We start from the raw sequence: 55,979 nt of genomic DNA, 5'->3' as shown, positions 1-55,979 counted from the left end.
TACCAAAACGCACCACACCGGCATTTCTAATTCAATCTATCGCCTGGTTTTCTGACCTCTGGTCTCGGGTGAGTGGGCAAGAGCCGGTTATTACCCCTGAAAAAGCCACGTTGGTAACGCGGAGAGTCGTTGCTAGTAGCGCTAAAGCTGAATGTGAACTCGGTTATCAATCGGGGGTGGCTTTGGATACTATGTTATGCGAATGTCGCGATTGGTTAGTGCAGAACAATTTGTTGGAGTCGAAGTGAATCGTAATAATATTATTTTTGGGTTAGTTGCCTTGCTTTTGGTTTTACAGCTTATTCAGTATTACTTTTTCTCCGGCGCAAGCTAGTTATAAAAAGGAAGTAATGATGGCGGAAAAGCGCTGTGACTGGTGCCTGTCTACACCACTTTATCAAAGTTACCACGATGAGGAGTGGGGTAGGCCGGTTACCGATGATCAAACCCTGTTTGAGTTTTTGTTGCTGGAGGGGGCCCAGGCGGGCTTATCCTGGATTACAGTGCTCAATAAGCGGGAGAATTACCGTAAACTGTTTAATAATTTCGATGCTGAAAAAATTGCTCGGTACACGCCTAAAAAGGTAGAGAAATTACTCCTCAACCCGGGAATTATTCGCAACCGGCTCAAGGTTGAATCGGCCATCAAGAATGCGCGGGCAACACTCGAGTTGCGCGATCGCGGTATTTCCTTAAGGGATTTTCTCTGGCAGTTCACCGGTGGAAGAGTGATTGTTAATCGCCCCCGCTCCATGAAGCAGGTGCCGGCCACAACAGCAGAATCTGATGCGATGAGTAAGGCGTTAAAGAAAGCGGGTTTTAGTTTTGTGGGATCAACCATTATGTATGCGCATATGCAGGCAACTGGAATGGTCAATGATCACTTGGAAACGTGTCCGGCTCATCAGTGTTGTGTCGATGAGGCGCAGAATTTAGGTTTGGCTTGAATTTAAAATAGGGATTTATTTTCGAGGGTCGATGAATATTAATAGCTTGCTCAACGAGTACTGGCCCCAAGTAACAGCATTATCCCTAAAGCTGGCGGCCGCACTACTGGTAGTTTTGGTGACGCTGTTTGTGGCCCATCTTGCTCGCCGAGCGGTTGATCGTCTGCCGGACCGGTTTGATGTTACCTTGCGCCCGGTACTGCGCAGTATTTCGAGCTGGGCGGTTTATATTGTTGGCGCACTGCTGGTATTGGATGTCTTTGGTATTAACACTACCAGCTTAATTGCTCTACTCGGCGCTACTGGTGTGGCAGTAGCCTTAGCGTTGAAAGATACCCTGCAAAATATTGCTTCGGGGTTTCTACTGCTGGGATTGCGGCCGTTCCGCGTTGGGGATGTGATTCAGTTCGGTAACATAATGGGCACTGTTCGCGAGGTAGGGCTATTTACTACGGAGCTGGATACCACGGATGGGCTGCGTATTACCGCACCCAACAGTGCTATCTGGGGGCAAGTGCTCACCAACTTCAGTCGCAATAAGACTCGCCGTATCGAGATTGTGGCGAGTATCGCCTATGGCGATGACATTGATCGCGGTCTAACAGTATTACGTCGCTTGGTAGAACAGGAACCCCGTATTCTCGCTGAGCCAGAGCCAAGTTTCGCTGTTAAGGCGCTTGCTGACAGCGCGGTAAATTTACAGTTGCGGGCCTGGGCTGCCAATGATCAGTACTGGGATGTTTATTGGTCCCTGATGCAAAAGCTTAAGCCTGCACTGGAGGCAGAAGGCTTGACGGTACCCTTTCCCCAGCGAGAGCTACATATCGTGGACCGGGTCACAAGCCGGCGTTAGTCCATTACCGCAGGGTCACTTGTGGCAATATCCTGCTCCAGGTATTGGGTCCACCTAGTCCAAAATCTCCGATTTGCCTCAACTCAACGCAAACATATGGCGTTCTGGGGGGCATGAATCGACACCTCACCGAATTCGTGTCAAAGTTAGCGGCGTTTTTTTGTACAACTTTTGATCGAGATAGGAAGATGCCGATAAAGCTGAACAACCCACTGATCCCCAGCCTGCTGGCTGTCGCTATCCTTGCGGGCTGTCAGGGTGATAAGAGTACCCAGGCTGCAGCCAACGCAGATAAGCCCCAAAATGCGGTTGCCGAGGCCTCAGTAACTGTAGATGCGGTTGCCGAAACCAAGCGCCTGACTGAGTGGCTGGATGAGCGCTATGAGGAACAGCTGCAGTTCAGCCCGATTCAGCTGTCCTACCTGGGTCGCAAAGACCACTACGACCAAATCGACGATATGAGTGAGGCCGCAGAGGCTCGCCGCTTGGTTTGGCAAGAGAAAAGTGTTGAAGAGCTCAAGAAGAATTTCGACTACAGCAAGCTGACCCAGGAAGGAAAAACCTCCTACGATATCTGGATTTATCAGTTTGAACAGGCCAAGGCCGCTGCGCCGTTTATCCGTCACGGCTACATCTTTGAGCAGATGGGAGGTGCACAATCGCAGTTGCCCAACTTCCTGCTGAACTTCCACAAGGTCGATAACGTTGAAGATATGCAGGCGTATATCACCCGTATCGGTGGTATCTCCCGCGCGATCAACCAGTTGCTTGACCGCGCTAAGCTGTCGTCCAAAGAAGGTATCCGCCCCCCGCGCTTTGCCTATGAGGGTGCAATTGATCAGTCCAGTAAATTGATTGAAGGCGCGCCGTTTACCGATGGTGAAGACGCACCTCTGTGGGCCGGTGCCAAAGGGAAAATCGCTGAGCTGCTCGAAGCCGGTACTATTGATCAGAAGCAGGCAGACAAGCTGACTGCGGAAGCGCGCAAGGCATTAGAGACTGAGTTCTTCCCCGCATATAAAGGGCTGGTTACCTGGCTCAAGGCGGATATGCAGAAGGCCTCAGCAGAGCCTCAAGGTGCTAGTAGCTTGCCCAATGGTATGGCCTACTACAATCAGCGCCTGGTCAACACCACAACTACGGACCTGACTGCCGACCAGATCCACAATATCGGCCTGGAAGAAGTGGCGCGTATCCGTGGTGAGATGGAAACTATCAAGAAGCAGGTTGGTTTCGAAGGTAGCCTGCAGGACTTCTTCAAGTTTATTCGCGAAGATGGTCAATTCTACTACCCGAATACCGATGAAGGTCGCCAGGGCTACCTGGATGACTCAACCGCGTTCCTGGACAACATTACCCAGAAATTGCCGGAATACTTTGGCCTTCTGCCGAAAGCTGAGTTGGTCGTAAAGCGGGTTGAGTCCTTCCGCGAACAGGATGGCGGTGCCCAGCATTACTACCCCGGCACTCCCGACGGTTCCCGCCCGGGTATTTACTATGCGCACCTGTCCGATATGAGTGCCTATTCCACGACTGATATGGAAACTGTGGCCTACCACGAAGGCAACCCCGGTCACCATATGCAGATCTCAATTGCTCAGGAATTGGAAGGTATCCCGCAGTTCCGCACTCAGGCTCACTTTACTGTCTATGTAGAGGGCTGGGCGCTGTACTCTGAGAAGCTTGCTAAAGAAATGGGGGCCTTCGAAGATCCCTATAACCTGTTTGGCCACCTGACGGCTGAAATGTGGCGAGCCATTCGCCTTGTTGTTGATACCGGCCTGCACGCCAAAGGCTGGAGTGAAGAGCAAGCGGTGGAGTACTTCCTGCAAAACTCCGCAATCCCCGAGACTGCAGTACGTTCCGAAGTACGTCGTTACCTGGCGTGGCCGGGCCAGGCGACCGCTTACAAGATCGGTATGCTGAAGATTCAGGAGCTGCGCAAGCAGGCTGAAGATCAGTTGGGTGATAAATTCGATATTCGCGGATTCCACGATACCGTGCTGGGTGGCGGTGCTTTGCCAGTGCCCGTATTGGAGAGCCGCGTAGCCTCTTGGGTGGAATCAGTGAAGCAATCATAAGCTTCTTAGCTGACTCTTTTAAAAAGCCGGGCATAGCCCGGCTTTTTTATTGGGCTTATTTCTGTGAATATCGTCTGTGTATAGAGGAAAGCTGGTTTTCCCTAAAATAATTGTTTATGGAAAAGTCCCAATGGATTCAAATATTTACTCTGCCCCAGAGGCTGAATTAGATACTGTTTCAGAGGATGAAGCGCAGTTTTATATAGTTTCACCAACCAAGTTCTGGGTAATGAGTCTAGGTACAGTGGGTATCTATTCAGTTTATTGGTTTTACCGTCATTGGGCAGAATATCAGCGTGCTAGTGGAGAGAATATGTGGCCGGTTATGCGGGCGATATTCTCTATCTTTTTTACTCATTCTCTTTTTTCCAGGATTCAAAGCCGTATCGAGATTGATAAGGTGGATTACCGCTGGGTGCCGGCACTTTGGGCTACGTTATATGTAGTTTTTGCGATTGCCGGGGCTATTGTCGACAGGATTTCCTATTACTCCGATGTAATTTCATTGATCGATATAGTAAGCATACTTCTCTTACCCTTTACATTGTGGCCACTTTATGAGGGACAGAAAGCTGCCAATATGGTTAATGGAGATATTTCAGGACAGGCTAACTCGAGATTTACTCCCTGGAATTTTGTTTGGTTGGCTGTAGGGGCTGCGTTTTGGGGAGTGGGTATTTTTGGGGCTTATTATCTGCTGGGCAATGTATAAGAGAGGAGTATCTATGGGACGTTCAGGATTTATTATCGTCGCTCTGCTATTACAACTGTTTCCTTCCGCTTTATGGGCGGAGCCAACACCCACTGAAATTACCGTGCGCGCCAAGGCCATGGATGCCAAGTTTATTGGCTCCTCCATCGGTGGTGCCATGGTTATTATTCGCGATGCAGATTCTGGGGAAATTCTTGCCAAGGGGCTTACCCAAGGGAGCACCGGTGACACCACCAGAATTATGAAAACGCCCCGAGAGAGGTTCCAATCTATCGCCGATGGCGCTGCACATTTTACCGCTACACTGAATATCAGTGAGCCGGTGTTTCTGACGGTGGAAGTTCTTGCGCCGTATATCAAAAAACAGGCCCGAGTGGTGGCGCAGACACAGACATGGCTGGTTCCGGGAAAGCCTATTTCTGGTGATGGGCTGATTGTGGAAATTCCGGGAATGTTGGTAGATTTACTCAGCCCACAGACCCATCTCTATACAGGCTTGGACCAGAGTCCCTTTGAGATTCGCGCTAATGTGGTAATGATGTGCGGATGTTCACTTACCGATGGTGGGCTTTGGGATGGCAGTAAGATAGAAGTTGTGGCATTGGTTAAAAGAGATGGCAAATCATTTGCTCGAGTGCCGCTAGAGATACAGGAGACTATGAATACCTTTAGTGCGCCCTTTGCGACGGATTTGCCAGGTGTTTATGAAATTGTGCTATATGCCTATGATCCCAAGACTGGAAATACCGGTGTGGATCGGGGGAGCTTCATTGTGCGCTAGGCAAGTGCGGCAAGCCGTCTGAGATATGGATTTCTATGGATATTCGGCAGGCTACAGAGTATGACCTCGAAGGCATGTGGAGCCTCTTTAGTGTTGTGCGAATCAGAGGGGATCTGCCTTTCTCGCATAAGATCAGTCGAGAAGTGTTTTCTGCTCAATGGCTTAATGACGACTTACAGACTTATGTTGCCGAAGAGTTACCCCACCTGCTGGGGGTGTATAAATTAGGGGTTAATTTCCCTGGTATTCATAGCCATGTCGCGACAGCCAACTTTCTCGTGCACACGGATGTGCGCGATCACGGTGTAGATCGTGCACTGGTCCAGCATGCAATCGCCAGAGCCCAGGACGCCGGCTATTTGGAAATGCAGTTCAACTACGTTCCCAGCGACAGTGAGCCCGCAATAACCCTTTATACCGAGCTGGGCTTCACTATTATCAAAACGCTAGATAGAGCATTTACCGACCCTTTGGGAAGGTTGCAAGATGCTTATGTTATGCAGCGGTTTTTACAGTAGCTCGCCTGGTTATGGACCGGCAAAACCCAAAACACCAACAGGAAAGCCGGGAAGCGCTAATTGAGGAGCATCGACCGGAGCGTATTGAGGCGCGCTTGCGAAGTCGTCCACAGTCACAGTGGCTCTCTGATTTTGTTTTGGGAGCGATAGATGGCTGCGTAACTACCTTTGCCATTGTTGCAGGCGCTTTTGGTGCAGGCTTCTCCGAAGCGGTTGTGCTCGTGATGGGCTTTGCCAACCTTATCGCTGATGGTTTCAGCATGGCGGTAAGCAATTATGAAGCCGCCAGTGTGGAGCGTGAGCAACGAGCCGCGGCTATGCGTACAGAGCGTCAGCATATTGCTTTAATTCCCGAGGGAGAGCGGGAAGAGATCAGGCAGATTTTCTATCGAAAGGGATTTCGAGGTGAAGTTCTCGATAATATTGTTGCCACTATCACCACGAATCAAAAGCTGTGGATAGAGACAATGCTGGCGGAAGAGTACGGTATAAGCCGCTTAGAGCATAAGCCTCTGGGGGCGGCACTGATAACCTTCGCCGCTTTTTTGTGTGTAGGTGCTATTCCCCTGTTGCCCTACCTTTTCCACAGCCTTAATCCCGCCGAACAATTTTATGCGAGCGCCGTTCTTTCGGTCTGCGCTTTTTTTGCTATTGGCTTGTGCAAAGGATTGGTGTTTTCCCACCACCTGCTGGTGGCGGGCTTAAAAACTCTGTTTTTTGGCAGTAGCGCAGCGGTCCTGGCACTCGCCGTTGGCTATCTACTGCGCCACTTGGTGACTTAATATTTATGCGGCTACCACTTTGTTGCGCCCGCCATTCTTGGCTCGATACATACGTTTATCTGCTTCGGCCAATAGCTGATTGAGTGGCTTGCCATTGGTACTGCCTTCGACGACTCCGAGACTGATTGAGATTTTTACCGGGCGTGTATAGCGGCGACTGAGGGTGGATACTCTGCGACGAAGTTTTTCTGCAAGGACACTGCCGCCTTTCAAGTCAGTATTCGGCAATAGCAATAAAAATTCTTCGCCGCCCCAGCGCGCCACAATATCCTCAGACCGGGTGTTACTTTTCAGTATCTTGGCAACATCTTGTAATACGCGGTCGCCAAAGGAGTGCCCGTAGGTATCGTTGATCGTCTTGAAGTTATCTAAGTCTCCGATAAGGATGACATATTGATCTTTCAGCTCATCATTCCGGCGCTCTAATTCATGAATGGCGCGAAATGCTTCTCTGCGATTTGCCAATCCGGTCAATGTGTCCGTGGCAGCATAAGTCTCCAATTCACCTGTTAATCGCTGAAGGAGCTGCTGAGTTTGGTGGCGGCTACTGTCAAGTAATGCAGTTAGAGCCGTGAGTGCGCCAAATACTGCAATAAAACGCGCACGATAGGCCGTATCATATTTGGCCGTGAGTCCTGGGAAATCTGGATAAAACAGGATTGCTGCCGTAGCGAGACCTATGCCGAGCAGTGCGGTGGTGCCGGTTTTATAGCCGTAAAGGTTGATAAATCCGGGGACCAGCATAACTGCCCACATCAATCCGGTATTGTTTACACCACCAGTCATTAGTAAGTAGAAATACAGCGCCAATAAAAGAATTCCCACCAATAATGGCGTTTTCTCGGTAGGACCGATAATGTTGACAGTGATATATGCAAATAAAATAACCACCGCGACGATAAAAAGCGTCGATGCCTGCAGGATATTAGTTGCAGTAAGGGCGATGATCGCCATGGCTCCGGTGATAGCCATAGCGAATATCAGCATATAAGAGGAGGCTAATATCCGTCTGCGCAGATCTATGCGCTGCACTTCATCAATAGAGGTGGATATCGCGGGGTTTTGATTGTTATACCCTGAGCTCATAGTCATTCCCGTTGCTATACCGACTGCAACCTTCCGCTTGCTCGGGACCGTCCTGCATCATACAACTATGCTGGTAGCCACTGCCGGAGTGAAGCAATGGTGAGTATAGGGGGAATCTGTCACCGACCAAAGTAGCAAGCTACAGTATCAGTAACTCAAACTTTAGAACTGAGAAATCGTGACACAAATTCAACTGACTTCTGGCGATATCTTGACGATGCGTGGAGATGCGCTGGTGTGTCCGGCACACAAGCACCTTATTCGGGGGCGGGGGCTTTCAGCGCAGATTTATGCCCATTGCGGGACTCAATTAACTCCCCAGTGTACCAAGCAAAGAGCCTGCCCAGTCGGTGAAGCTCGCCTGACTCGAGCCTATGATTTACCGGTCGATTACTTATTGCATACTGTTACGCCCCAGTGGAGCAGTGGCGATCAATGGGGGAGCCAGGCCATAGTGCTGTTGAGGCACTGCTATGAAAGCGTTTTGGAGTTGGCGATAGAGCGCGGTTGCAAAACGATACTGTTTCCGGCACTGGGAGCTGGCACTAACCGCTTCCCTCACGAGATTGCAGCACACCAGGGATTGGCCGTTTTACGCGCTTATGCCTCAAGGTTCGAGAGACTCACAGTTTGTTTGCACTCACAAACTGCACTGGCGCAGTGGCAGAAAGTTGAGCAGCGCTTTTATGGCCATCATTGATGTGTCACGGGTAATTGGATGGGATTCAATCTACTTGTACTAATTATTTAGTAAAGCACTATTGATTCCATACAGTTACTGGTTACTTCAATAACCTAATGTGGCGTATATAAGTTAGTTCTGCGGTGCAGGCAGATCGAGCCATGGCATTTCTGTTTAAGTTGCAACAACTAACTTAGTTTTCTTCTGATCTCATGAGTTGGGAGTTATTCAGATGCAAGACAGCATTTTCTAACTCTTCCGTTGATTATTAAGTGCTATGCCTATATTTAATTATTTGGTTCTATCGTGCTAAATGTTGCTTTCGTTGGTCTTAACGAGCCATCTATTCGATAAAGTTAGTTATTAATGATTTAATAAATACGTCCGGCTTCTATGCGTATTTTTTAAACCTAATAAATTTTTAGTGCTATGAATTATTGTAAAGTCTGCATACAGGAACAAGAAATCTATGAAGATGTAGGACATAGATGTGCTTTGTGTCTAGGGTGGGAGTCTCCTAAGGTAAAAAAGAAATCCTCTTTTTTACAATTCCCAATGCCGCTGCTGAATCGAAAGCGCGTTATTATTCGCTGCAAGTGGGACTGGTTTGTCATCGTGCTTTCCCTTTTATTGGTGGCTATTATAGCTGTTTCTTACTTTAAGCTTTTAGTGTCTCGGCGAGTAGAGTCTTTAGCTGAGGGCGCTATCTTGGCAGACCTTACTAATGATGGATATATTTTATCAATGCTGCCAGTAATGTTTATTTCTATAATATTATTTGCGACCTTCTCTAAGCTGGTTTCATACTTAATCCCTACAGCAAGAGTAGAACTTGATAAGGAACTCGGTCTAAGATATTTTGAGGAATATGGGTTAAAGCAGTCAATTCGTAACAATTTAAGGATTCTCTCGTTTTTTTTGGTTTGCTTTTTACCTTTGATGGTTTTGGGACTAAATAATTATTTTGTTGTCAGTTCCAATGGGGTGAAATTAAATTCATTATTTTCCCTTTTTCCTAAAAAGTATAATTGGAGCCAGATACAGACGGTTGAAACAGCTACTGGTATTGGCGCGGCACGTAGCCGCTGGATTCCAAAATACATTTTAAGAATGGATGATAATATAAAAATTAATTTAATTGATTATAAGCTGCAGAGATTTATTGCCTCTTACCCCAGGCTCAGAATTTATCTGCGAGATCAAAAGCACATTAAGTACGAGCAAAATTTGACAGACGATGGTATTCGTTGGTTGAGAAATCATTTGTCAAAGGGCGACTTTGATAAAGTGATGCATATTTTACAAGATACGCCGTAATAATTATTTTGAGCGCGGACTAATAATAAATAGAAAGGACCCGATAAGGGCCCTTTTTATTAGAAGAAACATGCAGCCGCCTTCCTTGAGAAGGCGGCCAAAGTGTATCCAGGTTACTGGCAGGAACTCGCTTCCCAGTACTGGGGAGCGTTAGCCGGGGACCACCAGTTGGGTCCAAAGGTAGACACGTAAACCTGGCCTTCAAAGGTTACTAGGTCGCCAACTTGATAGCCTTCGTCACCAGCATATGGTTGCTGGAATTCGGGGCAGGAAGCGGTCTCACCTGAACCTTGATTGCTGTCGGTGTTGTCATCGGAACCGTTATCGGCGTTGTCGTCAGAACCGCTATCGGAGCCATTGTCGTTGTTATCGCCAGAGCCGTTGTCGGAACCATTGTCGGAGCCTTCGCCCTCAGTTTGACAGGTGGTTTCGGTCCACAGCGATGGCGCGGAACCTGGAGACCACCAGTTCGGCTCGTGAGTGGACTCGTAGGCAGCTCCTTCAAAGACAACAACGTCACCGATTGAATAACCTGGGTCGCCGGCATACGGCTGCTCAAATGCGACGCAGGCGCTGCTTCCGCCATTATTATTACTACCGCCACTTCCGGTATCGCCGGTATCGCCGGTATCGCCGGTATCGCCGGTATCGCCGGTATCGCCGGTATCGCCGGTATCTCCGGCATCTCCGGCATCTCCGGTATCTCCGGTATCTCCGGTATCTCCGGTGTCGCCGGTGTCGCTATCACTGGAGCCACCCTGTCCGAAAACTTCGAGTGCGGCATCGAGCAATGGGTACTGGTACTCATTGTTCTCCAATAACATTCCACCGCGGAGCTGCCAGATCATCACGCCACCCAGGCCCTGGTCGAGCACATATTGGGCGCGTGCGGCGATAGAAGTCGTATCTTCGAAAGAGATAAAACCGCCATCCTCAAACCAACCATAGTGGGTGACGGCCTCGGGATCGTAAGCGGTCTGGAATGAAGAGTCGCTCTGCATTTTCTCAACGATCTGGTAGTAGCGCGTCTCGGTGTCAGAGCCCCAGTGAGCGACGTCTTGTCCGGAGGCGGCTTCACCGATTGCGGTGGCGCCAGCCACGCTGCGGCCGTAGTGGGACATACCCAGGGTGATCTTCTCAGCAGGAATATTGCCCTCAGTCATCCACATATTGCGGCAGCTGTCTGCGTCGAAGCCTTCGTTGACCTGGCCTTCATAGGGGTACAGCGGCGAGGTATGCTGGGCTACGGTATCCCAGTCGCCACCAAAGTCATAAGTCATCAGGTTGACATAGTCGAGGACTTCGCCCACAGCAGCAAAATCATAACCCTCTTCTGCAATCGAGGGGCCACAGGCCACGGCAGCGGTCAGTTCCAGATTTTTGCCGGTCTCCGCTTCAACCTCATCGAAGCGCGCGCGCAGCTCTTGCAGCAGGGTGGTGAAGTTTTCTTTGTCGATCGAGCGTCCGCCGTTCGGTGCATAGCCGGGGTATTCGAAATCGAGATCGAGACCATCGAAATCCCAGTCAGTAAGCAGTGTCACTGCATTTTCGATAAAGGCTGCACGTGCGGTGTCGCTCTCCATCATCTCAGAGACTTTGTGGGATAGGGTCCAGCCGCCCATAGACAGGATTGCCTTGGCACCGTCGTCATGTACCGATTTTACAAAACCTGATTCATGGTCATTCCAGCCCTGGCAGACCGCGGGCTGAATACTGGAATCGTATTGGCTGTAGGGGTGCCAGAATTGCGGCGAGCATTTTACGGGACCATCACCGGCGCCGCCGGAAAATGATTGGGCGCCCAGGCCGTAGAAAACGTAGGGATCGGTAAAGTAGATGTTGCCGTCTTCGTCATTCCAGGCAAAGGCGTACTGAACGTGAGTGAGCTTGGAGAAATCCACGTTGTCATGGGTGAAGGATGAGTCGGCCCAGTATTCCCAATCGGCCCAATAGGCAGATACACGTTTAGAGGTTTCTTGTGCGCTGACGTTTCCGCTGATGGCGATTGCTGCTGCGAGTGCCGCCGCAGCTTTTAATTTAAACCCAAATTTAGATCCGCGTTCACTGCGGCTGCCCACCAACATCCTTGTTCGATCCTGAGATTGCAGGAAAGAAAACATTAGATTGACCTCCCATAGGTCTTAATTATGTATAAAGAAATTTGTCGTTATATGTGGAAAAATTTGAATAAATGGAGAGGTAAAAGTTCCGCGGGGAAATGTGGAATAAATGTGCAAGCCACGGAGAGTAGTGGCTGAGTGACTATATTTATTTTCGCTGTAATTTTGTGATGGGGACAATAAAAAGTGCGGACATAAATTTAATTGCACCTTCCAGGAATAAATGTTTGAGCAGAGCAACGATAAAAATGGTCGATTATTTAATATCAAAAGAAGATAAATTTTCTTTTTGGGGTAAGAGATTGGAAAAAAATACCGGATTCTGGCGAGCGATATTTACGGCCTCTTGCAGGCAGCCTCCCTGCAGTTTAGTGCAGCACGGCTTCTGTCGAGTTAATCAATCACCTCTTTACTATGGAATGTTGCTACGGAGAAGTTTTTGATTGTCCCTCTTCAGGGATTGAAGATGTCATGATATGGCAAAAACAAAAAAGGGCCCAGAGGGCCCTTTTTAAAGTTGAAGAAAATACTAATTATTTCTTCGCACGCTTGCGCATATTTTCCTGCAAAATTTTCTTGCGCAGGCGGATAAAGTTGGGAGTCACCTCTACCAATTCATCGTCTTCGATGAATTCCAGAGCCTGCTCAAGGGTGTGACGAATGGGTGGTGACAGAGTGAGCGCATCGTCAGTACCTGACGCGCGCACATTAGTGAGCTGTTTGGCCTTGGTAGGGTTTACTACCAGGTCGTTGCCACGGGAGTGAATACCGACGATTTGGCCTTCGTAGACCTCTTCGCCGTGGCCCAGGAACAAGCGACCACGATCCTGCAGTGCGAACAGACCATAGGCGAGGGTTTTGCCCTTGACCATGGAAACCAGTACACCGTTGATGCGCTTGGCCACCTCACCCTGCTTCACCGGACCGTAGTGGTCGAAGATACTGGTCATAATGCCAGAACCACTGGTGATGGTAAGGAATTGGGAGCGGAAGCCGATCATGCCGCGCGAGGGCACGATAAAGGTTAGGCGCACGCGACCTTTGCCATCGGGCTCCATATTGGTGAGATCGGCCTTGCGCAGGCCCAGCTCTTCCATAATGGGCCCCTGATGAGGTTCCTCAACATCGATAACCACTTCTTCATAAGGCTCGTGGATCTCTCCGTCGACCTCTCTCTGCACCACTTCGGGGCGGGAAACGCCCAGCTCGAAACCTTCTCGGCGCATGGATTCGATCAGGACAGACAAGTGCAATTCGCCTCGGCCGGAAACCTTGAACTTATCAGGAGAGTCGCCTTGCTCTACACGCAGGGCCACGTTGTGAATCAGCTCCTGGTCAAGACGCTCTTTGATGTTGCGCGAGGTAACGAACTTGCCGTCCTGGCCAGCAAAGGGGGAGTCGTTGACCTGGAAGGTCATGCTTACGGTGGGCTCGTCCACGCTCAGGGCGGGCAGGGCTTCTGGAGTATCCAGATCGCACAGGGTATCGGAGATATTTAGCTCACCCACACCGGTGATACACACGATATCGCCAGCACTGGCTTGCTCCACTTCTACACGCTCCAGGCCGAGGTAACCCATAACCTGCAGGACCTTGGCTTTGCGCGAGTTGCCCTCGCGATCGAGAACTACCACTTGCTGGTTCGGCTTCAGGGTACCGCGAGTGATACGGCCAACGCCGATTACGCCTACGTAGCTGGAGTAGTCCAGAGCGGAAACCTGCATCTGGAAGGCGCCGGTGGGGTCAACCTTCGGGGGCTCAACCTTGTCCACAATCATCTGGAACAGCGGCGTCATATCGTCGGCCAGGTCGGTGTCGTCGAGACCGGCGATGCCGTTCAGGGCGGAGGCGTAGACAACCGGGAAGTCCAACTGCTCGTCGGTGGCGCCGAGGCTGTCGAACAGGTCGAATACCTGGTCCATCACCCAGTCGGGGCGAGCGCCGGGGCGGTCGATCTTGTTAATCACCACGATCGGGTTGAGGCCCTGCTCAAACGCCTTCTGGGTTACGAAGCGAGTCTGCGGCATGGGGCCATCTACTGCGTCTACGAGCAGCAGAACTGAATCCACCATGGACAGTACGCGCTCTACCTCGCCGCCGAAGTCGGCGTGCCCTGGGGTGTCGACAATATTGATGCGGTAGTCATTCCAGCGGATAGCGGTGTTCTTCGCCAGGATGGTGATGCCACGCTCACGCTCTTGATCGTTGGAGTCCATGACGCGCTCGGCGCCTTCGTCGCGGCGGTCGAGAGTGCCGGACTGGGACAACAGCTTGTCCACAAGGGTGGTTTTGCCATGGTCTACGTGGGCGATAATCGCAATATTGCGCAGATTCTCTATCACTGGGGGCCTCTGGGCGTTAAATCTTGGTAAGTCGGGGCGGGGGCCTGCGGGGTTTCTACAGCAGCATTCCGGCCAAAGGCGGCGATTATAGGGGGGCCGCATGACAATTGGGAGTGATTTTGAGTAAAAAATCACCGCCCCGGGGCGCTGATCGCTTTAAAACCCGCGCGGGCGGTGATTGCCCGCGCCTTGAGCAGAAGTTACTTCTTAATGGTTTCCGGTCTGTGGGGAATCAGCGGGCGCAGCACGCCCACATTGCGAAAACCTTCATCCAGCAGGTGTGAGGCGTGCAGGCGGCTCATAACGCCTTTGGAGCAATACAGGAGGTACTCACGCTCTTGGTCCAGGTGGGCAAAGTTGTTGTTGAGACGGTAGAAAGGAATAGTCTGCACCTCACAGCCTAGCTCCAACGGGTCCAGCTCCTCTTCATCCGGGTGGCGGATATCGATAACCACTGCGCTGCCCGGCTCCTCGCGGATCTCCACATCCGGTGCTTCGCCATCGACTTCTTCGATCACCTGATCAATATTTTGCATCACCCGATTGCTGATAGCGCGATCGAGGACGGTGAAATCGAAGCGGTTTTCCTCGGACTCCACTTTTTCAATTTTGGCGCGGGTGGTGGGTTTAACCGAGATAACGCCGCAGTACTCCGGCATATTGGCGGCAAACTCTTCGGTGCCGATGGCCCGGGAGGTGCGGATAATATCGGTCTTGTCGGTGGTGATCAGTGGGCGCAAAACCAGGGTGTTGGTAACACTGTCGATCACCGACAGATTTTTCAGGGTCTGGCTGGAAACCTGGGCGATGGCTTCACCGGTGACTACGGCGTCCACCTCCAGCTCCTTGGCGATTACATCGGCAGCGCGCAGCATCATGCGTTTCAAAATAACGCCCATATGGGAATCGTCGACCCGCTCGAGAATCTCTGCCACTACTTCGTCAAACGGCACGGTGATAAAGCGCACCCGGTGGGAAGCGCCGTATTTGTTCCACAGATAGTAGGCGACTTCTTTCACGCCCAGCTCGTGCTGGCGTCCGCCCAGGTTGAAGAACAGGAAGTGGGTGCGGATACCGCGCTTCATGGTCATGTAACTGGCCACGGTAGAGTCGAAGCCACCGGAGACCAGTGACAAAACCGGGTCTTGCGTGCCCAGGGGGAAGCCGCCCAGGCCGGGATGCTGCTCTTCGATCACGTTGAGCTTGTCGTGGCGGATCTCCAGCTTAACGGTGATGTCGGGGTTTTTCAGTTTGACTCCGGATGCCTCGGTATTCTTGTTGAGGCCGCCACCCACATACTGTTCCACATCCAGAGACTGGAAGTCGTGTTTGCCGGTGCGTTTAACCCGTACACAGAAAGTCTTGTCTTTCAGGGCTGCGCCCCAAACCGACAGGGTTTTCTCGTACATGTCGTGCAGGTCACCCAGGGGGAACTGGCGCACGCGGGAGAAGTTGGCGATGCCGGGGGTGTGAGAGAGCACCTCTTCGATACGTCCACCCAGGTGGGACACAGCATCGGGCGCGATCACATCGATCTTTTCCCAATCCTTTCGCACCTGGATACGGTCGTCCAGCTGGCGCAGCAGGCGCTGCAGGTTGTCCTTGAGCTGGCGCGACATGCGCTTGCGCACAGGGTTGCTCTTGATGGTGATCTCTGGAAAAAACTTGACGACAAAGTGCATGGGAATCCGTGGGGTACCGCATGTTGATAGAAGGTGCGGCATTATAAACTAGCCAGAGCCAAGTTGGTTGTGCACTGTTTGCGGGCGAAGCGAGAACAAATATGTTCTATTTTGGTGCGTATTTATGTGGCTGCTCGGCCACAATACATCTATCCTGGCTGCGTCAGCACTTTGCTGGGGCTCGCACCGGCGCCAACCGGGACTATGAGGCGATTGCCCTAATTTGGCACACTCCTTGCTTTATTTCACGCCAGGTAGAGAGTGAATGCCGGCAGCGACAGCAAGGCATAGCGACCAATTACTTTTCAAGACCTGGAGGACTGCAATGTCAGCGAAAACGCTCGGTTTGATTAATGAAAGTGAAGCGAAATGGATAGACCTGCGCTTTACCGATACCAAGGGTAAAGAACAACACGTTTCCATCCCTGCGTCGGAAGTTGACGGTGAGTTCTTTGAAGAAGGCAAAATGTTCGATGGTTCTTCCATCGCCGGTTGGAAGGGCATCAACGAATCCGACATGATCCTGATGCCGGACGACGAGACCGCTTTCCTCGACCCCTTCACCGATGAGAGCACTGTTATCATTCGCTGTAACATCGTTGACCCAATTACCGGTCAGGGTTACGAGCGAGATCCTCGCTCCATCGCATTGCGCGCTGAGGAATACCTGAAGTCCACTGGTCTGGGTGACACCGCTCTGTTCGGTCCCGAGCCCGAGTTCTTCGTATTCGACGATATTACCTGGGGTGCTGAAATGGGCGGCGCCTTCTACAAGATCAACTCCGAAGAAGCAGCCTGGTCCTCTGGTCACAACTTTGCCGAAGGCAATATTGGTCACCGCCCCGGCGTTAAAGGCGGTTACTTCCCGGTTCCTCCGGTGGATTCCCTGCACGACGTTCGCGCCGCAATGTGTTCTGCGATGGAACAGATGGGCCTGCGCGTAGAAGTGCATCACCACGAAGTAGGTACTGCCGGCCAGTGTGAGATCGGCGTTGCCGCCAACACTCTGACCAAGAAAGCGGACGAAGTACAGATCCTCAAGTACGCTGTACACAACGTTGCCCACGCCTACGGCAAGACCGCGACCTTTATGCCCAAGCCGCTGGTTGGCGATAACGGTTCCGGTATGCACGTTCACCAGTCCTTTAGCAAGGATGGCGTAAACCAGTTTGCCGGTGATGCCTACGCTGGTCTGTCCGAAGCTGCTCTGTACTACATCGGCGGTATCGTTAAGCACGCTCGCGCCCTGAACGCGCTGTGTAACGCTTCCACCAACTCTTACAAGCGTCTGGTACCTGGCTTCGAAGCGCCGGTAATCCTGGCTTACTCTGCGCGCAACCGCTCTGCGTCTATCCGTATTCCTTTCGTGCCCTCCCCGAAAGGCAAGCGCATCGAGACTCGCTTCCCGGACCCGACCGCCAACCCCTACCTGTCTTTCGCCGCGCTGCTGATGGCGGGGCTCGACGGTATCAAGAACAAGATCCACCCTGGCGACGCTGCGGACAAGGATCTGTACGATCTGCCGCCGGAAGAACTGGCTGAGTACCCGACTGTCGCTTCCAGCCTGGAAGGCGCCCTGGATGCTCTGGACCAGGATCGCGAGTTCCTGACAGCCGGTGGTGTATTCACTAACGATGCTATCGATGCCTACATCGAGCTGAAGCGTGAAGAAGTAGAGCGTCTGAACATGACCACTCACCCGGTCGAGTTCGATATGTACTACTCCGTGTAATGGCGACCGGCATCACGATGATGCCGTCGAGCCGTTCTCGAAAAGCCCGCGCCACTCTGGTGCGGGCTTTTTTATTGCGAGTACACTGTCAGTGGAAGTGAATTGAGTGCCGCTATGCGGAGGCTCAGGAATATCCCATTGGCCCGATCTGGGAAGAAAGGAGCGTCCGCCCTGCGGTCGAAAACACTATGGCAAGGTTTTGGCAATTAAAGGCCCTGTTACTCGCAATGCCTCTGGTGGCAGTTGCGGCTTCTCAAGAGAATGAAGAGGCTGGCGCGATCTACAAAGTGGTTGGGCCCGATGGCCAGGTCAGTTTTAGCGATACACCACCGGCAAATGGCAACTCAGAGAAAGTGGATTTAGCCCCAATCAATATCCAGCCAATTGCGCTGCCCCGCCAGCTGCCCACAAGAAAGCTGTCGCCCAAAAGTGATGATGGAGAGTTGGGGCCGGTATCGATTCGAATTGTGAGTCCAATTAATGAGGCGACTATTCCGCCAGGGCAGACACTGATAGCGCTTCAGGTGGATGTGGCCCCCAATTATCCAGAGGGCGCTAGCTTTTATGCGGTTATTGATGGGCAGCGCTGGCAGGGAAGTTCGGCTGGTAACTCCCTGGATATCTCCGCCCTGGTCCGCGGTACCCATACGCTCAAGGCGGTTCTGCTAGGGCCCAAAGGGCAAGTATTGGCCCAGTCGCAAACGATCACAATTCATGTCAAGCGCCCGATAGCTCGGGGGTGAATGTTTGAGGGAGTGCAAAGCTCCCGCTACCCCTTACTTCGCTCTAAAGTCCGCCTGCCTGTTTTTTGACCTATGCACCTTAATGGTGCATTCTCTCTGTGGTCGGCGGCATCCTATTTCTGAGACTGAATACTCGCAATGCCGTTGTTGCTAATCGCGCACTGATTGTGTCCGGTTGAAGCTGCTTCCGCCTACAAATGCCAGCTTATGCGCCATTTTGGTTTGCTTTTTGCACTGACTAGATACAGCGCTAGTTTGCTGGGGGTGACCAAAGGGAGTTTGGTCAGAGCCTCGGAATGAATCGGAAATTTTGTGAATGCTGAATGATCGCCAGTTGCGCCAATTACTCGATAGCCTGACTTCCGCAGTGTTGGTGCTGGATGAAAACTTATCGCTTTGCTATTTGAACAATGCTGCTGAGGACTTGTTTGCCGCCTCCAGTACCCGGGTTAAAGGCTCGAAGTTGGAGGAGGTGGTGCGAGAATCTCCCACTGCCTATGAGGCTATGCGGGAAGCATTGCGCAAAAATGAGAAGTATACAGTGCGCCGGGCCAGTTGGAGGTTGAACAATCTTGAAACCCGGACCGTGGATTACTCAGTCAGCCCGGTCCCCGAGTTTTCTGTGCTACTTGTGGAAGTGCAGCCGATGGATCGCCTGTTGCGAATTGCCAGGGAAGATGCGCTGCTCAGTGCCCAGGAAACGACACGAAACCTGGTTCGCGGTATGGCCCATGAGGTCAAGAACCCCCTCGGTGGTATCCGCGGGGCTGCACAACTATTGCAGCGCGAGTTGCCGGACCGGGAGTTAGACGAATATACACAGATTATCATCGAGGAAGTGGATCGCCTGCGCAATCTGGTTGACCGTTTATTGGGACCACGCCAGCCGGTAGTACTGCAACCGGTTAATGTGCACGAGGTTCTGGAGCGGGTTGCCCAGTTGCTGGATGCTGAGTGTATCGGTGAGCTTCAAATTCGCAGGGACTACGATCCGTCTATTCCCGATGTCCCCGCCGATAGCGAACAATTGATTCAGGCGCTGCTTAATATTGCCCGCAACGCCATGCAAGCCATCGATGAAAGTATTGGCCTCAGTAGTGGGGAGATGGTATTGCGTACGCGTATCCAGCGCCAATTCACCATTGGCCGCCGAAATTGCCCATTGGTCTGCCGTATAGAAATTGAAGATAACGGCCCGGGCATACCGGAGGAAATTCGCGAGCGGATATTCTTCCCGATGATCTCCGGCCGCGCCGAGGGTTCAGGTCTTGGACTTTCGATTTCCCAGAACATTATCAATCAGCACAAGGGGTTGATTAAGTGTGACAGCCAACCCGGCCGTAGCATTTTCCAAATTTATCTGCCCCTGACTACCGAATTAGCAAATACAGGAACCTAGAGAATGAGTAATCGCGTTTGGATTATTGACGACGACAGATCAATCCGCTGGGTGCTGGAAAGAGCGCTATCGCGTGAGGGGATTGATACCCAGTGCTACGAGAGTGGCGACCGCGCCCTGGATGATTTCTATAGCGATTCACCGGATGTGGTAATTAGCGATATCCGCATGCCGGGTTCCGATGGTTTTAAATTGTTACAGCGCTTCCAGGCTGAACGACCGAGCTTGCCGATAATTATTATGACTGCGCACTCGGACCTGGATAGCGCGGTAGCCGCTTATCAAGGGGGCGCCTTTGAATACCTGCCCAAGCCATTTGATATTGATGAGGCCGTAGCGGTAACCCGACGGGCCTTGATGCACGCTAGTGAGCAACGTGCTGAAGAGCAGGTTGAGCCAGAGAATGGCCAGGGTAATAAAGAAATTATTGGTGAAGCGCCGGCGATGCAGGAGGTCTTCCGTGCGATTGGCCGTTTGTCTCATTCCAACATCACGGTTTTAATCAACGGTGAATCCGGTACCGGTAAGGAGTTGGTGGCGCAGGCTCTGCACAATCACAGTCCGCGCAGGGATAAGCCATTTATTGCATTGAATATGGCGGCTATACCCAAGGACCTGATGGAGTCTGAATTATTTGGCCATGAAAAAGGGGCCTTTACTGGTGCCAGCTCCCAGCGTGCCGGACGTTTTGAACAGGCCAATGGTGGCACCCTGTTTCTAGATGAAATTGGTGATATGCCCGCAGATACGCAAACCCGGTTATTGCGCGTGTTGGCTGATGGTGAATTTTACCGTGTCGGTGGCCACACCCCGGTCAAAGTGGATGTGCGTATTATTGCGGCGACTCATCAGGATCTGGAAGAGTTGGTATGTCAGCATAAATTCCGCGAGGACCTGTTTCACCGCCTGAATGTTATTCGCATCCATATTCCAAGACTGGCGGATCGCCGTGAGGATATTCCGCGATTGGTGAGGCATTTCTTTAATGCTGCGGCAAAAGATCTGGGGGTGGAGTCAAAGATCCTAACCAAGGAAACTGAGGAATATCTCTCTGGGCTGGATTGGCCCGGTAATGTGCGACAACTGGAAAATACCTGCCGCTGGATTACCGTAATGGCCTCTGGGCGCGAGGTGCATATTGAAGATTTGCCACAGGAGTTGCATCAGCAGGGCGCGACGACAGAAACACCGGCAGACTGGCAAAAAGCACTGCGCTTGTGGGCTGACCAGGCCCTATCCTCTGGGCAGCGCGAAATTTTAAATGAGGCTGTTCCCGCATTTGAAAAAGCGTTAATAGAAATTGCGCTTAAGCATACTGCTGGGCGTAAACGCGATGCAGCTGATCTATTGGGATGGGGTAGAAATACCTTGACACGGAAGCTAAAAGAATTGGAGATCGGTGGGGAATAAAGAGAATTTGTGCTTGGGGAAAATTTTTCTCCAAGCACATTTTTCAATTAAAATAGATTGCAGCTGGTTTTAGGGATCCTCTGATCAACGAAGCATTTTTCCAGAATTAAGCTGAGCTGCTTGAAAAATTCACTTTATTACGCACAAACGCGTAATTTTCGCGTAATAGTCCCCTAATTTTTCATCTGAAACCCTCAATAGGTGGGTTTCAGGCGAACCACCCCTAGGCAGCCAAGTATTTTCTCCCTATTAATAAGTTGGTAAAGCCTGCCAGTAAGCACAGCCTCTCAGTATTTTTTACCAGTCCCCGATAGCGGACCTTGTCATAACCAAATACCCGTTTGATGTAGCGGAAGGGGTGCTCGACCTTCGCTCTTATCTGCGCCTTGATCTTTTCCGCTTTACGGAGTGCATCACGCCCTGGAAGAGTTTTTAGCTTGCTCGGCTTCATTGCTATATACCAATCCGCCTCCCGCTCTTTCAACTCTTCACGTTTCTCCGCACCAATGTACCCAGAGTCTCCCCAGATTCTTTTCTCCTCCCCGTGGAGAACTCGCTCTGTGGTTGTGACATCATGCGAATTCGCTGCTGTTGTATCTATGCTATGTATTACTCCGAGCACATCATCAACCCCGATATGCATTTTCATCCCAAAATGCCACTGATTGCCTTTCTTTGTTTGATGCATTTCCGGGTCACGTTCTTTCTTTTCATTCTTAGTTGAAGTTGGCGCAGAGATAATAGTGGCATCTACAATCGTGCCTTCACGCAGTACCATCCCATTCTCAGCAAGGTGTTTGTTGATTTCATCAAAAAGAGCTGCACCTAGCTGATTGAGCTCCAGTAAGTGGCGAAAGTTAAGAATCGTTGTTTCATCGGGAATTGGGCTACTCAAAGTCAATCCAGCAAAACTACGCATGGATTCAATTTCATACAGTGCATCTTCCATAGCGGGATCACTGAGATTGTAAAATAGCTGCATGCAATGAATACGAAGCATGACACTCAATGGATATGGCTGTCGGCCACGTTTACCTTGTGGGTAACAAGGAGTGATCTGAGCTTCTAGTCGCTGCCATGGGACGAGGGTTTCCATTTGAGAAAGAAACTTCTCTCGGCGAGTTATACGACGCTTTAGCTTATATTCTGCTTCGGCAAAGGTGACTTGGTGCATGATTCATCGTAGTCTTGATGGGTAGGTGAATATTACCAAATTGACTCAGAATTATTCAGAGGTTCCTTAGATATCTACTTTTTTAAAGCGGCCAATGAAGCCGTTTTTATAATCTGTCTGGCCTTCTTCTAGTCTTGAAGAGAAGATTTCAAGGTAAGACTCAAGATAGTAGATATCCTCATCGGTATTGATAAGTCGTAATCGCCTTTTTTTCCATAGTATGCAGTCTTCAGATTGTCCCTCGCAGGATGGCAGGTAAGCAGCAGTGGAATTCTCCTCCGTTTCCAGATTTGGATCATAGTAGTGGTTCGAAACTATTGAGCCGTCTGCTGCTATCTCCCACGAGCCTTTGCGTTCATCCGTCATCCAGTCATAGTCAGAAAATGGATTGAATGGATCGAGAGGGTAGGTAAATTCTTGTTGAATAGTTCCATTATCGGAATAAACGACTGCCCAAATATTGGGAGTTGGAAATGAAGTGTGAGTCTCCACTCTTAATGGAGGAGCCTCAAGTGGTGTGTCATCTTCTTCAACCAAAAAACTAGAAAATATATCTGTTGTGCCATCGCTACCTGTGCTAACGGCAATGACCCTGGTCGCATTTCCGAATGTACTCGTGGGAATGTAACGTGTTTGTTGGCCACTTTCGTAGTTTATGACTAATTCATTAGTTAGAACTGCTGAAAATGTTTCTTCTTCTTTTAGGTCCGGCCCAAATTTCTCTTTACCAGTATTCTCAGAGTCCATGCTGAACTTTCCAGAGAAGTATTTGCAGTTGCAGTTTTGGTGGAAATTTGGATGGTAAGTTTTAGTTGAAAAGTGACTGGGAATTGATTCCCAGGAGGCGGAATAACTTGTATTTATGGTGTTTAAGTATCTTTTTTCGCTGTATTCATATTGCTCCCCGCTCTGGCTTGTACAAGTGCTATTGAGGTTGATCTCCAGTACCTGGCTATATGGCGTCGAATAAATATGCCTTGTATTAAAGTTGCTGTTTCGAATATCTATACAGTTATGAAGGCTGAACCTGCCCCAGCTTACTCCGTCAGCTATTTGTCCATTAATGTCACCGTCCTCATCCAGTGACAGAGTGAACTCTCCAATTCCAATAAAATTAGCTGTGCCGGAATTTTGTAATTCTTCCTTGAGTTGTATGACCCCGGGTATTAAATTGTCGCTGCCTGAGCTTCCAGTCAAAAAGATTGTTTCTAAGGATTCATTCAGCCTGTAATTCTGTTGGTGAGAGTAATTATTGTCTAGGATTTTCAGTAGAAGCTCATCTGCATACTCTTGATTTGATTGAATTATGTCTTCTACATAGGCTTTTGAGAATGAATAATCTCTGATGAAGTCTGTCGTATTTGAATATCTATCTTCGAGAAAGAAAAAGTTCGTGTTGTCTGAGAACTCTTCATTAATTGCACCTTTTAGGAATATAGCTAAATTAATAGCATCCTCCATAGGCACTTCGAAAATATGTTTTTTTAGGTCTTCAGTGGTTGTGATTTCACTGTTGTTGTTTGATATCTCTGCAAGGTTGGAGATCGACGCTGATAAGCTGTTTAACACTAAACCCGGGTTATTGTTGAGGTAGCTTACTTCATTATTTATTGCTTGGCTCGAGAGTTCACTAAATGACCCAGCATAGGATTTAAAACTATAACTCCAGTCATCTGAGACCGCACCCTGCGCAATTATGGTTACTAGCTCGTCGCTATGTCCGCCTTCTATTTCAACCGTGAATTCATTGTTGTTTGTTTGCTCGGCAGTATAATGGCTTTCGCCAATGCTGACTGTTATTTCTGGAAACTCAGAGAAGCTTTCGTCAAAGACTCCATGTAGGGTAATTGATGGTACTTCTGGTGTCGGCTCTGGGCTAGATGAATTGCTTCCACCTCCGCTACATGCACTAACAAGAATCAATGATGCTGCCAGTATTGTTAGGTGTCTGGTCAGTTCCTTCATAACCTCTCTCTATATTCAATATTAATTATTGGCCGTATGATACCTTTGTGAAGTTAAATTGCACGGCATAATAGTGGTACGCATGCATTAAGTTATATAGCTAAGTTTTCCTTTTATTTTTTTATGAGCTTATGGGGTCGATTAACTCAGCTATTATTATTTTTATTAAATGCTTTATGTGAGCAATCCACAGGTGTTATATGACTCGAGATGAATTGAAAGTCGTTGATGACGTTCCATTCTTGTTTTGGGTAAAAGATAAAAGTGAGAAATATATTTGGGGTAACCAAAGGATATGCGAATTGGCTGGAGAGGATGTGGTTGGTAAAACTGATGTACAATTGGCCTGGGCAGAGAATGCCAAAGCGCTACGTGAAGCTGATCAGCGTGTATTTTCCTCAGGGGAGCCCGATTACCTTCTCGAACATGTCGTTCAATCTAGCCTGGGTGAAGTTAACCTAAGTGTGTGTAAGTGGCTGGCGGATTTTGAAGGAGAGCAATGTTGTTTTGGAATTTCTTTTTCTATTAAAAAGTGATTTTGCAATACAAATAGCCCAAAATTTGAGCTATTTGATATTTATAGTAATTGATCTGGATTACCCTTCAGGTTGAAACTTTTTTAGTTCCCAATTCACCAAGCGTTCGCGCTATATCCTCTGCGCTGGTTGCCGGTTTAATATCCTTGTCAATTTTTTTAATTCGGCCATCTTTACCGATATAAATGGTAACGCGGCGGGCGATATTCATTACGGGAATAAGTACATCGTACGCTTTAGCCGTTTCACCGGTGGGGTCACTGAGTAACGGGAAGTCCGCTTCGCTCTCTTCAGCAAATCGGGTGTTATCGTCAAGATCATCTGTACTGGCCATAAAATAGGTGACTTCATAATCTTTGATCAAGTGACCGTTTTGGGCGAGCGATTTACACTCTATGGTGCAGCCACGGGTGAATGCCTTGGGAAACCAGGCGATCACAACAGCGCTTTTGCCCTGGAGGTCCGCCAATGTGTGGGTTTGGACATCAGACCCCTTGAGAGTGAAATTTGGCGCCATTTCACCTACTTCCAGAGCGAGGCTGGGAAGGCTGATAAACGCAGTAATAAAGAAGGTCAGCAGATATTTCACGAATATTTCCCTTGTAGTTTACCGATACGCCTATGCTACTGCCCTAAGGTCTAACTGGCCAATAGCTCAGCTATAACTGCTATGCTTTATGCGCCAAAGTAAGAATATTGGTGCGTCAATGCACCGTTATGGACTTGCCGTTTTGCAGGGGCTTAAATGCGCTTTGACAGCCTTTTCTACACTCTGCCACTTCCACTGATCTATACCATTTCAGTTGCCGTAGTGCTTTGCGCTTTAGCTGTGGGGATTTATCTGGGGCAGCGGCGGGTAGTGAATGCCAGTATCAAGGAGGATTCTTCCCTGGGCAGTGCGGTAGCTGCCACTTTGGGCCTGGTCGCATTCGTTTTGGCATTTACCTAAGGAACCTCTGAATAACTCCGTAATGCCTCTGCGGGTCTTGAAGGCTGCAGATGTTAGGCGCAGCTCGCCGCGAATGGCTCAGTCCTTTGCAAGAGCTGCAACGCAGCAGCTGTGGCCTTCAAGGCCCGCCCTTCGGGGCTTGCAGAGCGATTCACACTCCGCGTTGCGACTTCTTGAAAGGTCTGGACATTCCTGCGAAGCCGCGCCTTGATTGAGAACCGCTCTGCATGCCAGAGGTATCACGGAGTTATTCAGAGATTCCTTGATATGACAGCCGACCGATTTAATGAACGCAAGGCATTGCTGTTGCAGGAGGTCAATACCATCCAGGCCGCATATTTAAATGCGAGCTTTTTGCAATTGGATAAGCAGAATAAGGCGCGAGACCTAATAGCTGAATATGCAAATCTCAGGGATATTGACCCATCAATCGCCGTCACTCCGGAAGATGTAGCTCGCAGTGAGGAAATTCACCAGGCTCTTTGGCGTTTGATCGAGGCGCACATCGCACAGGATTACAACGCCGATTATTTACGCCAGTTTGCCGAGCAGGTTAACGGGATGGTAGATCTGCACCGTGCCAGGGTTGTGGTTGGGCTGCAATACCGTATACCGGGTCCACTCTGGCTCTCCCTGTACTTTATGACCATTTTGGCGATGCTGGCAATTGGATACCAGTTGGGTATAAGTCGCGGGGGATCTACCCAGGTAGTTATAGCTTTGGCCCTGACTTTCTCAACAGTGATTTTACTGGTGGCGGATTTGGATCGGGCAAATGAGGGAGCGCTGCTGGTTGATCAGTCGCCGATGAGCGATCTCAATTTGCAGCTGAAAGAGCTACAGGAGGCTGCCCACTGAGCTGTTGTGCGAGCTGACTTTGCATATTAATTGGATGGGGCGGAATTAAGGCTTTTCCGCCCCGGGGAACAGGTTAAAGATCTTCAGGTTTTTGTGGCATTAAGACATCTTCGGGATGCACAAACTCACGCATAAAAATTTCCCAGAAGGCGAGGAATAGTGCAGCGAGAAGGGGGCCTATCGCAAAGCCACTGATTCCAAACATAAACAGACCGCCGACAGTGGAGAAAAGCACTAAATAGTCGGGGAGTTTTGTGTCTCGACCCACCAATATTGGGCGCAACAGGTTATCTACCAGGCTGATCACGGTGAAACCATAGGCGAGTAAAATCGTTGCCTTCATGGGTTCGCCAATAGCATAGAGGTAAATAGAAGCGGGGAACCAGATCAATGCGGCACCGACGGCGGGCAACAATGACAACAGTGTCATTAATACACCCCAAAGCACCGGTGCCGGTAGACCCAGCACCCAGAAAATAATTCCGCCCAAGCCGCCCTGGGTAATAGCGACTACCAGATTTCCTTTAATGGTTGCGCGAGTGACTTCAGCAAACTTTGCCAGCAAAAGGTGCTCGCGCTCATCACCCAGTGGTAGGGCATGGATAATCAGGTTTACCAGCCTTTCGCCATCGCGAATCAGGAAGAAGGTGAGGTAAAGCATTAAACCCAACATAACGAAAAAGTTAACAGTATTCTGTCCGACCTCAATCGCATTTTTTGCGACGAAGCTACCGGCATTCATCACTCCACCCATCAGGCGCTGCTTGGCCTCCTCGACATCCACGCCAATACTTTCGAGCGTGCTGTTAACCCTGGGGAAAGCACTGCGAATCTGCTCAAAGGATTTAGAAACATCAATTTGTCCTTCCTGGATCCGGTGATACAGAGTTACCGCTTCATTAATAAAAGAGGTGGCCACTACCAATACGGGTATCACCAATAGAACGATACACATAAACAGGGTTAGCAGAGCCATTAAATTAGGCGAATTGGGAAAGCGCTGCATCAACAGACGGTACACGGGGTAGAAAATCAGTGCGGTGGCACAAGCCCAAAAAATAGGGGTAAAGAAGGGTTTTATTAAGAGTAAAAAAGCTACGCTGACCAATAATAAGGTCAATATAAATGAGCGCCTTTCCAGTTTTTCTTGCACTGCGACTTCCTCTGCTTCTCTTTCGGCAGCCCAGTGGTCGGGCGCCTAATTTTTGCTCTATCTAAGCAGATGCAGTGGGGTTTTACCAGCGCCTATATCCGCACGTATCCACGTGAAATCGAATGCCCCGATAGATTCCGAGGCCCATTTGCCATTCGCGGCCGTTGCGCTTGTGGATATCCCTCAGTACGGGCACCAATTGCTCTCGGGAGAACTTCTTTTTCGGAACTATATCCAGCCCGCAGAAATGCAGATGTTTACTTCCCTTGGAACCCCCGGCCTTACGATTGTAATCCACCGTACGCCACCCGGAGACCACAGTTACCGGGCCGACGCGGGGCACTATTTCCCGCTCGATTACCCGCAGAGTATTTACGATGCCCCACCAGAGCTCCTTGGGAGGGATAGCGAATGCGGGTTCGTCCAAATCCTGCCAGTCACTGCCCTGACGCAATAGCTCATAGGGTTGCACAACCTGTTCAACCCGGTTGGAGCGCAGGAATTTTTTGAGTTGAGTAAAGCGTGCATGGTTATTGCCTTTGCTCAGGAAGCGGCTGAATGCCCTCTCGGAAGCTGCCGGATAGCCCTGGATATCGTAAACCTCCGGGATCATTAGCAGCGGTAGGATATCGATAGGGGATTTCACCCGGTCATCAGCCTCGCGCGCGCGTTCGTAAGTAAAAACAAATAGGCCGGTGAGAATCGCCAGTGCGATTGCCCCAATGATGATGATCCGCCGGCGCAGTTGACGCTGGCCGATTTCTACGCACTCTTTGTTACTTTGCATAACCATCGGGCAGCTCCCTCAATTACCAGGTGCGATAGCCACAGGTATCGACATGAAACAGGACATCGTCAATCAGGCCCATCCCGACATTGCTGTCGGGACCGAGGCGTGCGTGCAGTGTGCTTAGCTCTTCAGCGAGTTCGTTTTTACCGATATTGGAATTCGGAATTAAGTCCAGCCCGCAAAAGTCACGGTGGCGGGGCTGGTCTTCGGTCGCAAGTTTTCGGTTGTAGGCATCAGTGCGGTAAGCGGAAACCACGGTGACAGGGCCAATTAGCGGTATTACCTGATCTCGCACCAGGGTGAGGGTTTTTACAATATTGGACCACTGGTCCCTGGGCGGTATGGCGAATGGGGGTTCCCCCAGTTCCAGCCAGTCCCCTCCCTGTCGCAGAAGATCACGAATAGGAAAAACCTCGGCGACACCCCGGTCCCGAAGCAATTGATTGAGTGCTTGTACGTTGGAGCGGTTACTGCCCTCTCGCAGGAATTTGTTAAAGGTCTCCTCGTTGGCGAGGCGATAGCCACGCTGCTCGATATAGGACTTCTCTTGCGAGGAGAGGAATAGATAGAGCCAGAGGGTAAACAGGATGGCACTGAGTATTAAAGTGAGGGCACTGACGACCACCCGATTGACTCTTTGCCCGGGCGGCTTGTGTGGGAACAGGGTTTCGAAGCGAGTAAACGAGTTACCTGCGGACATAGTGCTCGCGATTGCTGCTGAGAGAGTTATTCCACCGACGCTAAAATCGTCGGCGCCTGTTTACTCACTATAGCCGCAAAAATCGACGGGCCGGGGGCTTGGGATCAGCCACAAAAAAAGCCGCTGCTCCTGAGGGAGCAGCGGCTTTTGGGTCACGGACAGCGCACTGTGCCCGACAACCTCTAATTAGGCTTTAGGGCCTGCATTTTTAACGTCTTCGCTGACATTGAACTTCTCAATGTTCTCGGCGAACAGCTTGGCCAGCTTGCCTGCCTGATCGTCGTAAGCAGCTTTGTCAGCCCAGGCTTCACGAGGGTTCAGGTAAGACTTGTCCACGCCGGGCACTTCCATCGGGATATCCAGGTTCAGGGCATCCAGGTGCTCAGTGGCAACGCCTTCCAGGGCGCCGCTCTGGATAGCGGCAACGACAGCGCGGGTTACCGGAATCGGGAAGCGCTTGCCGTTGTCGCCGGAGCCGCCGGTCCAACCGGTGTTTACCAGGTAGACCTTGGAACCGAACTCTTCGATGCGCTTCATCAGCAGGTCTGCGTATTCGCGCGGTGCACGGGGCATAAACGGCGCGCCAAAGCAGGTGGAGAAAGTCGGGTGGATACCGGCCTCTGCGCCCAGCTCGGTGGAGCCTACGCGGGCGGTGTAGCCAGACAGGAAGTGGTAAGCCGCAGCCTCTTTGGAGAGGATGGATACCGGTGGCAGTACGCCGGATACATCGCAAGTCAGGAAGATAACGTTCTTTGGCTCGCCGGCGCGGTTTTCCAGCTGACGCATTTCGACGTGTTCCAGCGGGTAGGAGCAGCGACCGTTTTCAGTCAGGCTGGTGTCGCAGTAGTCAGCAGTGCCGTGATCGTTGGTTACCACGTTTTCAACGATGGCACCGAAACGGATGGCATCCCAGATTACCGGCTCATTTTTCTGGCTCAGGTCGATGGTTTTCGCGTAGCAGCCACCTTCCATATTGAAGACGGCACCCTTGGTCCAGCCGTGCTCATCGTCACCGATCAGGTAGCGCTCGGGATCTGCGGACAGGGTGGTCTTGCCGGTACCGGACAGGCCGAAGAACAGGCAGGTATCGCCATCTTCGCCGACGTTAGCCGCGCAGTGCATGGGCATCACGTCTTTTTCCGGCAGCAGGAAGTTCTGTACGGAGAACATGGCCTTCTTCATTTCGCCGGCGTAGCGCATACCGGCCAACAGTACTTTGCGCTGGCCGAAATTGATAATTACGCAGCCTTCGGAGTTGGTGCCATCGCGCTCGGGCTCACAGACAAAGTGAGGAGCGTGCAGGATTTGCCACTCTTCCTTGGACTTGGGGTTGTACTTTTCGGCGCGGATAAACATGTTGCGGCCGAACAGGTTGTGCCATGCAGTTTGGGTGGTCACTACCACTGGCAGGTAGTGATCTTCATCCTGGCCCACATGCAGGTGCTGAACAAAAGTATCGTGACCGGCAACAAAAGCCTCTACACGATCCCACAGGGCGTCAAACTTATCCTGCGGGAAAGGACGGTTGACGTTGCCCCAGGCGATGCTGTCGGCAGTGGAGGGCTCTTCTACAACAAAGCGGTCAGCCGGGGAGCGACCGGTGCGTGCGCCGGTTTCAGTCACCAGAGCGCCTGTATCTGACAGCTTGCCCTCGCCGCGCGTCAGAGCCTGCTCTACCAATTGTGCCGGTGATAGGTTCTTGAAGACCATCGCGGAGTCGTCGATCTGTGCCATTCGTGGAATACCCGTGAAAGTTGGACAGTAAATAAAATGGGGCTGCCCAAGGTTTAGACAGCCGTAGAAAATTTTGGGGGCGCATTATTGCAAAATTCAAAATATGCGGATACCAACTATGGCTATTTTGTAGTCAATGACAGCGCTGTCATGGAAAATAATGTCGACTTAAATTCAGGCAATTTATGGCCGAGGCCTTGATTATTCTTTTTCTGAATTTAATAGGGGGAGTAGAGGGACAGGTGGCAGGGCTGCGCTGAGGATTCGGCGGTTGCGCAGCCCTGCGCGGATTAGTGAAGAGTGTGGGGGGGAGCGTTGAGCAGCGACTCAATTTGATCCCGGTCAAAGCGGTACTGGGTGTTACAGAATTGGCAGTCCGCGATAATCTCACCCTGCTGCTCTTCCAGCAGGCGGTAGACATCCTCTGCACCCAGGGAAACCAGCGCGCGGGCGCTGCGCTCTCTCGAGCAGCTGCACTTGAAGCGAATAGTGTCGGTACCCAGGGTCGCCGGCTCCAATTGGTGGAATAGGCGGTGAATCAGCTCTGGGTGGGGAACGGTAAATAACTCCTCGTCAGTTACGGTTTCTGCCAAGTGAATCGCTGTTTCCCAGGCGTCCTGATTTTCTTCTTCCGTGGCGGCATTATTGCCCGGCAGAATCTGCAACATAAGACCGGCGACGGTATTGTCACTGCTTTCCAGCCATACGCGGGTAGCCAGCTGTTCCGATTGCTTAAAGTAGTCTTCCAGGCAGCCGGCCAGGTTGTCCTGCTCCATGGGAACCACACCTTGATAGCGCTCACCGCGCTTTGGCTCAAGGGTAATGGCCAGGGCTCCACGGGGGCCGATCATATCGCGCAGGGTGGCGGTTTCGTCGATTTGTGCACCCTCGGCAACCCGGGCGATGCCGCGCAGGTCGCTGTGGTGAGTGCACTCCGCCATAATCATCGGCACATCGCCTTCGCCACGGGCCTGGAGGCTCAGGACACCTTCGAACTTCAGTGTGGTTGAAAGCAGGCTGGCTGCAGTGAGGAATTCCCCCAGCAGGCGGGCTACTGGCGTAGGCAGCGGGTTGTGTTCCAGTACATCGCGGTAGGAATCAGTAAGTGTCACCACCTGTCCGCGAATATCGTGTTTGGAGAAAATAAAGCGTTCCAGCTGATCGGACATAGGTCGGGGGCTCTCGGTATTAAAACCGCAGGATTTTAGAGGTGGATATGCCTAAATGGTAGCTGTCGCTGATCATTGCTGGTGCAGTAGAGGAAGAATGTAAAGCGCTACCCCATTATCACAATGGGTCAGCGCTTATGGAGGAGGGTAATTAGCCGCAGTAGTATTTAATTTCCCGCTGAAGCTTTTCAGCTATTTGCTGTCTCTCCCGCTCGGTTCGACGAACCTCTTTGCCGTTATTGTCGAGAAACACAACCCGCCCTTGAATGGCTTCAAGGTCATTGCGAGCCTTGTCGCAGGCTTTCTTCATCTTTTTCTGCTTTTCCTGTTTCTCTCGCAACTGGCGCTCGCGGTATTCATCATCAACCTTTTGAGAAACTCTCGATCTCGTTGCGGTTGTTAAAATAGGCCGCCGACTGCCATTGGAGCCAATAGAATTGATCGGGGCCAGATCCCCCGAAACATCCTCGGCTTTGGCGTCAGTCGGGGGGCGATCGCCAAAGTGTACCCGACCACTTTCATCGACCCAGCGGTACATCTCTGCGCTGCTTGCGGTTGCACTAGCGGCCAGTATAAGGCCGCCTATTACGGAACGTAGACACAGTAATTTCACGGCTACTCCATGCCCTTCTATATTTCTATTCTTCTTTATTGGCCAGCTGGCTGAATAACCCCTGTGAATGACGCTGGGGGATGTGGTAGGTCTGCAGTATCAGAGGCTGCTGTTCCTGGGCCTCTGCCGAATCCAAGACCATCCGGTATCCGGAGCGGTCGCGCAAATCTACAAAGTCCTGCTTGTTGCCTTCCATCAATTGAGCGAACTCGTCGAAGTCCTTGATGCTGTGGCCATTTACTGAGTCGATGATCCAGTTCTTCCAGTCGTGGTAACCGAGGTTCACATTGGCAGGCAGTACTTTCAGGGCGACGACCAGCTCGCGGCGTTCCTCGTCACTCCATTGATTGCGGGCATAGAGGTAGTCAATAGGCGCCTTGGAGTGCCAGTTTTTGCCCCAGCGTTTGATCAGGTTCATATTCAGGGGCACAAAGACAACACCGCCGTAGATATAGTAGCGGGGCTGGCGGTCAAATTGCTCTCCCAGCACCATAGCGCGTGAGGGAGGTGTTGCGGCCAGCGTGACCTCAGCGGTCTGCTCTTTACCATCGCGGGAGAAGCGCACCGGTAAACGTTCACCGACATGGTGGCGGTCCACGGCGTAGTGGTAGTTGGTGCGCTGGTTTTCCCTCCACTCCACAGTCCGGTCAGCCGCTACTTTAAAGCCATCGACTTCAAGCAGGACATCGCCGGGTTTAAACACTTCAGCTGCGGGGGAATTGTCGAACACTTTAACGACCATGGCGCCATCCTGGTCTTCCTCGAGACCGGCGGCCTTTTTCATCGATGGGCTTTCCAGGCTCTGGGTTACCAGTCCCAGTTCGGGGAACCCTTGGTGCACATTGTCCTTGGCATCTTCTAAGACATGAGCGATCACGCTGGGGGGGACAAAGTAACCCAGGTTTTCAGCGCTCTGATTGGTTTGCATGGCCACGCCGACGATGCGGCCATTGGAGATAACCGGACCGCCGCTGTTGCCCGGGTTGATTGCCGCATCTATCTGGCCCGCCATCAGGTAGCTTTCCGCATGGGCATAATACTGGTGCTCCACGCGGGAGAGTACTCCGCGGGTAATCGAAAGGGATTTGCCGCCTATGGGGTAGCCGTAGACGGTGACCTCTTCCTGCAGATCGGGCAATTTGCCCAGGGTCAGGGGGCGGGTATCATTGAAAAAGCTTTCGTCATCGACGGTCAGCAGGGCGAGGTCGGCATCGTGGGAGACAAATTTCACTCGGGCGCGGAATTTCTTTGCATCGCCGTGGCGCTGTACCTGGATGAAGCTGCCGTTGGCCACTACGTGTGCGTTGGTCAGGATTTGCTGGTTGCGGATAACGGCACCGGAACCGGACAGCTGCTTGGGGTTGAGCAGGGCCCAGGGATTGAAATAATCCGGGGCGGCGGCGGTGGTGTAAATCTTGATGATTGAGCGCTTGAGCTGCTCGTGTTCTCGGCTGTCTGCTAGGGCGGTTTGGGTACCGAGCAAAATCAGCAGGGAAATGGCGATCAGTCGTTTCAACATGGCTGTTTTCTATCCGGTTAAGTGGGGGCAGTTTAGCAGCTAAAGTGGGAAATGGCGGAAATTTCACCACTTTTGTCTGCTGAGTCTACTCTTGTTCCCGCAGGAAGCGGTGTATCTGGCGGCGTTGCTTTTTATTGGGTCGCTCCTGTTGTATCCCGGCATTGGCTGCCTGTCGCTCGGTTTTCTCTTTTTCCCGGCGGGCGATACTGTCTTCGGTCTCGCGGTATAAGGTGCGCGCAATCTCGGCGCCGCGCCGCTGATCCGATAGAGCGGTTACTTCAACTTCCAGTAAATCCCAGCCCTGGCGGATGCTCAGTTTGACACCGGTAGTGACTTCCTTGCTGGCTTTGACCCGCTGGCCATCGGCGTGGACTTTTCCACCTTCGATCGCCTGCTTGGCAATGCTGCGAGTCTTAAAGAAGCGCGCGGCCCAGAGCCACTTATCGATACGTACTTTTTCCATGGTTTCCTTGTGAAATCAGGCGGACCCGGTGTCCAGTCTACTGCGGTTAAAAGCCATGATCTCATCAAAATGATGGATCGCCGGGAAGTTGGTGATTTCCCGTTTGGGCCCGCAGCTATCCGGTTGGCGAATACATAATAGGTGGGCGATACCGTAGTCCTGGGCCGCGCTCAGAACAGATTGGTTATCGTCGACAAACAGGGTGTTCTCCGGGTCAAATTCCAGGTTATCTCGCAGAGAGTCCCAGAAATTGGCACTCTCCTTGGCATGTCCATAATCATGGGAGGAGATGATGCCGTCAAACCAGCGGTCGATACCGGTGATCTCCAGCTTGTGATCCAACCCTTGACGGTGCGCATTGGTCACGAGGTAGGTGGGCTTTTGCAGTTGTTGCAGGCCGCTCAGAAACGCCTCAGTGTGAGGGCGCAGGGCGATGCGGGTCTCGATCTCGCGCAATATGCTGAGGATATCCAGCTCCAGTTTTTCCGCCCAGAAGTCCAGGCAGTACCACTCCAGCGTACCGCGGCGGGCATTGATCTCAGCCTCGAGCTTCTGCTGGGCTTCCTGTGGGTCAAAGCCGTGGACTTCAGCGTAGCGCTTGGGCAGGTGCGTGAGCCAAAAATGATTGTCGTAATGCAAATCCAGCAGGGTGCCGTCCATGTCCAGCAATACGGTATCGATACTTCGCCAATCGAGCATGGGAGCTATGTACCTCTTTGAAATGGGGCGGGAAGACAAGTTTAGTTGGCTTGCCACTGCCTTCCCGGATCGTTTGCATTATGCCTGGGCGCGGCGGATTCCGTACAGGATACACAGTTGCGCACTGTAGTAGGTGAGCATAATGGCGGCATCGGCTAGCGGTAGTGGGGTGATGAACTTGTTAATAGCAATCAATGTATCTGAAGCCATAAAGATGACAGCCCCGGCAAATAGCAAGGTGGCGTCACCCTTGTGCATTGCGGCTGCGACCGCCATGGCGAGGATAGCCAGCAGATACGCTAATACTGCCGGGGCTAAATCCCCAGCAGCAGGGAGGATAATTTGAGCCAAAAGCAGTGCGGCAATCACTACAGGCAGTGTCTGAATAAGGTTGCGCCGATTGGGGGGCTCCGCAAAACGCAGGAAGCCCAGCGCGTAGATTAGCTGGGCAATAAGAAAAGCACCCAGTCCAAACACAAAGTGTTGGGGGAATTGCATTTCGAGGAGTACATCCCCGATGGCGGAGGAACTGAGGGCTAGAAAAGTGAAAAGCAGGGTTTTGCCCCGCAGCTCCAGTCTGGCAATCATCATTAGACACAGTATCGGCAGCGCTTTTAGCGCGGGCATCCACAAGTTATCCAGTTTCCAGGTATCCAGAAAGATGAATAAAGTGGCACTGGCCAGAAACATCGGTACCAGGTAATTGCGAAAGTTGTGCTGGGGTGCGGAATTTTCTACGGACATAGGTACTTACCTTATTTTTATTTTGTATACCTCCCCATCAATTTAACGGTTTTCCTCCGCATCATCGATAGCTTGTACTCTCTAATTCCAATTGAGTTTTCTCCAGTGCCGGTCGCGGGACATTTCTGGGGTAATATGGAGCATCGAAAATACATGCCCGGCAGTTATTTGCCTTGAGCACTAGTCATGGAGAGCCTCACTGATGAAAGCGGCCAATATTCTGGAAACAATCGGCAATACCCCTCACGTAAGAATCAATCACCTCTTTCGCCCCGATATAGAGGTTTGGATGAAGGTTGAACGCTTTAATCCGGGCAGCAGTATTAAGGACCGAATTGCCTTGGCGATGATTGAGGATGCAGAGCGTCGTGGAGCACTGCAGCCCGGTGGGGTAATAATCGAACCGACCTCTGGTAATACGGGTATTGGACTGGCGATGGTTGCTGCCGTGAAGGGTTATCGCCTGATCCTGACCATGCCGGAGTCTATGTCGGTAGAGCGTCGCCAGGTCATGAAAGCAATGGGCGCAGAATTGGTCCTTACACCTAAAGAGCGCGGTATGGGCGGCGCTATTGCTAAGGCGGAGGAGTTATTGGCCTCACATACGAATAGCTGGATGCCCCAACAATTTAATAACCGCGCCAATGCCCAGGTGCACCGGGACGTTACCTCCAAGGAAATCTTGGCTGATTTTCCTGAGGGGCTGGATTATATGATTACCGGTGTGGGTACTGGCGGGCATATCACAGGCTGTGGTGAAGTCTTAAAAGAGCACTTTCCCAAATTACAGGTCTATGCGGTAGAGCCGGAGAAATCACCGGTGATTAGCGGTGGAGAGAAAGGCCTGCATCGTTTGCAGGGTATCGGCGCCGGCTTTGTACCCCAGGTACTCAATACGGAAGTACTCGACGGTACTGTATTGGTAAGTGAGGAAGACAGTTTTGAAATGGCGCGTCGCTGCGCATTAAAAGAGGGAATTTTTGTGGGTATCTCCTCCGGTGCCAGCCTTGCGGCCCTGAAAAAGCGCGAAGGGGAGATGGATGCGGGCAGCCGGGTACTGGTATTCAGCTATGACACTGGTGAGCGCTACCTGTCCGTTCAGGACCTTTTCTCCGCCTAAGACTTTATAATGGTGAGTTAACAGAGTATGGAGTTGTAATGGATAAAGCACTTTTAGAGCAGGTGATAGAGATCTGCAAACGCGCGGGAGAAGCGATTCTCGAGGTGTATCACAACAGCGCTGAGTTGGAAGTCGAGACAAAGAAAGATGATTCCCCAGTAACTGCTGCAGATCTGGCCGCTCACAAAGTACTGGAGCCGGCGTTGGCACAGCTTATCGAGGGAGTACCGGTTTTATCAGAAGAGCAGGAAATGCCCTCGTTCGAAGAGCGCAGTCAGTGGCAGCGTTACTGGATTGTCGATCCGCTCGATGGCACCAAAGAATTTATCCGACGCAACGGTGAATTTACCGTAAATGTCGCGTTAATCGAAAATGGCGAGCCCGTTTTGGGGGTGGTTTACGTACCGGTACTGAATATCACTTATGCCGGCTGCAAGGGCGAAGGAGCCTTTAAGCGCGATGCCAATGGCGAAACTGAAATTCGGGTGCGTCCACTGAGGCCGCGCCTGGATAATAGTGAAGTTGTTGAGCTTGTGGCCAGCCGCAGCCATGGAACCGGCACTGTCGACCAGTTGGTACAACGTATCGAGTCTGAGCTAGGAGCTGTCGAGTGCAAAAATATGGGCTCCTCGCTGAAATTATGCCTGGTTGCTGAGGGGGCAGCAGATTTGTATCCGCGTCTGGCTCCTACTTGCGAGTGGGATACTGCGGCAGCTCAGGCTGTAGTTGAAGCAGCAGGTGGTATTGTTGTGGACGAAGAGTTTAATTTGTTGCGCTACAACACCAAAGACTCTCTGCTAAATCCCTTTTTCTATGTAATTGGCGATTCTTCTTTTGATTGGCAATCCCTACTGCTGGATAAGTCCGCTGCTTAGGGTGTGACACCAATAAACATATAGAGAGTATATTTGTGCCTCCACCACCACTGGTGGAGGCTTTAAAGGGGATCTGGATATTTCCAAATTCAGGAGGCTCACTGATGTCTGGACCCGATCTGCGCTTTAACCAGGATAAAGGTGAAATTCGCTGTTTGCGTCGGGAACTGGAGGAGGAGATAAACTGGTTGCAGCGGCATTTTGAAGCCCTCTCCAATACAGTCGATGCAAATGATATTGCGTTGCGGCGCACCTATAACAGCATGCTATTTTCCCGCCGGGCCCTATTAGGTAGGATGCCCCGTTAACTAAATTCCAAATATTTTCTTGTGTGAAAAACTGTAGTGCTGCAGGTTTTAATTTGAATACGGCAGTTCTTCCTGCTCAGTGCTGTCACTTATAGTGTTGAATCTGTGCCAGCGCGAAATATTATTTTCCGGCTAATTAGCTAATTTCCTTGCCAAATTCCCCCGTAAAATGTAAATCAGTCTACGCTTTGGAAAGCTAATACATAAGAGTATTTTTCAATGCGCTACCCGGTTGTGGTGCACAATATTGAATATGCCGGATTTGGTGCCATTGCACCGGATCTGCCGCATTGCCACTGCTATGCCGATACCCTTGAGGGGACCCTGCAAAAAATGGCTGAAACGATTTTTCATCGGTTGGAAGAGCTCCGCCAGGCTGGACAGCCAATGCCGCAAGCAGGTGATGTAGACAACCTGAAGAAAAACCCGGCTTTTGTAGGAGGCGTCTGGGCCATTATTGATGTAGAAACAACTTGAAATAATTCACTGAGCTTGAACTTGATGACTGGCTTTTTGATGTGAGTGGCGATGATAAAGCTATCCGTCTACCTGCTTTCCTTTTTTATAGCTGCGTCCAGTTATGGATTCGAGGCGAATAATCCTTTTGATGGTGTCGCCACGGGAGAGTACCGGATTATCGGTACCGTTGGTTTTGGGAGTGGCGAGCAGCAGTTAAATAAGCAGCGGGATTCTTTTGGCTATGTCAGCCTTGGAATTACGCCGGCGGTAGGAGTCTGGCAAGTTGAGCTGCGGGCGTCACATTTTGATGATAATCATGTCACAGTAGATCAGGTAGGTTTAAATTTTAAAATTGATTTTACCCTGAATTGTCACGTTCAATGTCTCTATTGGATGGTGGGATATAATTATGCCGATGTGGATTTGAATAATGTTGTAAGAAGAGGCTATTGGTATCGAGAATACCCACCATTTTATCCGGATGATCGATATATCTATATTATTGATGCCAGTGGCAGTGATACCTTTTGGAATGCCGGAGTGGGTTACCGAATTATGTGGACTCAGGATTTCGATACTTCATTAGAGTATAACTACAATAATATTGGCAAAATAGAACGTGTTAACCTCGGGCATCTGCGTACCCTGAGTTTGAATTTTTCCTACCGCTTTTAGTTTGCCTCCCACCTTTTACTACTGGGATGGAAGGAAAGAATACACCGCACTCGAGACACGCTGTGAATACATCCCTGTAAGCTCCTAATCGGCATCCATGCCTCATAGGGTCCCAAGCGCGGTGTATTCTTTTCTTCTCCCTTTTTAGTAACTTATTTTTCCCAATAATTTACTCGTAGAAATTTCTCAATTAACTACTGATTTTCTGGGGAGTGAAAAAGGGGGTCGGGGACCCCCAATAGCTTTTAAATTCGATAAATGGCTTTCAGCCAGAAGGTGCGTCCCGGTTCGTTAACCCGGGTCAACTGATCGAAACCAATAATATTGGCTCCAGAGCGACTGATATGTTCTGCGTAAGTCTCATCGAATAGGTTATCGATACCGGTAGTTACCAGTACACTTTTACTGGGTTTCCAGCCTGCATTGATGGAAACGACGTTGGCAGAGTCAGTTGCACCAATATCCTGACCAACAATATTGCCTTTGCCGATATCCACCCGGTCCTGGCTTGCGATAGCGCGCCATAAAACACCTGCTGACCACTGGGCCTGTTCATAGTAGAGTCCCAGGCGGCCCTCCAGAGGCGGCAGTTGTGCCAAGGTAGTGCCATCGGTTTCGTTGGCACCGCGAACAGATGTTACGGTGAATTCAGTGCGCCACTGCTCGTTGAGCTGATATGAGGAGTCAAACTCCAAACCCCAGGAGCGCGCCTGGATGTTTCTGATAATGGAGGTAGTGCGAGTATCGGAGGAGTCCATACCATCCATATTCATACTACCCATAGAGTCCATGCTACTCATTACTGCCACTTTTTCGTAATCCTTCTCAATCATCAGGTAGTCATCAATCTGATTGACGAATCCGGAGACACTGGCAGAGAGTTTTTCACCGCGATAGATATAGCCGATATCCAGCTGGGTGGTCTTTTCTGATTCGATATCCAGTGCGCTGTAGGAGTCTGCTGTCTCGTAGGAGAAAATTTCCCAATAATCGGGGAAGCGCTCAGTGTAGCCGAGCCCGGCAAAGAGTGTGGCAGAACTATTGGGGCCGCTCTCGAGACTATATTCATAGCGCAGGAAGCCGCTGCTCAATAGCTCTGAGCGAGTTTCTCCCGCAGTGGGGTTATCCACTGAGGACATCATGGATAGAGCAACTTCATCGCGAAGGTCTTTTACTTCCCAATCATCCACTCGTGCACCGGCGATCCAGCGCTGATTGGCTGCGACCTGCCAACTGACCTCAGAAAATAACCCCAGCTGGCTAAATTCGGCATCGGCCTCTCGCTTCATATCCCGGTAGTCCATGGTGGACTGGTTCATGGTCGAGCGGCCGGTGTGGCGATTTTCCCGGGCATCAATTCCACTGGTCAATTCCACATCGTCCATAGGCGTAAACACCAGAGCCATCTTGAAACCTGTGGTCTCACTATCGAGATTCATGACCATGGGGGTAGCGGTGCTGGATAGCTCGCGCAGGCTGTAGTTATCCATGATGTGGTCGATATAGTTGTAGTAGGCCTGGAGCTCAATTGAATCGAGCCAGCTGCTGATATTGCTGCGGACATATTTCGCTTTGTGGCTCTCACGGGCAAACTTGGAACCGTCGACTCCCCGATCTGCATAGGCAGCTTCCCCATCGCTAAATGCAGTATCAAACTCGACCCGTGTATCGTCGCTGGGTGTCCAGGCCAAATTGACCTGGCTGCTCCAGCGCTCATAACTGGAATTTACCTCATTGCCATCCCCGTCTTCGTAGTCGTCCGCAGATGCCGAGGTCGAGGAGCTGCGGATAGAAAACTGCGGCGAACTATAGGAGATATCGAATAGACCATCGCGACGCTCGGCACTGGCGCCGAGCAGGCTCGCATGCATATTCCAGTCGCTTTCAGTGGGGCGCTCCTGCTGCTGATTAAATACAACTACGCCGGCGGAATTTCCCGGGCCATAGAGGACGCTCTGTGGCCCTTTAATAACTTCAATTTCGTCCATTGCCTCGGGAAAAATATAGGCTGTAGGTGGGTCCATTCGGCTGGGACAACCACCCGCCATTGTTTCTCCATCCACAACCATTCCCAGGCGAGAGCCCCCCATTCCGCGAAGCATCGGATCGCCACTGGTGCCGCCTTTACGCACTACGGAAAATCCCGGAATTGTTTTCAGGTAGTCGGCGCCGTCATTGGCAGGTAATGGCTGACGGGGTTTTTTCGGATCGGTTACCAGGTTGAGGGGGAGTTCAGTTTTTACCCCAGTAACCACCATTTGTTCCATTTCACTATCTTTTAATGGTTCTGACTCTTCGGATTCTTCCGCTGCGAGATGTGCTGAAAAGGTACAGCAGGCAGCGAGTGCCAGGCTGAGAGGTTTTTTCAGAAAAATTTTTGCGTTGATGCTCTGATGCATGGTTTTCAATCCTTTTCGCTGGCGTTTCGAACACGCAGCAGTGAGCGCGCACGCCTGAGTAATATTTGGCGCACGCGACATATCCCCACCTGAAAAAGTGGTCGTATTTTGGCAAGACCCAAAGCGCTGAAAATGTTAAGACAGCAATGAGACTTGCGGTCCACAGCGAACTGCGGAGTGATGGTGTTGGAATAAAAAAGGAATTAAACCGGGGGGGCGCGAATCAGTGGGCGGCTGTAAGCGTTAGAGATAACGCGGAAAAAAGCCGGATAAGAGGGCGGTTGAGTAAAACCGGTTAGGACTATTTCCAGTTCTGTAGTTGGTGCGCTGGCAATACTGGCAGCGGCGGAAAAATTACAATGGTTATCGGCAAATGAGTGAGCGGTAAGCGTATCGTGGTTGTGGCTTGAAGAGTGGTCGCCGTGATGATCGCTGTGAGAGTTCGCTTTGAGGGTATTGAGCAATAAAGCGCTGCGGCTATCGCCATGGCAGAGCCCATAGGGCGTTCCCGCTGCAAAATCTGCCGGCATAAAACCTGCAGGAACCAGGCCTCGCGCGCTGAGAAATACCAGCAATAGCAATAGCGCCTGCCACTGGGACAGACGGGAACAGTATTGGGTGGTGCGCTTACCGCTCATAAATAAGAAGGTCTGTACTTTGCCCGGGCCCATTTTAAATACCCGGAGATGAGTAACAAGAGGTTAACGGGTGATACAGCAAAGTGCCACTGCCCCAAGTTAACTTTTGCGAACTAATACGAGGTAAATTGAGCTTTATCAGGTTTTGTTGGAATTTAATTTCTTTTCTTCCGCGCATTCTAAAAATAAATCTAACTTTGCTGGAAGCTAAAGGTTCCAGGAGGTAGCGCGCTCAATAAGAGATTCCCGGGATTGGGGAGAGTTCCCGGACAGCCCTGGATTATTGCGGGTAGTGGGAATGTTATAGAGAAGGTTTAAATAGTGGGGGCTCGGAGAGTCCCCACTCGGTGAATTTGTCGATTCAGATTCTGCCGCTGCGCTTTAGGCGCCAATAGGCCTCTACCAGAGACTGGTGCAAAAGCTCCGGCCTCGAGTCTACCACTATGACATTGTGTGCCTGCAAATGCTGAAGTAATTGCTCCCTGCGGCGCAGGAAGTCCCTCGCTGCTGCGCTGTTTACTGCACTATCAAAGTTCTGAATCGGCTGTTGCAGCAATTTGTCCACAGAAGTCTCCCGCAGACTGGCAATCATCACCAGGTGATTGCGCGACAGCAATTTGACTGCTGCTAGGAGTTCATCACTATCTTCATCGCGCAAGTTGGTAATCAGGATTACCAGGGCACGGCGTTTGTGGTGGGCCATCAGCTGTTGTGCGGCGCTAGTGTAATCTGCGCTACTGGTGCCAGAGTGGAGGTCGTAGACATTATTCAACAGTAGATTGATCGCACTCTCGCCTTTTACTGGCGGCAGCTGTCCACCACTGCTCTCCTGTGCCGCAGCAAATGCCTGCAAGCCGACCGCGTCCCCCTGTTTGATGGCGACATAAGCTGAAAGTAGCAAGCCATTGAGTGCGTGGTCAAAGTGGCTCAGCTCGCCGTCTTTAGCACGCATCCGGCGGCCGCAATCCAGCATGTAAATAATTTCCTGGTCGCGCTCGTCCTGGTATTCACGGCTGATCAGTTTGCGCAGCCGTGAGCTCGCGCGCCAATCCACTTGTCGCTGGCTGTCTCCCTGGCGGTATTCCCGCAGCTGACGAAAGTCCATGCCCTCACCGCGACGCTGCTGCTGGTGCAACCCCATCAGGCGCAGGCTCTGTTCGGTGGAGAGAGATTGCAGCGAGGAGATACCGAGAAAATTGGGATAGACCTTGACGGTCTGCTCCTGTCCCAACCATACCCTTGTCTGCCAGAGTCCCCAGGGAGAGTTGGCCAGTACCTCGATTCGTCCGAAAGAGGCGCTGCCGCGGCGGCGGGGTACCAGGTCGTACTCGATGGTGATTTCCTGGTCGGGGTTAAGTTGTGCGGAGCGCGGCAGCCCTGTCGATCCCAGTTGCTGTGGGATTGAGTCAGAAACCTGGAGTAATAGTGGGCGTGGGCCGGTATTGCGAAGTTTTAGCCGCGCAGTATTGCGTACGCCGAGGGCCAGGTTGCTCGATAGCCGCCGCAGCCCCTGCAGACCGTTTACACGGTAACCGGTGAGATAGTCCAGCAGGGTGGCAGCGATAAGCAGGGCGCTCGATCCCCACCAAAGGTTGCCAATAAATGAGCTGGCTTGCGGAAACCAAATTCGCGCTGTTGTAATTGCCAGAGCTGCCAGGCACCAATAGCCGAGCAGTTTGACCAGGCGCGGACTCGGGCCGGTGCGACCGCTTTGTGCTGGCGCTGCCTGTTGCTCTGTTGCAGCTACAGTCTGTGTCACAGCCGCGGCGCCTCAACACTGTCGATAATCATTGCCAGCGCCGTATCAGCGGTTTCACCGTCAATTTCCATATCTGGAGATAGGCCGATACGGTGGCGCATTACCGGGATGGCCATGGCCTTGATATCATCCGGCAGTACAAATTCCCGCCCCTGTAACAGCGCATTGGCGCGAGCTGCCTGCAGCAGGCCGATACTGGCGCGTGGGCCGGCGGGGCTGCGCAGCTGCGGTGATTGGCGAGTGGCGCGCACCAGCCGCACGGCGTAATTCAATACTTGTTCGTCCAAGCCCACCTGGGGCACCAGGGCTTGGAGCTGCTGTAATTCCTCGACAGTAATTTCCCCGGCCAGTTTTTCCTGCAGGCTGCGCTCAATTCGGCCACTGCTGGCGGCAGCGGCCAATTTCAGCTCCGCTTCGAGGCTGGGGTAATCGATTAGGACTTTCAGCAGGAAGCGGTCCAGCTCCGCCTCTGGCAGCGGGTAGGTACCTTCCTGCTCGATGGGGTTTTGAGTGGCGAGTACCATAAATGGGCTGGGTACTTTCAGTGCCTGGCCGTCGATAGTGACCTGCTTCTCCTGCATCACCTCCAACAGAGCGGCCTGGGTTTTGGCGGGGGCGCGGTTGATTTCATCCGCCAGCAGCAGGTTGGTAAATACCGGTCCGCGACGCACCTCAAAGCGGCTCTCTCCCATGTTGTACATGGCGTGGCCGGTAACGTCGGCGGGCATCAAATCCGGGGTAAACTGGATGCGGCGGAAATTGCCGCCAAAGCAGTTGGCCAGGGTGCGCACCAGAAGGGTTTTGCCGAGTCCGGGTACACCTTCGAGCAGTACGTGGCCAGAAGCCAACAGAGCTACGAGTACCTGGTCAACCACCTGCTCCTGGCCAATCAGCAACCGGTTGATATTGTTGCGCAGTATCTGAAGTTTGGCGGACGCAGCCTGCCAGTCAGGTGACGGGCCCGTGGTTTGTTGTTCTGGTTGAAGGGTGGTCTCGTTCATAGGACTGCCTCGATTCGCTGCAGATTACGCATGTGTTCAGTAAATGTTTCTTCGGTTGTGGGGGGCTTGCCCCACAGGGTTTCAACTATTAGCCGTTCATCCATACCAGTGGAGGCACAGAGCTTATCGCACAGTTTGCGTTTTTTAGTGACGTTGATATGGGTGGCGCCGAGGCGACGTAGAAGCTCTTCCCGGTGGCCGCGCAGCAGGGTTTCCCCCTGGTCGTCCTGCCAGTAGTAGTGGCCGCAGGCGGATATATGTTCTAGCAGAGAACGGCGGGATGCCTCTGGCTCCGGCTGCAAGGGGCCGAAGCGGCGCCCGTGTAGTAATAGCCAAGCGAGTAAGGCCAGTGCGCCGGCGAGAAAAAACTCTGCAGCGTATTGACGAGCAACCTTAGAAAGGGTTTCAAAGCGGGGGCGGGTGAGAAAGACAAACTCTCCTTCGCCGGCCAGCAATTGTAAGAAATAGGCGTGATCGAAGTGGCCAATACGCTGGGACTGCCACAGGGTGCTGTCAGTCATCAAGGTAATCACACCATTGCCGCGCTCGAACTGCATAAACGGTACGCCGACATCGCCGCGTCGTACCTTAGCCCAGAAAACAGGCCCACTGTCGATAGTCTCGTCATTAAATGAAGGATGGTAGAGCAGGTGGCTGGCATCGAGGTATAGCTGTATATCGCTGCCGCCCTCAACAGGCAGGGTTACCAGATCCTCCTCTGACACATCGGGGTTGCGAGACTCCTCTTGTTCCTCTGGCTCATCTTCTGTTTCGCCTTCGTCCAGTTTGCGATTGTGCTCTCGCATGGCATCGGCAGGGCTCTGCTCAGGCTCGAGTACGGCATCCTCCCCGAGCAGTTGCTCCAGGGTTTCTTGCAGTTCGAACTTACTGTGCCCCTCTTGGATAGAGACGTCCATGGATTCAAGTAGCCAATCGCGGTTTTCACTGCGCCTGGAGTCGCTGTCGAAGTTACCGGTGTAGGCTACAACGATGGCGTGGCCACCGCGTTCGACCCACTCGAGAAGCTCTTGGGCCTTGGTGGGGTTATAGACCTGGCTGGAGCTGCTGATAAACAGGGTGGCATCGGAGGATAGGCCTTGGAGTACAGATATATTATCCGCTTGGCGCGGTGCCAGTTGGACATCGGTGAGGTATCTCTCTGCTGCTAGGTAGGGATTTCGTCTGGCTTCCATGCTCCAGCCGTTATCGATCTCCTTGGAGTAGCGCTCGTAGAAAGTGAGGAATAGCCATACAAGTGCAACGCCACTTATGACCAAAGCTGCCAACAGAATTCTCTTAGCGGTCATTGCCAAATTCCTCCTGCCATTGGCTACAAAGTGAGCTTACCTGAGCCTCTTTTGGCGGCCGGTGGGCATAGGCAAGCTGCTGCCAGTTTGCAGTAAGCTCTTGTACAAATTGACTCAGGGCGGGACTTACTGGGCGCTGTACTTCATTCGGCTCCTGTTGCCTTACTTGTACCAGCTGTGCGCATTCATTTTCGGTAAGGTGATCGCCAAAATAAAACTCGAAGTCTTCAATCAGGTGAGAGAGGGTGGCGCGGTACAATAGTCCCAAACTGGCTCGCTTGTCTCCCTCTGTCCACAGGCGCATGACCTCCGCGCAAACGTCATCGGGCAGACTCGATTGGCGTACATCCAGGCCGAACAGGGTTTCGGGGACGGGCTGCTTTTTCTTTGGCTTAGGCTGCCATTTCAAGCTCTGAAGAATTTTATCGTGATGTCTCCAAAGCAGATAGCCCAGGCCGAATACCAAGCCAATCCAAAGCAGCAGCTCCAGGATTTTCGCAATTGTTGGGCCCCATTTAACTTCATCGTCAACTTCAGGCGTATCTTTAGAGTTCTCAAAAAGCCATTCGATAAAGTTAATTAACCACTCGGGGAACTTTTCTTTGACGGCTTCTGTTTCAGATTTGTGTTTTTTGCGCCAACCACTGATCTCTTTCATTTGATGAAAGTCATCGCCGGCGAGAATTTCGTCAATATGCTCTTGGGCCTGCTGCGGGGTTTCCAAAGATGCGGCGCTGGCGGGGGGCGCTGGAATTAATGAGCCAAAGGTGAGCCCGCAGATCAGGATTAGGGCAGCAGTGCTTGGTTTTCTTCTGCGGTGGGACTCCTGTTCACGCTGCTGGCGTTCCAGCAGGTCCCGAAACTGGATTTCTATATCCCAGCCTTCCAACTCGATACGACGGCCGATATAGAGGCAAAACCCACTGACTATATAGAAGGGGGCAACGGCTGCCATGACGAGTAAATACAGCGAGTAATAGAGCCATTTGACCCACAGCATATCCCCCTGGAATAAGGGAATCCAATCGATTCCTTCGACGTACTGTTCTGGGATAAACAGAAATACCAGCATCGATAAAGCAATAAGTAGGAAAGCTTCGATGTGGAAAAGCGTGAGCGTCAGCCAGGTGGCGGCCCCAGAGTGTTTGCGGTGCAGTACCCCAAGGCGCGAGGTACGGGCCTTGCCCGTGGATTGCTCCAGCACGGTAACTGGCATATCGAAAGAGCGTGTGGGGCTCAGCCGACGGAGGGTAAGCCACATAAACCAGTCGCGACGATTTTGGCTAAAGAAATGCTTCAATGCCTCACCAATGGATACCGGTGAGCCAAATAATGCGCGGCTGATCATAAACAGGGGCAGTCGATCAAATACGGGTTTCAGCCACCAAATAAAAAAGATGGAGAGCGTTGGTGACTCTGGAAAGAGCCAATAACACAAGACAAATAACGGTGCTGCAGGCAACAGGTAGACTATAAAAAGTTGCCACCAGTACTTTCGTGCCAGGGCGATACCGAGATCGACAGACTCCCAGGGAGAGCGCAAGCGGGCTCGCACAGCCAGATTCTTAATTTGCATGAGTTGCGCCCTCCCTGCGTCCCGCCAGGATAAAGTACGCAAAGACCAGTACCCAAAACAGGGCGCCTACCCCGAGCTTGATCGCAATCGGTGTGCTGGCACTGGAGGACCAGAAGGCTTCAAGGAAAGCGGCAATCACCAGCATCAGGAAAGTGCCGTACATAATCTTCATTGCTTCGACAGCGGCCAGGCGCAGTGCGACCGTGCGTCGGTGTTGGCCCGGATCCACTAGAGAGCGTCCCAGTATCAGACCCGCTGCTCCAGCCAGTACTATGGCGGTCAACTCAAAGGCGCCGTGGCCAATCACAAATGGGTAGAAGGTGGAGACAAAGCCCACCCGGGTGATATGCCCAAACGCTGCGCCAATATAGATGCCGTTAAACACCAGGAAGAAAATTGAGCCAAGGCCAAACAGTACACCGCCGGCAAAGGTGCGAAAGGCGATGCCAATATTGTTTTTGATATAAAAACCGAACATGAACAGGTCGGTATCAGAGCCGCGCTCGCGGCCCAGTACCCGGTTGCCCGGATCATACATGGATTCAAAACCCATAACCTGTTCCGGTGACATTACTGCGTACACCAGGGCATCGTTGTTGTAAGTGCCGATTCCCAGGATCAGGCCAGGTATTAAAAACAAAGCGGATGCCAGCAGTACTGCGCGGCTATTAGCGCGCACGGCTTGGGGAAAACCTGCCAACAAATAGTGCAACCATCCCTTGCGGCGCAAGGTTTCCTGGCGGTAGACACGGTGATGTGCCGCCATAACCAGCTGGTTGAGGTGGTCTATCAGGCGGTTGGTATATTGCCGCTCCTTAGCCATTGCCAGCTGCTGGCAAAGGTTGCGATAGGCGACGGGTAGGTCCAGGGCCGCAACTTCGGACTTGTTCCGATCCGCTTTCAGCCAGGCTTCTAATTGCTCCCAGCTGTCGCGGTAGCGATTCTCAAAGTCTCTCTGCTTCATAGGTAACTCTGCCTATCCCCTGCCACCGAGTAGCCAACTGCCTACGGAGCGCAGGTAGCTCAAGGCATCGCTGTCCCTTTTCCGAGTAATCGGCTCGAGCAGATTTGCGAGCTCTTGCTGACGCGCTTCGCTTAAATCCTGGTGGCGCTCCAAAAGGCTAACCAGTGCCTGTTGGTCTTGCTGGCGGAGGTTTTGCGGTGGTGGGAGCGGGGTAGTATCCGGCAGGGTAACTGGTGCCTTTTCCTCTTCGCGATAGACCACCAGGGTGGCTGCTGCCAGGTCGCCAAGGCGCTGGAAGTGACGCCCCAGTGTCATGCTTATTACGCCAGTGGCGTAGGCAAATGGCATAAAATCCGCGAAGCGTAACAGGTTGCGAACGATGGATGCTCCCCAGGATACCGGCGTAAGGTTGTCGTTGACCACCATTAGGCCAAAGGCCTTTTTGCCCGGTGTTTGCCCACCGCGTAAAACTTCAAAAAGCACCGGGTAAAACCACTCGAGAAGAAAGGCGCAGACGAGCCAGATGCCCGCACCGGCAAAGCCGGCAAATAGCAAGGCAAAGCCGATCGCGGCCAATATCAATGATCGATAAAACACATCCACTGCATACGCAAGGATACGTGGCACGGGCCCAGCGGCCCGCGCGCGCAAATCGATCCCCTCAGGTGTTTCGACGTTATAGGTGGTATCCAGCAAGCCACCGCTCCTGTCTGGTAGAGAAATTTAATTGTGATTGGGAACGCCGAAAACTTTTCGGTAGGCAACACCAAAAGCGATACTACAAAGGGGGATTGCCCAAATCAGGCCGATAAGCAGAGGAATGCTGCCAGCTAAAAAGATCAGTATCATAACAATTGCGAAACCAAGGAAGGCAAACCAGTTCTTAGTGATGGCTTTACGGGAGGTTTCCAGAGCCTCCCAGGGGCTCAGATTGCGATCGGCAATTAGGGGCATTGTCATCAGATAAGCAATCATTAGGTAAATACCCGGAATTATCAGCAATATCAGACCAACCCCAATTAGTAGATACATAACTATGGTCGCAAAGCCGAGAGGCACTATCTTGTCGAAATGAGCAAACACCTCGGTACCAGAAGTCTGCTCGTCGCGGGCGATCTTGATACCAATCATTGTCATACCCACCGCCAAGGGTGCGCCGGCAAAGGTCACGATCAGCTGAGAGAGAGCCTCGGCAAATGGGCCTGGGTTGCTGTCGGGGCTGAAAGCCGCAGTGCCGCCAGTAATTAAGGTGGCGACGATAGTAATTGCAATAATGGCAACGAAATAGAGCAATGCTCCCACCCAAACGGTGCCTTTATTACCACTCGTGCGTTGCCAAGCTTCGCTAAGAGTCTCCCCAATAGAAAACGAATAATCCCCGGCAATGCCCTTTTCAATAGAGCCTGAGTCGTCACTCACTGGGCTATTGGCCAAATTTGCTTCAGGGGCCTTATAGATGTCACTCATCCTGTTAGCTGTCCTTATTGAGATTTAGATTATTAATGGGGTGCAGAGTCTTGGGAGGGAAATATCTCATAGGCGGGAGTGGCGAACAATGCCACGCCAATACATTGGCAAATTAGGTGATACATCTTTCTCAGCATAAAATCCCCGGGGAGTGACTAAGGAATAGAATTGATGAAAAAAATACTGTGGATGAGCGGCCTGGTTTTGGTGTTGATTACCGCTGGGTATGTCGCCTTGCCGTTTTATTCCATCGAGCAATTGCAGCGTGCGGCGAAAATGGCTAAATCCGATCAGCCGCAGGTTAGAACTGAGAGTATCGACACGTTAGAGCATTATGTCGATTTTCCTGTTTTACGTGACAATTTAAAGATCCGCATACAGCAGCAACTTAGGAACTCCCTAAGTAATTCTATTCCTCAGGAATTTGATGAGTTACTGAGTGCTGGTGCAAATTTCTTTATGGATCCACTTTTACAACAGTTTATTACTCCTGAGGGCATTGCCGACCTTCTTCGTGGGGGAGAGGATCTGGAGGCATTTCAGCGGGAAATTTATCGACAGGGTAGTGAAACACCGGATATTTCCGGGAATGAGACTTCTGCAGCGGAAGAGAAAGAAGATTCCTGGCGGCGCATGGGGTGGCATTTTACCGACCTCAATCATCTGAGTGTTGAATATGGTGAGCATGGCCGGCCTGAATTGCGCCTGTTGATGCAACGCAATGGTCTGCGCTGGCAACTGGTGGATATCCAGCTAATTGGTGATAAAAGTGGAGAGAGTCAGGAATGGAGATAGAAAATTCAGTCAACGTCTTTGGCGATCCACTGGTGCCTTGTAGCCTGGACCCGAAGACAGGCTTCTTTCGCGATGGCTGCTGTAACACCTGTAAAGAGGATCTCGGTTCTCACACCGTCTGCGTTGCCGTGACTGATAAGTTCCTGGAGTTTTCCCGCAGTCGCGGCAATGATTTGAGCACACCGGTGGAAGAGTTTAATTTTCCCGGTTTAAAGGAAGGGGATCGTTGGTGTCTCTGTGCCGCGCGCTGGCTCGAAGCGGAGAAATTGGATATGGCTCCCCGAGTATTTTTACAGAGTACACATGTGAAGGCGCTGGAAATTATTCCTATGCAAACATTGCGTCGCTATGCGCTGGATTTGCTTTAGTTGATTGGGTGGATCAGCTTCTTGTCCACCTATTAACTCCCTTCAAATGGCGGCACGTCCCTGTGTCGCCACGTTACAAACAAGATAGCTACTCGGAACTTAAGAGGGCAGGAAGTCGATTGAGTAGTTTTTGGTAGTACTTTCAACGTTGGCAGAACCAAAATTGATCATGCGGATTCTCGCCAGCAACTTGCGTTCAAGTGCCGGGTTATTGAGCTCGCTCTCTACCAATTTGATCGACGCGATAGCCCCATTCGGTGCGATCACCAACTGTACGGTGAGCCTTCCCTGCAGAGTTGGGTCCCTGCGCAATGCGCGGTTATAGATCCCAATAATGGCCTCTTTATTGGCTTCCATTACACTGCGAATGGAATCGTCGGTACGTATGGATTTTTGCCCTCTGGCCTTGGCCACTGCTTCTTTGGCTGAACCTGTTGCCTGGGTACTTTGCACACGGGTGTTCTCACGACCGGCCAGTGAGACGCCACCGGTATCGCGACTCACCCTGCCAGCGGCAACGCCGCCGCTGGAGGCTTTTGACTTATCCGCGATCATACTGCGTTCTATTTTAGTGGCAGTAGCATTCCCCGAGCTGAGCTGGCCCCGGCTAATATCCGATGTATTAAAACTCTCGCGCATATCCAACAGATCATCGGCGAGTGCATTCAGGCCGCTATTGGCCGCTTTCTCCCGGGCCTGCTGTACTTTGGCAACCGGGGGATTTTCAACCTTGCGCGGCTTCTCCACAGGCTTGGGCTTGTCGGGTGTTTCCGCTTTCTTTTTGGGTTTCTCTTCGGGCTTTTTCTTTTCCTTGGGCTTCTTTTGCTCTTTGGGTTTCGGCTTTGGCTTGGGTTTTGGCAATTCCTTTTTTTCCAAAATCACTTTGGCCAGCTGTGGAGGTACCCTTTCGGCCTGCTCCCGGGTGAGTTCGGGTACTGGCGCCAGTGCAACGGCAATACCACTGATTGCCAGGGCTATCAGGCCACCGCGCAGTAATTTGATAAATCGCTGATCCTCCTCTCTCGAGGCGGACCAGGGAAGTACTGTTTCCTGTAGTTGCCAGGGGGCGTAACTAATGGTTGCTGTACTCATATCAGGATTCCACCCCCGAGGGATCTTCCGGCGCTGTTTGTTCTACGGCGAAAGACATATCGCGGAAATCTGCGGCTGCGCAGGTGTGCATGATCTGCTTCAGCAACTCATAGGGAACTTGTTCATCACCTAAAATAGTCACTGCTCGGCCCAGAGTTTTCTGGGCTTCGCTCAGCTCTCCCGCTCGTTCTGCACGGTATTTAAGCTCTGTTACCAGGGCCTCAATATTCTCTGCGCTGGGATCGATATCATCGATGTTGGCGATAAATCGGTCCCCGACAAACAACTGTTTATTGTTGACCCGCACTACAGTAGTCACCTCGGGTTTCTGTTGTGAGGTGGACTTGGGCAGTTTTATGGTTTTATCAGTCTGCAGAACCTGAACATCACTGGTTGAGTTCACCAGAAGGAAAAATACCAGGATGGTGAAGATGTCCATCAGTGATACCAGGTTCAGTTTTGATTGCTGCCTTTTTTGCCTTTGCCTGCGCTCTTGCAGTTTTGCAGCTGCATTTATCTTCATAGTTTGACCCCGCTATTTTGTCTGCTCCGGTGCATCGCCGAGAGATATCTGGGGGAACAGTTCTGCATCAACAACAGATGCGGCCACTACTGCCCGGTAGCTGCGCGCAGTATCCATGGCGGCGACCAGCGTTTTGTAAGGCGTTCCCTTTTCTGACAGGATCACCAGATCATCTTTGTCGATAGATTTTTCCCGCAATTGCCGTTTTATCTGCTGTAAAACGATAGATATCGTGGCGAAATCCGGTGAGTTTTCCTCGTGTGGGATGCGTTTAACCCGCTGCCCAGCGGGATAATTGATATCGACATACTGCGTGCGCAAAACGAGTTCGAGCTGGCGGTTTTCCTCCACACTACTGGAGCTTCCATCACTGATACCCGGCAGGTTCAGCTTGAGCACTGAGATATGGGAAAACACCATATTTAGCAGTAACACTGGAACCAAAATGGTCATCAAACTCATAAACGAGGTGATATCGAGTTCCGCTTCCTCATATCCACGCCGGCGAATATTTATGTTCAGCATGGCGGTATCCCTTAGCTGTTAGCGGTGCGTTGTTCCGCTTTCTGTGGGCGCCCCATGGTCAGCAGATTAAGGAATTTAACCCCGGCCATTTGCAAACTATCGACAATCTCATTGGTTTTATTTTGTAGCATTGAGTTAAACAACAGCAGGGGAATGGCAGAAATCAAACCGAATGCTGTAGTGTTCATCGCTACGGAAATACTGGTGGAGAGCATGGTCGCTTTTTCAGATGGGTCGGCACTGGCTACTGCGGTAAATGCAGCAATCAGACCCATAATAGTGCCGAGTAGGCCCAGCAGAGTGGCAATATTAGCGAGAGTGGCCAAGTAACTGGTGCGTTTTTCCAGACGGGGAACAGCTTCGAGAATACCTTCCTCAATAGCCAGGGCAATATTTTCCTCGCGCTTGGCAAATTGCAAAGTGTTGATGCCCGCTGCGGCGATACGGCCCATTGCTGCATCGCTGTCCCGGGCCAGCTGTAAGACACTTTGATAGCTGCGTTTTTGCAACATGGGCAATACTTGTTGATACGCCTTTTTATTGGCATTCCGCGCGCGTGATAAAAATATCCAGCGCTCTACTACCATTGCCAGTCCGATAACCAGGACTACCGCAATTGGGTACATGAAGGGTCCGCCATTTTGGAAAAAACGCAGCATCGCTTGAGTGAATTCCATGATTTAATTCTCCACAGATAAAGTTATAAATTTGTAGTGCAAAGGGAGAGCGATTGAGTTCCCACCCTTGGTGTATAAAGAGGGCCGCGGGACGTTGAAGCCTGCTGCGGCGGTTCCATGTCTTCGCTGTATAAATTCAGCAGCGCCGCTTCCATACGCCGCAAAAAATTATTTTTTATTTTGATGGGTCGGCCTAATCGGTTTTTTCCTGTTCAGCTTGTAACAGCTTTATTTCCCGCCGAAATTCCGAATATTCCTGATGTTCAAATACAGAGGAGAAAGTTTGCGGCAGAACGCTGTCGAGCCTTTGTAAACTGTCGGCTTGCTTCCAGGGAATGATATATAAAACCTTAGGTTGTTCCTGACTGCCAATTACAGTGGACTCCAGCGTTGTTATTTCCTCTGCTGTTGCGCCATATGCAAAGATAGACAGGCTCAGTATGAGCCTAGAAAATAATTTCATTGTTAAAGTCTCCGCTCCAGCTCGAGTATCCATGCACTGAGCAATTTATCCTGTTCAGTACCGGAATCTTGTGCTGCCATATAGTGCTGAAGGGCGCGCTCGGGTTGTTGCAGGTAAAGGTCGTAGAGGATTCCCAGGTTGCGGTGTGCATCGGCATAGTGTGGCCAACGCTCTATGGCCGCGTTGTAGTATTGCTCCGCATCTTCGAATCGCCCCCGGTCACGCATCAGCGCGGCGAGACGATTCCAGGCAAATACATTGTTATCGTTTACAGCAATGGCCTGTAGAAAGCTGCGCTCGGACTCCTCGTATTTCTCGCTGGAATGCTGCACGATTGCCAGGTTAAGCCAGGCTCCAGAGAGCTCCGGCCACTTTTCGGTAATTTGGAGCAGTTGCGATTCAGCTGCAGGTAAATCATTTGCCTGAAAATTCTGGCGAGCCAGTTCCATCGCCGCACGGGCCTGTTGCGGTACCCTTTTAACATCTCGCAAGTAGGGATTTTCTGTCAGTTGTTGCGCGGTGTCACTATCTGCGGGCGATATCGTCTTTTGCAGGCCGCTACATGCAGAGAGTAGAAAAACCAATAGCGCAGTAGTGAATAACCGTGCGATTGAAGATAATTTATGGGCGCTAAATTCAGTGCAGTGCATCACTCCACTCCAGGGTTTTTTCTTCTTTTTTGTAGCGTGCGGGTAACAGCTCTCCCAGTGAGTGGAAGCTGCGTTTAACCCAGTC

General features: G+C 51.3%; 58 protein-coding genes (2 of these 58 cut by a window edge). 25 read left to right on the top strand and 33 right to left on the bottom strand.

Annotated elements, in window-relative coordinates; translation table 11 throughout:
* The 8 genes from ACJJIQ_RS19245 to ACJJIQ_RS19210 form a co-directional block, all read left to right on the top strand.
* Positions 1-248, top strand: partial view of an SDR family oxidoreductase gene (locus ACJJIQ_RS19245; RefSeq protein WP_444918531.1) — the end only. 742 nt of this gene lie to the left of the window's left edge; the window shows 248 of its 990 coding nt (coding positions 743-990); its start codon lies beyond the left edge, outside the window; its stop codon occupies positions 246-248.
* Positions 249-353: 105 nt separating this feature from the next.
* A complete protein-coding gene (locus tag ACJJIQ_RS19240; RefSeq protein WP_445362763.1) occupies positions 354-947 on the top strand; it encodes a DNA-3-methyladenine glycosylase I in 594 nt (197 codons plus the stop codon).
* Positions 948-978: 31 nt separating this feature from the next.
* The gene (locus tag ACJJIQ_RS19235; RefSeq protein ID WP_445362762.1) at positions 979-1,800 is read left to right on the top strand and encodes a mechanosensitive ion channel family protein; all 822 of its coding nucleotides are present in this window, start codon (positions 979-981) and stop codon (positions 1,798-1,800) included.
* Between the two features lie 188 nt (positions 1,801-1,988).
* Positions 1,989-3,881 carry a DUF885 domain-containing protein gene (locus ACJJIQ_RS19230; RefSeq protein ID WP_445362761.1) on the top strand — a complete coding sequence of 631 codons (1,893 nt, stop codon included), beginning with the start codon at positions 1,989-1,991 and terminating at the stop codon, positions 3,879-3,881.
* A 130-nt stretch (positions 3,882-4,011) separates the two neighbouring features.
* A complete protein-coding gene (locus tag ACJJIQ_RS19225; protein WP_445362760.1) occupies positions 4,012-4,593 on the top strand; it encodes a hypothetical protein in 582 nt (193 codons plus the stop codon).
* 13 nt (positions 4,594-4,606) lie between these two features.
* Positions 4,607-5,374 (top strand): hypothetical protein, encoded by a 768-nt coding sequence (locus ACJJIQ_RS19220; RefSeq protein ID WP_445362759.1) that lies wholly within the window; start codon positions 4,607-4,609, stop codon positions 5,372-5,374.
* A gap of 35 nt (positions 5,375-5,409) precedes the next feature.
* Positions 5,410-5,892 carry a GNAT family N-acetyltransferase gene (locus tag ACJJIQ_RS19215; protein ID WP_445362758.1) on the top strand — a complete coding sequence of 161 codons (483 nt, stop codon included), beginning with the start codon at positions 5,410-5,412 and terminating at the stop codon, positions 5,890-5,892.
* A gap of 11 nt (positions 5,893-5,903) precedes the next feature.
* Positions 5,904-6,674, top strand: a complete 771-nt coding sequence (locus ACJJIQ_RS19210; RefSeq protein WP_445362757.1) for a VIT1/CCC1 transporter family protein — start codon at positions 5,904-5,906, stop codon at positions 6,672-6,674.
* 3 nt (positions 6,675-6,677) lie between these two features.
* On the opposite strand, the gene ACJJIQ_RS19205 is transcribed toward ACJJIQ_RS19210, so the two are convergent.
* Positions 6,678-7,760: a GGDEF domain-containing protein gene (locus tag ACJJIQ_RS19205; RefSeq protein ID WP_444895763.1), complete on the bottom strand. Its 1,083-nt coding sequence runs from the start codon at positions 7,758-7,760 to the stop codon at positions 6,678-6,680.
* A 178-nt stretch (positions 7,761-7,938) separates the two neighbouring features.
* Here ACJJIQ_RS19205 and ACJJIQ_RS19200 point away from each other — a divergent pair, with 178 nt between their 5' ends.
* Together ACJJIQ_RS19200 and ACJJIQ_RS19195 are read left to right on the top strand one after the other, a co-directional pair.
* A complete protein-coding gene (locus ACJJIQ_RS19200; RefSeq protein ID WP_444958908.1) occupies positions 7,939-8,460 on the top strand; it encodes a macro domain-containing protein in 522 nt (173 codons plus the stop codon).
* 537 nt (positions 8,461-8,997) lie between these two features.
* Positions 8,998-9,759: a hypothetical protein gene (locus tag ACJJIQ_RS19195; protein WP_445362756.1), complete on the top strand. Its 762-nt coding sequence runs from the start codon at positions 8,998-9,000 to the stop codon at positions 9,757-9,759.
* Positions 9,760-9,872: 113 nt separating this feature from the next.
* On the opposite strand, the gene ACJJIQ_RS19190 is transcribed toward ACJJIQ_RS19195, so the two are convergent.
* The 3 genes from ACJJIQ_RS19190 to thiI all read right to left on the bottom strand — a co-directional run bounded on the left by ACJJIQ_RS19190 (position 9,873) and on the right by thiI (position 15,903).
* Positions 9,873-11,879 (bottom strand): glycosyl hydrolase family 18 protein, encoded by a 2,007-nt coding sequence (locus tag ACJJIQ_RS19190; RefSeq protein WP_445362755.1) that lies wholly within the window; start codon positions 11,877-11,879, stop codon positions 9,873-9,875.
* Positions 11,880-12,412: 533 nt separating this feature from the next.
* On the bottom strand, positions 12,413-14,221 hold the full coding sequence (gene typA, locus ACJJIQ_RS19185) for a translational GTPase TypA (RefSeq protein WP_282930811.1): 1,809 nt from the start codon (positions 14,219-14,221) through the stop codon (positions 12,413-12,415).
* Between the two features lie 200 nt (positions 14,222-14,421).
* A complete protein-coding gene (thiI, locus tag ACJJIQ_RS19180) occupies positions 14,422-15,903 on the bottom strand; it encodes a tRNA uracil 4-sulfurtransferase ThiI (protein WP_445362754.1) in 1,482 nt (493 codons plus the stop codon).
* A 101-nt stretch (positions 15,904-16,004) separates the two neighbouring features.
* On the opposite strand from thiI, the gene ACJJIQ_RS19175 reads away from it, so the two are divergent.
* The 5 genes from ACJJIQ_RS19175 to ntrC all read left to right on the top strand — a co-directional run bounded on the left by ACJJIQ_RS19175 (position 16,005) and on the right by ntrC (position 21,187).
* Positions 16,005-16,253, top strand: a complete 249-nt coding sequence (locus ACJJIQ_RS19175) for a hypothetical protein (RefSeq protein ID WP_444895768.1) — start codon at positions 16,005-16,007, stop codon at positions 16,251-16,253.
* Entirely contained in the window at positions 16,229-17,635 is a 1,407-nt protein-coding gene (glnA, locus tag ACJJIQ_RS19170; protein ID WP_108734896.1) for a glutamate--ammonia ligase, read from the top strand. Before ACJJIQ_RS19175 ends, glnA begins: the two co-directional genes overlap by 25 nt.
* A gap of 188 nt (positions 17,636-17,823) precedes the next feature.
* Positions 17,824-18,378, top strand: a complete 555-nt coding sequence (locus ACJJIQ_RS19165) for a DUF4124 domain-containing protein (protein ID WP_444895769.1) — start codon at positions 17,824-17,826, stop codon at positions 18,376-18,378.
* A gap of 316 nt (positions 18,379-18,694) precedes the next feature.
* Positions 18,695-19,777 (top strand): nitrogen regulation protein NR(II), encoded by a 1,083-nt coding sequence (glnL, locus tag ACJJIQ_RS19160; protein WP_444918519.1) that lies wholly within the window; start codon positions 18,695-18,697, stop codon positions 19,775-19,777.
* Between the two features lie 3 nt (positions 19,778-19,780).
* On the top strand, positions 19,781-21,187 hold the full coding sequence (ntrC, locus tag ACJJIQ_RS19155) for a nitrogen regulation protein NR(I) (protein WP_444926203.1): 1,407 nt from the start codon (positions 19,781-19,783) through the stop codon (positions 21,185-21,187).
* A 223-nt stretch (positions 21,188-21,410) separates the two neighbouring features.
* Here the strand turns inward: ntrC and ACJJIQ_RS19150 are convergent, their stop codons facing one another.
* The gene (locus ACJJIQ_RS19150; protein ID WP_444959510.1) at positions 21,411-22,361 is read right to left on the bottom strand and encodes an IS5 family transposase; all 951 of its coding nucleotides are present in this window, start codon (positions 22,359-22,361) and stop codon (positions 21,411-21,413) included.
* Between the two features lie 66 nt (positions 22,362-22,427).
* On the bottom strand, positions 22,428-24,326 hold the full coding sequence (locus ACJJIQ_RS19145) for a hypothetical protein (protein ID WP_445362753.1): 1,899 nt from the start codon (positions 24,324-24,326) through the stop codon (positions 22,428-22,430).
* 200 nt (positions 24,327-24,526) lie between these two features.
* On the opposite strand from ACJJIQ_RS19145, the gene ACJJIQ_RS19140 reads away from it, so the two are divergent.
* Positions 24,527-24,862 carry a PAS domain-containing protein gene (locus ACJJIQ_RS19140; RefSeq protein WP_444906941.1) on the top strand — a complete coding sequence of 112 codons (336 nt, stop codon included), beginning with the start codon at positions 24,527-24,529 and terminating at the stop codon, positions 24,860-24,862.
* 67 nt (positions 24,863-24,929) lie between these two features.
* Here the strand turns inward: ACJJIQ_RS19140 and ACJJIQ_RS19135 are convergent, their stop codons facing one another.
* The gene (locus tag ACJJIQ_RS19135; RefSeq protein ID WP_445362752.1) at positions 24,930-25,451 is read right to left on the bottom strand and encodes a peroxiredoxin family protein; all 522 of its coding nucleotides are present in this window, start codon (positions 25,449-25,451) and stop codon (positions 24,930-24,932) included.
* Positions 25,452-25,607: 156 nt separating this feature from the next.
* Between ACJJIQ_RS19135 and ACJJIQ_RS19130 the strand changes: the two genes are divergently transcribed.
* Both ACJJIQ_RS19130 and ACJJIQ_RS19125 read left to right on the top strand, forming a co-directional pair.
* Entirely contained in the window at positions 25,608-25,811 is a 204-nt protein-coding gene (locus ACJJIQ_RS19130; RefSeq protein WP_444918516.1) for a hypothetical protein, read from the top strand.
* Positions 25,812-26,078: 267 nt separating this feature from the next.
* Positions 26,079-26,669, top strand: coding sequence for a bestrophin-like domain (locus ACJJIQ_RS19125; RefSeq protein ID WP_445362751.1), 591 nt, complete (start codon positions 26,079-26,081; stop codon positions 26,667-26,669).
* A gap of 73 nt (positions 26,670-26,742) precedes the next feature.
* Here ACJJIQ_RS19125 and ACJJIQ_RS19120 read toward each other — a convergent pair whose 3' ends face one another.
* From ACJJIQ_RS19120 to ACJJIQ_RS19075, 10 genes are all read right to left on the bottom strand, one after another.
* Positions 26,743-27,822, bottom strand: a complete 1,080-nt coding sequence (locus tag ACJJIQ_RS19120; protein ID WP_413663709.1) for an AI-2E family transporter — start codon at positions 27,820-27,822, stop codon at positions 26,743-26,745.
* An 82-nt stretch (positions 27,823-27,904) separates the two neighbouring features.
* Positions 27,905-28,615 (bottom strand): D-Ala-D-Ala carboxypeptidase family metallohydrolase, encoded by a 711-nt coding sequence (locus tag ACJJIQ_RS19115; RefSeq protein ID WP_444895775.1) that lies wholly within the window; start codon positions 28,613-28,615, stop codon positions 27,905-27,907.
* A gap of 16 nt (positions 28,616-28,631) precedes the next feature.
* The gene (locus tag ACJJIQ_RS19110) at positions 28,632-29,312 is read right to left on the bottom strand and encodes a hypothetical protein (RefSeq protein WP_445362750.1); all 681 of its coding nucleotides are present in this window, start codon (positions 29,310-29,312) and stop codon (positions 28,632-28,634) included.
* Between the two features lie 186 nt (positions 29,313-29,498).
* Complete coding sequence (locus ACJJIQ_RS19105; protein WP_282930824.1) at positions 29,499-31,046, bottom strand: phosphoenolpyruvate carboxykinase; 1,548 nt, start codon at positions 31,044-31,046, stop codon at positions 29,499-29,501.
* A 290-nt stretch (positions 31,047-31,336) separates the two neighbouring features.
* Positions 31,337-32,215 (bottom strand): Hsp33 family molecular chaperone HslO, encoded by an 879-nt coding sequence (hslO, locus tag ACJJIQ_RS19100; protein WP_445355456.1) that lies wholly within the window; start codon positions 32,213-32,215, stop codon positions 31,337-31,339.
* Between the two features lie 151 nt (positions 32,216-32,366).
* A complete protein-coding gene (locus tag ACJJIQ_RS19095; RefSeq protein WP_445362749.1) occupies positions 32,367-32,828 on the bottom strand; it encodes a DUF4124 domain-containing protein in 462 nt (153 codons plus the stop codon).
* Between the two features lie 25 nt (positions 32,829-32,853).
* A complete protein-coding gene (locus ACJJIQ_RS19090) occupies positions 32,854-34,347 on the bottom strand; it encodes a S1C family serine protease (protein ID WP_444926196.1) in 1,494 nt (497 codons plus the stop codon).
* An 85-nt stretch (positions 34,348-34,432) separates the two neighbouring features.
* A complete protein-coding gene (locus ACJJIQ_RS19085) occupies positions 34,433-34,810 on the bottom strand; it encodes an Hsp15 family ribosome-associated heat shock protein (RefSeq protein WP_444906949.1) in 378 nt (125 codons plus the stop codon).
* A gap of 15 nt (positions 34,811-34,825) precedes the next feature.
* Positions 34,826-35,509, bottom strand: coding sequence for a GMP/IMP nucleotidase (yrfG, locus tag ACJJIQ_RS19080; RefSeq protein ID WP_445359151.1), 684 nt, complete (start codon positions 35,507-35,509; stop codon positions 34,826-34,828).
* A 78-nt stretch (positions 35,510-35,587) separates the two neighbouring features.
* Positions 35,588-36,253, bottom strand: coding sequence for a lysoplasmalogenase (locus ACJJIQ_RS19075; protein ID WP_445362748.1), 666 nt, complete (start codon positions 36,251-36,253; stop codon positions 35,588-35,590).
* Positions 36,254-36,455: 202 nt separating this feature from the next.
* Here ACJJIQ_RS19075 and cysK point away from each other — a divergent pair, with 202 nt between their 5' ends.
* The 5 genes from cysK (at position 36,456) to ACJJIQ_RS19050 (ending at position 39,690) form a co-directional block, all read left to right on the top strand.
* Positions 36,456-37,373 carry a cysteine synthase A gene (gene cysK / locus ACJJIQ_RS19070; protein WP_445362747.1) on the top strand — a complete coding sequence of 306 codons (918 nt, stop codon included), beginning with the start codon at positions 36,456-36,458 and terminating at the stop codon, positions 37,371-37,373.
* A 38-nt stretch (positions 37,374-37,411) separates the two neighbouring features.
* Positions 37,412-38,248: a 3'(2'),5'-bisphosphate nucleotidase CysQ gene (gene cysQ, locus ACJJIQ_RS19065; protein WP_445362746.1), complete on the top strand. Its 837-nt coding sequence runs from the start codon at positions 37,412-37,414 to the stop codon at positions 38,246-38,248.
* A 104-nt stretch (positions 38,249-38,352) separates the two neighbouring features.
* Complete coding sequence (locus ACJJIQ_RS19060; protein ID WP_445359148.1) at positions 38,353-38,556, top strand: hypothetical protein; 204 nt, start codon at positions 38,353-38,355, stop codon at positions 38,554-38,556.
* 219 nt (positions 38,557-38,775) lie between these two features.
* A complete protein-coding gene (locus ACJJIQ_RS19055; RefSeq protein WP_445362745.1) occupies positions 38,776-39,033 on the top strand; it encodes a type II toxin-antitoxin system HicB family antitoxin in 258 nt (85 codons plus the stop codon).
* 51 nt (positions 39,034-39,084) lie between these two features.
* A complete protein-coding gene (locus ACJJIQ_RS19050) occupies positions 39,085-39,690 on the top strand; it encodes an outer membrane beta-barrel protein (protein ID WP_445362744.1) in 606 nt (201 codons plus the stop codon).
* A gap of 245 nt (positions 39,691-39,935) precedes the next feature.
* Here ACJJIQ_RS19050 and ACJJIQ_RS19045 read toward each other — a convergent pair whose 3' ends face one another.
* The 9 genes from ACJJIQ_RS19045 to ACJJIQ_RS19005 all read right to left on the bottom strand — a co-directional run bounded on the left by ACJJIQ_RS19045 (position 39,936) and on the right by ACJJIQ_RS19005 (position 50,801).
* Positions 39,936-42,089 (bottom strand): TonB-dependent copper receptor, encoded by a 2,154-nt coding sequence (locus ACJJIQ_RS19045; RefSeq protein ID WP_445362743.1) that lies wholly within the window; start codon positions 42,087-42,089, stop codon positions 39,936-39,938.
* Positions 42,090-42,292: 203 nt separating this feature from the next.
* Positions 42,293-42,760 carry a hypothetical protein gene (locus ACJJIQ_RS19040; RefSeq protein ID WP_445362742.1) on the bottom strand — a complete coding sequence of 156 codons (468 nt, stop codon included), beginning with the start codon at positions 42,758-42,760 and terminating at the stop codon, positions 42,293-42,295.
* Between the two features lie 328 nt (positions 42,761-43,088).
* Entirely contained in the window at positions 43,089-44,486 is a 1,398-nt protein-coding gene (locus tag ACJJIQ_RS19035; RefSeq protein WP_445362741.1) for a DUF58 domain-containing protein, read from the bottom strand.
* Complete coding sequence (locus ACJJIQ_RS19030; protein WP_445362740.1) at positions 44,483-45,487, bottom strand: AAA family ATPase; 1,005 nt, start codon at positions 45,485-45,487, stop codon at positions 44,483-44,485. The genes ACJJIQ_RS19035 and ACJJIQ_RS19030 overlap by 4 nt, the downstream gene beginning before the upstream one ends.
* Positions 45,484-46,794, bottom strand: coding sequence for a DUF4350 domain-containing protein (locus tag ACJJIQ_RS19025; RefSeq protein ID WP_445362739.1), 1,311 nt, complete (start codon positions 46,792-46,794; stop codon positions 45,484-45,486). Before ACJJIQ_RS19025 ends, ACJJIQ_RS19030 begins: the two co-directional genes overlap by 4 nt.
* On the bottom strand, positions 46,784-48,370 hold the full coding sequence (locus ACJJIQ_RS19020) for a DUF4129 domain-containing protein (protein ID WP_445362738.1): 1,587 nt from the start codon (positions 48,368-48,370) through the stop codon (positions 46,784-46,786). Before ACJJIQ_RS19020 ends, ACJJIQ_RS19025 begins: the two co-directional genes overlap by 11 nt.
* Positions 48,360-49,334 (bottom strand): stage II sporulation protein M, encoded by a 975-nt coding sequence (locus ACJJIQ_RS19015; protein WP_444906957.1) that lies wholly within the window; start codon positions 49,332-49,334, stop codon positions 48,360-48,362. The genes ACJJIQ_RS19020 and ACJJIQ_RS19015 overlap by 11 nt, the downstream gene beginning before the upstream one ends.
* A gap of 12 nt (positions 49,335-49,346) precedes the next feature.
* Complete coding sequence (locus tag ACJJIQ_RS19010; protein WP_444906958.1) at positions 49,347-50,030, bottom strand: RDD family protein; 684 nt, start codon at positions 50,028-50,030, stop codon at positions 49,347-49,349.
* A 27-nt stretch (positions 50,031-50,057) separates the two neighbouring features.
* Positions 50,058-50,801 carry a DUF2189 domain-containing protein gene (locus ACJJIQ_RS19005; protein ID WP_444906959.1) on the bottom strand — a complete coding sequence of 248 codons (744 nt, stop codon included), beginning with the start codon at positions 50,799-50,801 and terminating at the stop codon, positions 50,058-50,060.
* A gap of 171 nt (positions 50,802-50,972) precedes the next feature.
* Between ACJJIQ_RS19005 and ACJJIQ_RS19000 the strand changes: the two genes are divergently transcribed.
* Together ACJJIQ_RS19000 and ACJJIQ_RS18995 are read left to right on the top strand one after the other, a co-directional pair.
* Positions 50,973-51,596 (top strand): DUF2939 domain-containing protein, encoded by a 624-nt coding sequence (locus ACJJIQ_RS19000; protein ID WP_445362737.1) that lies wholly within the window; start codon positions 50,973-50,975, stop codon positions 51,594-51,596.
* A complete protein-coding gene (locus ACJJIQ_RS18995) occupies positions 51,587-51,964 on the top strand; it encodes a DUF2237 family protein (RefSeq protein ID WP_413663688.1) in 378 nt (125 codons plus the stop codon). Before ACJJIQ_RS19000 ends, ACJJIQ_RS18995 begins: the two co-directional genes overlap by 10 nt.
* Before the next feature lie 99 nt (positions 51,965-52,063).
* On the opposite strand, the gene ACJJIQ_RS18990 is transcribed toward ACJJIQ_RS18995, so the two are convergent.
* From ACJJIQ_RS18990 to ACJJIQ_RS18960, 7 genes are all read right to left on the bottom strand, one after another.
* Complete coding sequence (locus ACJJIQ_RS18990) at positions 52,064-53,056, bottom strand: AgmX/PglI C-terminal domain-containing protein (RefSeq protein ID WP_445362736.1); 993 nt, start codon at positions 53,054-53,056, stop codon at positions 52,064-52,066.
* Between the two features lies 1 nt (position 53,057).
* On the bottom strand, positions 53,058-53,579 hold the full coding sequence (locus ACJJIQ_RS18985) for an ExbD/TolR family protein (RefSeq protein WP_445362735.1): 522 nt from the start codon (positions 53,577-53,579) through the stop codon (positions 53,058-53,060).
* A 12-nt stretch (positions 53,580-53,591) separates the two neighbouring features.
* Positions 53,592-54,104 (bottom strand): biopolymer transporter ExbD, encoded by a 513-nt coding sequence (locus ACJJIQ_RS18980; RefSeq protein ID WP_444958889.1) that lies wholly within the window; start codon positions 54,102-54,104, stop codon positions 53,592-53,594.
* An 11-nt stretch (positions 54,105-54,115) separates the two neighbouring features.
* Positions 54,116-54,781 (bottom strand): MotA/TolQ/ExbB proton channel family protein, encoded by a 666-nt coding sequence (locus tag ACJJIQ_RS18975; protein ID WP_445362734.1) that lies wholly within the window; start codon positions 54,779-54,781, stop codon positions 54,116-54,118.
* 193 nt (positions 54,782-54,974) lie between these two features.
* On the bottom strand, positions 54,975-55,244 hold the full coding sequence (locus ACJJIQ_RS18970) for a hypothetical protein (protein WP_444915257.1): 270 nt from the start codon (positions 55,242-55,244) through the stop codon (positions 54,975-54,977).
* 2 nt (positions 55,245-55,246) lie between these two features.
* Positions 55,247-55,894: a tetratricopeptide repeat protein gene (locus ACJJIQ_RS18965; RefSeq protein WP_445362733.1), complete on the bottom strand. Its 648-nt coding sequence runs from the start codon at positions 55,892-55,894 to the stop codon at positions 55,247-55,249.
* Positions 55,881-55,979, bottom strand: the 3' end of a protein-coding gene (locus ACJJIQ_RS18960) for a tetratricopeptide repeat protein (RefSeq protein ID WP_445362732.1). 2,766 nt of this gene lie beyond the right edge of the window; the window shows 99 of its 2,865 coding nt (coding positions 2,767-2,865); the start codon falls outside the window, past its right edge — the gene reads right to left on this strand; its stop codon occupies positions 55,881-55,883. The genes ACJJIQ_RS18965 and ACJJIQ_RS18960 overlap by 14 nt, the downstream gene beginning before the upstream one ends.

Source organism: Microbulbifer maximicatervae (SeqCode), assembly GCF_052468295.1.
The sequence above is the reverse complement of the archived record's forward strand: the minus strand, read 5'-3'. Positions and strand labels throughout refer to the sequence as shown.

Bases quoted from the DNA above. Each gene is read 5' to 3' on its own strand.
- ACJJIQ_RS19210 (WP_445362757.1), top strand. From the start codon at position 5,904: ATGGACCGGCAAAACCCAAAACACCAACAGGAAAGCCGGGAAGCGCTA.
- ACJJIQ_RS19105 (WP_282930824.1), bottom strand. From the start codon at position 31,046: ATGGCACAGATCGACGACTCCGCGATGGTCTTCAAGAACCTATCACCG.
- ACJJIQ_RS19145 (WP_445362753.1), bottom strand. From the start codon at position 24,326: ATGAAGGAACTGACCAGACACCTAACAATACTGGCAGCATCATTGATT.
- ACJJIQ_RS19050 (WP_445362744.1), top strand. From the start codon at position 39,085: ATGATAAAGCTATCCGTCTACCTGCTTTCCTTTTTTATAGCTGCGTCC.
- ACJJIQ_RS19075 (WP_445362748.1), bottom strand. From the start codon at position 36,253: ATGTCCGTAGAAAATTCCGCACCCCAGCACAACTTTCGCAATTACCTG.
- ACJJIQ_RS19060 (WP_445359148.1), top strand. From the start codon at position 38,353: ATGTCTGGACCCGATCTGCGCTTTAACCAGGATAAAGGTGAAATTCGC.
- ACJJIQ_RS19225 (WP_445362760.1), top strand. From the start codon at position 4,012: ATGGATTCAAATATTTACTCTGCCCCAGAGGCTGAATTAGATACTGTT.
- ACJJIQ_RS19130 (WP_444918516.1), top strand. From the start codon at position 25,608: ATGCGCTTTGACAGCCTTTTCTACACTCTGCCACTTCCACTGATCTAT.
- ACJJIQ_RS19045 (WP_445362743.1), bottom strand. From the start codon at position 42,089: ATGCATCAGAGCATCAACGCAAAAATTTTTCTGAAAAAACCTCTCAGC.
- yrfG (WP_445359151.1), bottom strand. From the start codon at position 35,509: ATGCTCGATTGGCGAAGTATCGATACCGTATTGCTGGACATGGACGGC.
- ACJJIQ_RS19110 (WP_445362750.1), bottom strand. From the start codon at position 29,312: ATGTCCGCAGGTAACTCGTTTACTCGCTTCGAAACCCTGTTCCCACAC.
- ACJJIQ_RS19085 (WP_444906949.1), bottom strand. From the start codon at position 34,810: ATGGAAAAAGTACGTATCGATAAGTGGCTCTGGGCCGCGCGCTTCTTT.
- ACJJIQ_RS19030 (WP_445362740.1), bottom strand. From the start codon at position 45,487: ATGAACGAGACCACCCTTCAACCAGAACAACAAACCACGGGCCCGTCA.
- thiI (WP_445362754.1), bottom strand. From the start codon at position 15,903: ATGCACTTTGTCGTCAAGTTTTTTCCAGAGATCACCATCAAGAGCAAC.
- ACJJIQ_RS19015 (WP_444906957.1), bottom strand. From the start codon at position 49,334: ATGAAGCAGAGAGACTTTGAGAATCGCTACCGCGACAGCTGGGAGCAA.
- ACJJIQ_RS18970 (WP_444915257.1), bottom strand. From the start codon at position 55,244: ATGAAATTATTTTCTAGGCTCATACTGAGCCTGTCTATCTTTGCATAT.
- ACJJIQ_RS18965 (WP_445362733.1), bottom strand. From the start codon at position 55,894: ATGCACTGCACTGAATTTAGCGCCCATAAATTATCTTCAATCGCACGG.
- hslO (WP_445355456.1), bottom strand. From the start codon at position 32,215: ATGTCCGATCAGCTGGAACGCTTTATTTTCTCCAAACACGATATTCGC.
- ACJJIQ_RS19000 (WP_445362737.1), top strand. From the start codon at position 50,973: ATGAAAAAAATACTGTGGATGAGCGGCCTGGTTTTGGTGTTGATTACC.
- ACJJIQ_RS19165 (WP_444895769.1), top strand. From the start codon at position 17,824: ATGGCAAGGTTTTGGCAATTAAAGGCCCTGTTACTCGCAATGCCTCTG.
- glnA (WP_108734896.1), top strand. From the start codon at position 16,229: ATGTCAGCGAAAACGCTCGGTTTGATTAATGAAAGTGAAGCGAAATGG.
- ACJJIQ_RS19150 (WP_444959510.1), bottom strand. From the start codon at position 22,361: ATGCACCAAGTCACCTTTGCCGAAGCAGAATATAAGCTAAAGCGTCGT.
- ACJJIQ_RS19190 (WP_445362755.1), bottom strand. From the start codon at position 11,879: ATGTTTTCTTTCCTGCAATCTCAGGATCGAACAAGGATGTTGGTGGGC.
- glnL (WP_444918519.1), top strand. From the start codon at position 18,695: ATGCTGAATGATCGCCAGTTGCGCCAATTACTCGATAGCCTGACTTCC.
- ACJJIQ_RS19195 (WP_445362756.1), top strand. From the start codon at position 8,998: ATGCCGCTGCTGAATCGAAAGCGCGTTATTATTCGCTGCAAGTGGGAC.
- ntrC (WP_444926203.1), top strand. From the start codon at position 19,781: ATGAGTAATCGCGTTTGGATTATTGACGACGACAGATCAATCCGCTGG.
- ACJJIQ_RS18980 (WP_444958889.1), bottom strand. From the start codon at position 54,104: ATGCTGAACATAAATATTCGCCGGCGTGGATATGAGGAAGCGGAACTC.
- ACJJIQ_RS19125 (WP_445362751.1), top strand. From the start codon at position 26,079: ATGACAGCCGACCGATTTAATGAACGCAAGGCATTGCTGTTGCAGGAG.
- ACJJIQ_RS19025 (WP_445362739.1), bottom strand. From the start codon at position 46,794: ATGACCGCTAAGAGAATTCTGTTGGCAGCTTTGGTCATAAGTGGCGTT.
- ACJJIQ_RS18995 (WP_413663688.1), top strand. From the start codon at position 51,587: ATGGAGATAGAAAATTCAGTCAACGTCTTTGGCGATCCACTGGTGCCT.
- ACJJIQ_RS18975 (WP_445362734.1), bottom strand. From the start codon at position 54,781: ATGGAATTCACTCAAGCGATGCTGCGTTTTTTCCAAAATGGCGGACCC.
- ACJJIQ_RS19235 (WP_445362762.1), top strand. From the start codon at position 979: ATGAATATTAATAGCTTGCTCAACGAGTACTGGCCCCAAGTAACAGCA.
- ACJJIQ_RS18985 (WP_445362735.1), bottom strand. From the start codon at position 53,579: ATGAAGATAAATGCAGCTGCAAAACTGCAAGAGCGCAGGCAAAGGCAA.
- ACJJIQ_RS19140 (WP_444906941.1), top strand. From the start codon at position 24,527: ATGACTCGAGATGAATTGAAAGTCGTTGATGACGTTCCATTCTTGTTT.
- cysQ (WP_445362746.1), top strand. From the start codon at position 37,412: ATGGATAAAGCACTTTTAGAGCAGGTGATAGAGATCTGCAAACGCGCG.
- ACJJIQ_RS19090 (WP_444926196.1), bottom strand. From the start codon at position 34,347: ATGTTGAAACGACTGATCGCCATTTCCCTGCTGATTTTGCTCGGTACC.
- ACJJIQ_RS18990 (WP_445362736.1), bottom strand. From the start codon at position 53,056: ATGAGTACAGCAACCATTAGTTACGCCCCCTGGCAACTACAGGAAACA.
- ACJJIQ_RS19215 (WP_445362758.1), top strand. From the start codon at position 5,410: ATGGATATTCGGCAGGCTACAGAGTATGACCTCGAAGGCATGTGGAGC.
- ACJJIQ_RS19205 (WP_444895763.1), bottom strand. From the start codon at position 7,760: ATGAGCTCAGGGTATAACAATCAAAACCCCGCGATATCCACCTCTATT.
- ACJJIQ_RS19240 (WP_445362763.1), top strand. From the start codon at position 354: ATGGCGGAAAAGCGCTGTGACTGGTGCCTGTCTACACCACTTTATCAA.
- ACJJIQ_RS19005 (WP_444906959.1), bottom strand. From the start codon at position 50,801: ATGAGTGACATCTATAAGGCCCCTGAAGCAAATTTGGCCAATAGCCCA.
- ACJJIQ_RS19040 (WP_445362742.1), bottom strand. From the start codon at position 42,760: ATGGGCCCGGGCAAAGTACAGACCTTCTTATTTATGAGCGGTAAGCGC.
- ACJJIQ_RS19220 (WP_445362759.1), top strand. From the start codon at position 4,607: ATGGGACGTTCAGGATTTATTATCGTCGCTCTGCTATTACAACTGTTT.
- ACJJIQ_RS19175 (WP_444895768.1), top strand. From the start codon at position 16,005: ATGTTCTATTTTGGTGCGTATTTATGTGGCTGCTCGGCCACAATACAT.
- ACJJIQ_RS19020 (WP_445362738.1), bottom strand. From the start codon at position 48,370: ATGCAAATTAAGAATCTGGCTGTGCGAGCCCGCTTGCGCTCTCCCTGG.
- cysK (WP_445362747.1), top strand. From the start codon at position 36,456: ATGAAAGCGGCCAATATTCTGGAAACAATCGGCAATACCCCTCACGTA.
- ACJJIQ_RS19055 (WP_445362745.1), top strand. From the start codon at position 38,776: ATGCGCTACCCGGTTGTGGTGCACAATATTGAATATGCCGGATTTGGT.
- ACJJIQ_RS19115 (WP_444895775.1), bottom strand. From the start codon at position 28,615: ATGGTTATGCAAAGTAACAAAGAGTGCGTAGAAATCGGCCAGCGTCAA.
- ACJJIQ_RS19230 (WP_445362761.1), top strand. From the start codon at position 1,989: ATGCCGATAAAGCTGAACAACCCACTGATCCCCAGCCTGCTGGCTGTC.